This is a genomic window from Myxococcus sp. CA023 (assembly GCF_010998615.1).
In the GTDB taxonomy this organism is placed as follows: Bacteria; Myxococcota; Myxococcia; order Myxococcales; family Myxococcaceae; genus Myxococcus.
This window is the reverse complement of the sequence record NZ_JAAEAH010000035.1, coordinates 1-56,736: the sequence shown is the minus strand read 5'-3', so window position 1 is coordinate 56,736 and position 56,736 is coordinate 1. Positions and strand designations below refer to the sequence as shown.

The 56,736-nt window shown below is 68.6% G+C and carries 49 protein-coding genes and 1 pseudogene (1 of these 50 only partly in view); 18 read left to right on the top strand and 32 right to left on the bottom strand.

All coding sequences use genetic code 11. The annotated features are described in order from the left end of the window. The 5 genes from pdhA to F8M74_RS17020 all read right to left on the bottom strand — a co-directional run. Positions 1-504, bottom strand: the 5' end (the start) of a protein-coding gene (pdhA, locus tag F8M74_RS17040) for a pyruvate dehydrogenase (acetyl-transferring) E1 component subunit alpha (protein WP_171410247.1). The gene continues 618 nt to the left of window position 1, outside the view; the window shows 504 of its 1,122 coding nt (coding positions 1-504); it begins with the start codon at positions 502-504; its stop codon lies off the left edge, out of view. Between the two features lie 136 nt (positions 505-640). Further along, entirely contained in the window at positions 641-1,387 is a 747-nt protein-coding gene (locus tag F8M74_RS17035) for a hypothetical protein (RefSeq protein WP_141253873.1), read from the bottom strand. 99 nt (positions 1,388-1,486) lie between these two features. Then, positions 1,487-3,052 carry a hypothetical protein gene (locus F8M74_RS17030; RefSeq protein ID WP_141253872.1) on the bottom strand — a complete coding sequence of 522 codons (1,566 nt, stop codon included), beginning with the start codon at positions 3,050-3,052 and terminating at the stop codon, positions 1,487-1,489. A gap of 74 nt (positions 3,053-3,126) precedes the next feature. Then, the gene (locus F8M74_RS17025; RefSeq protein WP_141253871.1) at positions 3,127-4,590 is read right to left on the bottom strand and encodes an MFS transporter; all 1,464 of its coding nucleotides are present in this window, start codon (positions 4,588-4,590) and stop codon (positions 3,127-3,129) included. A 79-nt stretch (positions 4,591-4,669) separates the two neighbouring features. After that, positions 4,670-5,350: an NUDIX hydrolase gene (locus F8M74_RS17020; protein ID WP_141253870.1), complete on the bottom strand. Its 681-nt coding sequence runs from the start codon at positions 5,348-5,350 to the stop codon at positions 4,670-4,672. 143 nt (positions 5,351-5,493) lie between these two features. Here F8M74_RS17020 and F8M74_RS17015 point away from each other — a divergent pair, with 143 nt between their 5' ends. From F8M74_RS17015 to F8M74_RS17005, 3 genes are all read left to right on the top strand, one after another. After that, positions 5,494-7,878 (top strand): bifunctional UDP-sugar hydrolase/5'-nucleotidase, encoded by a 2,385-nt coding sequence (locus tag F8M74_RS17015; protein ID WP_141253869.1) that lies wholly within the window; start codon positions 5,494-5,496, stop codon positions 7,876-7,878. Further along, positions 7,879-9,849, top strand: coding sequence for a hypothetical protein (locus F8M74_RS17010; RefSeq protein ID WP_141253868.1), 1,971 nt, complete (start codon positions 7,879-7,881; stop codon positions 9,847-9,849). It begins immediately after the preceding gene. 77 nt (positions 9,850-9,926) lie between these two features. After that, positions 9,927-11,462: a hypothetical protein gene (locus F8M74_RS17005; protein ID WP_141253867.1), complete on the top strand. Its 1,536-nt coding sequence runs from the start codon at positions 9,927-9,929 to the stop codon at positions 11,460-11,462. 80 nt (positions 11,463-11,542) lie between these two features. On the opposite strand, the gene F8M74_RS17000 is transcribed toward F8M74_RS17005, so the two are convergent. From F8M74_RS17000 to F8M74_RS16975, 6 genes are all read right to left on the bottom strand, one after another. Continuing rightward, complete coding sequence (locus F8M74_RS17000; protein WP_141253866.1) at positions 11,543-13,390, bottom strand: GspE/PulE family protein; 1,848 nt, start codon at positions 13,388-13,390, stop codon at positions 11,543-11,545. Positions 13,391-13,571: 181 nt separating this feature from the next. Further along, positions 13,572-14,342 (bottom strand): uroporphyrinogen-III synthase, encoded by a 771-nt coding sequence (locus F8M74_RS16995; RefSeq protein ID WP_140798025.1) that lies wholly within the window; start codon positions 14,340-14,342, stop codon positions 13,572-13,574. Between the two features lie 12 nt (positions 14,343-14,354). Then, the gene (hemC, locus tag F8M74_RS16990; protein ID WP_171410246.1) at positions 14,355-15,299 is read right to left on the bottom strand and encodes a hydroxymethylbilane synthase; all 945 of its coding nucleotides are present in this window, start codon (positions 15,297-15,299) and stop codon (positions 14,355-14,357) included. Further along, positions 15,296-16,621, bottom strand: coding sequence for a glutamyl-tRNA reductase (gene hemA, locus F8M74_RS16985; RefSeq protein WP_141253864.1), 1,326 nt, complete (start codon positions 16,619-16,621; stop codon positions 15,296-15,298). The genes hemC and hemA overlap by 4 nt, the downstream gene beginning before the upstream one ends. 2 nt (positions 16,622-16,623) lie before the next feature. Next, positions 16,624-17,442: an inner membrane protein YpjD gene (locus F8M74_RS16980; RefSeq protein ID WP_141253863.1), complete on the bottom strand. Its 819-nt coding sequence runs from the start codon at positions 17,440-17,442 to the stop codon at positions 16,624-16,626. Positions 17,443-17,476: 34 nt separating this feature from the next. Then, positions 17,477-17,938, bottom strand: a complete 462-nt coding sequence (locus tag F8M74_RS16975; protein ID WP_141253862.1) for a hypothetical protein — start codon at positions 17,936-17,938, stop codon at positions 17,477-17,479. Positions 17,939-18,038: 100 nt separating this feature from the next. Here F8M74_RS16975 and trxA point away from each other — a divergent pair, with 100 nt between their 5' ends. Next, positions 18,039-18,371, top strand: coding sequence for a thioredoxin (gene trxA / locus F8M74_RS16970; protein ID WP_011552722.1), 333 nt, complete (start codon positions 18,039-18,041; stop codon positions 18,369-18,371). 74 nt (positions 18,372-18,445) lie between these two features. Here the strand turns inward: trxA and F8M74_RS16965 are convergent, their stop codons facing one another. Further along, positions 18,446-19,147 carry a polyphosphate kinase 2 family protein gene (locus F8M74_RS16965; RefSeq protein ID WP_228559810.1) on the bottom strand — a complete coding sequence of 234 codons (702 nt, stop codon included), beginning with the start codon at positions 19,145-19,147 and terminating at the stop codon, positions 18,446-18,448. 177 nt (positions 19,148-19,324) lie between these two features. Between F8M74_RS16965 and F8M74_RS16960 the strand changes: the two genes are divergently transcribed. Next, positions 19,325-19,660, top strand: a complete 336-nt coding sequence (locus F8M74_RS16960) for a hypothetical protein (RefSeq protein ID WP_090489138.1) — start codon at positions 19,325-19,327, stop codon at positions 19,658-19,660. 55 nt (positions 19,661-19,715) lie between these two features. Here F8M74_RS16960 and F8M74_RS16955 read toward each other — a convergent pair whose 3' ends face one another. The 5 genes from F8M74_RS16955 to mreC all read right to left on the bottom strand — a co-directional run bounded on the left by F8M74_RS16955 (position 19,716) and on the right by mreC (position 25,063). After that, positions 19,716-20,408: a PilZ domain-containing protein gene (locus F8M74_RS16955; RefSeq protein ID WP_141253860.1), complete on the bottom strand. Its 693-nt coding sequence runs from the start codon at positions 20,406-20,408 to the stop codon at positions 19,716-19,718. 126 nt (positions 20,409-20,534) lie between these two features. Next, entirely contained in the window at positions 20,535-21,662 is a 1,128-nt protein-coding gene (rodA, locus tag F8M74_RS16950) for a rod shape-determining protein RodA (protein WP_141253892.1), read from the bottom strand. Between the two features lie 7 nt (positions 21,663-21,669). After that, positions 21,670-23,709, bottom strand: coding sequence for a penicillin-binding protein 2 (gene mrdA, locus F8M74_RS16945; RefSeq protein WP_141253859.1), 2,040 nt, complete (start codon positions 23,707-23,709; stop codon positions 21,670-21,672). Then, entirely contained in the window at positions 23,706-24,206 is a 501-nt protein-coding gene (locus F8M74_RS16940; protein ID WP_140861980.1) for a hypothetical protein, read from the bottom strand. The genes mrdA and F8M74_RS16940 overlap by 4 nt, the downstream gene beginning before the upstream one ends. Next, complete coding sequence (mreC, locus tag F8M74_RS16935; RefSeq protein ID WP_141253858.1) at positions 24,203-25,063, bottom strand: rod shape-determining protein MreC; 861 nt, start codon at positions 25,061-25,063, stop codon at positions 24,203-24,205. Before mreC ends, F8M74_RS16940 begins: the two co-directional genes overlap by 4 nt. Before the next feature lie 211 nt (positions 25,064-25,274). Between mreC and F8M74_RS16930 the strand changes: the two genes are divergently transcribed. Then, the gene (locus F8M74_RS16930) at positions 25,275-26,840 is read left to right on the top strand and encodes a SurA N-terminal domain-containing protein (RefSeq protein ID WP_171410245.1); all 1,566 of its coding nucleotides are present in this window, start codon (positions 25,275-25,277) and stop codon (positions 26,838-26,840) included. A gap of 105 nt (positions 26,841-26,945) precedes the next feature. On the opposite strand, the gene F8M74_RS16925 is transcribed toward F8M74_RS16930, so the two are convergent. Next, on the bottom strand, positions 26,946-28,040 hold the full coding sequence (locus tag F8M74_RS16925) for a sensor domain-containing diguanylate cyclase (protein ID WP_141253856.1): 1,095 nt from the start codon (positions 28,038-28,040) through the stop codon (positions 26,946-26,948). Between the two features lie 53 nt (positions 28,041-28,093). Here F8M74_RS16925 and F8M74_RS16920 point away from each other — a divergent pair, with 53 nt between their 5' ends. Then, a complete protein-coding gene (locus F8M74_RS16920; protein WP_141253855.1) occupies positions 28,094-28,690 on the top strand; it encodes a nucleoside triphosphate pyrophosphatase in 597 nt (198 codons plus the stop codon). Continuing rightward, entirely contained in the window at positions 28,687-29,370 is a 684-nt protein-coding gene (locus F8M74_RS16915) for a YggS family pyridoxal phosphate-dependent enzyme (protein ID WP_141253854.1), read from the top strand. The genes F8M74_RS16920 and F8M74_RS16915 overlap by 4 nt, the downstream gene beginning before the upstream one ends. Here the strand turns inward: F8M74_RS16915 and F8M74_RS16910 are convergent. Further along, positions 29,357-29,578 (bottom strand): hypothetical protein, encoded by a 222-nt coding sequence (locus F8M74_RS16910; protein WP_140790104.1) that lies wholly within the window; start codon positions 29,576-29,578, stop codon positions 29,357-29,359. The two genes, F8M74_RS16915 and F8M74_RS16910, sit on opposite strands and share 14 nt — an antisense overlap. A gap of 305 nt (positions 29,579-29,883) precedes the next feature. On the opposite strand from F8M74_RS16910, the gene F8M74_RS16905 reads away from it, so the two are divergent. The 4 genes from F8M74_RS16905 to F8M74_RS16890 all read left to right on the top strand — a co-directional run bounded on the left by F8M74_RS16905 (position 29,884) and on the right by F8M74_RS16890 (position 33,855). After that, positions 29,884-30,687 carry a DUF3108 domain-containing protein gene (locus tag F8M74_RS16905; RefSeq protein WP_141253853.1) on the top strand — a complete coding sequence of 268 codons (804 nt, stop codon included), beginning with the start codon at positions 29,884-29,886 and terminating at the stop codon, positions 30,685-30,687. A gap of 26 nt (positions 30,688-30,713) precedes the next feature. Beyond that, positions 30,714-32,402, top strand: a complete 1,689-nt coding sequence (locus tag F8M74_RS16900; RefSeq protein ID WP_141253852.1) for a DUF4091 domain-containing protein — start codon at positions 30,714-30,716, stop codon at positions 32,400-32,402. Between the two features lie 17 nt (positions 32,403-32,419). After that, complete coding sequence (locus F8M74_RS16895; protein ID WP_141253851.1) at positions 32,420-33,316, top strand: DUF3108 domain-containing protein; 897 nt, start codon at positions 32,420-32,422, stop codon at positions 33,314-33,316. Positions 33,317-33,483: 167 nt separating this feature from the next. Beyond that, entirely contained in the window at positions 33,484-33,855 is a 372-nt protein-coding gene (locus F8M74_RS16890) for a hypothetical protein (RefSeq protein ID WP_171410244.1), read from the top strand. 160 nt (positions 33,856-34,015) lie between these two features. On the opposite strand, the gene F8M74_RS16885 is transcribed toward F8M74_RS16890, so the two are convergent. The 6 genes from F8M74_RS16885 to cysS form a co-directional block, all read right to left on the bottom strand. After that, positions 34,016-35,434 carry a hypothetical protein gene (locus F8M74_RS16885; RefSeq protein ID WP_141253850.1) on the bottom strand — a complete coding sequence of 473 codons (1,419 nt, stop codon included), beginning with the start codon at positions 35,432-35,434 and terminating at the stop codon, positions 34,016-34,018. A gap of 67 nt (positions 35,435-35,501) precedes the next feature. After that, positions 35,502-36,020: a DUF507 family protein gene (locus F8M74_RS16880; RefSeq protein WP_013939209.1), complete on the bottom strand. Its 519-nt coding sequence runs from the start codon at positions 36,018-36,020 to the stop codon at positions 35,502-35,504. A 137-nt stretch (positions 36,021-36,157) separates the two neighbouring features. Continuing rightward, positions 36,158-38,098 (bottom strand): excinuclease ABC subunit UvrC, encoded by a 1,941-nt coding sequence (gene uvrC, locus F8M74_RS16875; protein ID WP_141253849.1) that lies wholly within the window; start codon positions 38,096-38,098, stop codon positions 36,158-36,160. A gap of 12 nt (positions 38,099-38,110) precedes the next feature. Next, complete coding sequence (gene uvrB / locus F8M74_RS16870; RefSeq protein ID WP_141253848.1) at positions 38,111-40,225, bottom strand: excinuclease ABC subunit UvrB; 2,115 nt, start codon at positions 40,223-40,225, stop codon at positions 38,111-38,113. A gap of 53 nt (positions 40,226-40,278) precedes the next feature. Further along, positions 40,279-42,006, bottom strand: coding sequence for a M28 family metallopeptidase (locus F8M74_RS16865; protein WP_141253847.1), 1,728 nt, complete (start codon positions 42,004-42,006; stop codon positions 40,279-40,281). Further along, positions 42,006-43,499 (bottom strand): cysteine--tRNA ligase, encoded by a 1,494-nt coding sequence (gene cysS, locus F8M74_RS16860; protein WP_171410243.1) that lies wholly within the window; start codon positions 43,497-43,499, stop codon positions 42,006-42,008. The genes F8M74_RS16865 and cysS overlap by 1 nt, the downstream gene beginning before the upstream one ends. A 173-nt stretch (positions 43,500-43,672) precedes the next feature. On the opposite strand from cysS, the gene F8M74_RS16855 reads away from it, so the two are divergent. Beyond that, positions 43,673-45,067, top strand: a complete 1,395-nt coding sequence (locus tag F8M74_RS16855) for an FHA domain-containing protein (protein WP_141258658.1) — start codon at positions 43,673-43,675, stop codon at positions 45,065-45,067. Here the strand turns inward: F8M74_RS16855 and F8M74_RS16850 are convergent. Both F8M74_RS16850 and F8M74_RS16845 read right to left on the bottom strand, forming a co-directional pair. Next, positions 45,045-45,692, bottom strand: coding sequence for a hypothetical protein (locus F8M74_RS16850; protein WP_141258647.1), 648 nt, complete (start codon positions 45,690-45,692; stop codon positions 45,045-45,047). The two genes, F8M74_RS16855 and F8M74_RS16850, sit on opposite strands and share 23 nt — an antisense overlap. Positions 45,693-45,782: 90 nt before the next feature. After that, positions 45,783-46,277 (bottom strand): CarD family transcriptional regulator, encoded by a 495-nt coding sequence (locus F8M74_RS16845; protein WP_013939202.1) that lies wholly within the window; start codon positions 46,275-46,277, stop codon positions 45,783-45,785. Positions 46,278-46,460: 183 nt separating this feature from the next. Here F8M74_RS16845 and F8M74_RS16840 point away from each other — a divergent pair, with 183 nt between their 5' ends. Then, positions 46,461-48,929, top strand: a complete 2,469-nt coding sequence (locus F8M74_RS16840) for a DNA internalization-related competence protein ComEC/Rec2 (protein ID WP_141258648.1) — start codon at positions 46,461-46,463, stop codon at positions 48,927-48,929. Then, positions 48,926-49,180: a hypothetical protein gene (locus tag F8M74_RS16835; protein WP_171410542.1), complete on the top strand. Its 255-nt coding sequence runs from the start codon at positions 48,926-48,928 to the stop codon at positions 49,178-49,180. Before F8M74_RS16840 ends, F8M74_RS16835 begins: the two co-directional genes overlap by 4 nt. A 12-nt stretch (positions 49,181-49,192) precedes the next feature. On the opposite strand, the gene F8M74_RS16830 is transcribed toward F8M74_RS16835, so the two are convergent. Continuing rightward, complete coding sequence (locus tag F8M74_RS16830) at positions 49,193-50,395, bottom strand: carbohydrate-binding family 9-like protein (protein ID WP_141258650.1); 1,203 nt, start codon at positions 50,393-50,395, stop codon at positions 49,193-49,195. A gap of 167 nt (positions 50,396-50,562) precedes the next feature. Here F8M74_RS16830 and F8M74_RS16825 point away from each other — a divergent pair, with 167 nt between their 5' ends. From F8M74_RS16825 to F8M74_RS16815, 3 genes are all read left to right on the top strand, one after another. Continuing rightward, positions 50,563-51,186: a hypothetical protein gene (locus tag F8M74_RS16825; RefSeq protein WP_228559808.1), complete on the top strand. Its 624-nt coding sequence runs from the start codon at positions 50,563-50,565 to the stop codon at positions 51,184-51,186. Between the two features lie 163 nt (positions 51,187-51,349). Then, complete coding sequence (locus F8M74_RS16820; RefSeq protein WP_141258652.1) at positions 51,350-52,120, top strand: YqjF family protein; 771 nt, start codon at positions 51,350-51,352, stop codon at positions 52,118-52,120. A 131-nt stretch (positions 52,121-52,251) separates the two neighbouring features. Then, positions 52,252-53,112 carry an FHA domain-containing protein gene (locus tag F8M74_RS16815; protein ID WP_141258653.1) on the top strand — a complete coding sequence of 287 codons (861 nt, stop codon included), beginning with the start codon at positions 52,252-52,254 and terminating at the stop codon, positions 53,110-53,112. An 8-nt stretch (positions 53,113-53,120) separates the two neighbouring features. On the opposite strand, the gene F8M74_RS16810 is transcribed toward F8M74_RS16815, so the two are convergent. The 4 genes and pseudogenes from F8M74_RS16810 to F8M74_RS16795 all read right to left on the bottom strand — a co-directional run. After that, entirely contained in the window at positions 53,121-53,555 is a 435-nt protein-coding gene (locus F8M74_RS16810) for a PH domain-containing protein (protein WP_141258654.1), read from the bottom strand. A 62-nt stretch (positions 53,556-53,617) separates the two neighbouring features. Next, a complete protein-coding gene (locus F8M74_RS16805; protein ID WP_171410541.1) occupies positions 53,618-54,934 on the bottom strand; it encodes a tetratricopeptide repeat protein in 1,317 nt (438 codons plus the stop codon). Between the two features lie 92 nt (positions 54,935-55,026). Next, positions 55,027-56,337, bottom strand: a complete 1,311-nt coding sequence (locus F8M74_RS16800; RefSeq protein WP_141258656.1) for an adenylosuccinate synthase — start codon at positions 56,335-56,337, stop codon at positions 55,027-55,029. 12 nt (positions 56,338-56,349) lie between these two features. Beyond that, positions 56,350-56,736: pseudogene (locus tag F8M74_RS16795) on the bottom strand (DNA helicase UvrD); the annotation flags it as partial.

Sequence of the window (56,736 nt, the reverse complement as noted above, 5' to 3'; positions counted from 1 at the left end):
CGGGAGCTTCCACTTGGACGCCATGTTGAACGTCTCGTGGAGGGCGCCCTGGCTGGCCGCCGCGTCGCCGAAGTAGCAGACGGTGACGCGGTCCTCGTTGCGATAACGGCTGGCGAAGGCCATGCCCGCCGCCAGGGGAATCTGGCCGCCGACGATGCCGTAGCCGCCGTAGAAGTGATGCTCGATGTCGAAGATGTGCATCGAGCCGCCCTTGCCCTTGCTGTAGCCGGTGTCCCGGCCCATCAGCTCGGCCATGACCATGCCCGCGTCGCTGCCACGGGCCAGCGGCTGGCCGTGGTCACGATACGCACTGAGCATGTAGTCATCCGGTCGCAGGGCCTCCACCGGTCCCACCGCCACGGCCTCCTGGCCGATGTAGAGGTGGCAGAAACCGGCAATCTTCCCCAGCGTGTACTGCTGACCCGCGCGCTCCTCGAAGCGACGGATGAGGTACATCTTCCGGTACATGTCCAACAGCAGTTCTTTCGAGTACGGGCTGGCCACTGCGGAATGCCTCCATGCTGGCCGCCCACGGGACTCCCGGGGCGGCAAACGCCAAGCGACTCAATAGCCGCGCGGCAGGGGGACTTCAAAGCCTTTCAAACCCCGTCCACGCCAGGTCTGTTTCAGGCGCGGTGCGTCAGGAACCCAGCGCGAAGTGCGGGACGGAAATGACGCCATCCAGCAACTCCACCGGCCGGCCCGAATGGTCGGTGGCCAGATGGATGACGGTGGCCTCTGGAAACTTCCGCCGGTAGTCGTTCGCGTGCGTGGGCTCATTGTCGAAAGCAGCCACCACGCTCCCCAGACGGCCCAGCCGCGCGTGCGCCTCCCGCTTGAAGGCGTCGTCGTCCTCGGCCAGCGTGGGCTTCATCACGAGGAGCACCCGGTCGTCATCCGGCAGCACCAGGCCGTGACGGCGCATGCAGGAGACGGAGCCTTCCCGCATGGCCTCATGGCGGCCCGTGACGTAGACGAGCCTCGCGCCGGTGGCCACCACCTCGTGGGTGAAGCTGGCCGCGCCGTCGATGGCCTCGTCGTCCACGCAGTAGTCGCTGGTGAAGAAGCGCTCGGCCCAGAAGCGGCGGGCTTCTGCGAAGTGGGACTCCACCAGGGCGTCCTCCAGGCCGCAGGCGCGCATGGCCTCCTTCATGTCCCAGCCCGTCACCCAGTGGCGCGGCTCGCAGGCGGCCAGCACGGCCAGCGAGTTAGCGACACCATACTCCCGGAGGATGCGGGCCTGCCGGGGCCGGTTGTCGAACAGGGTGGAGTCCAGGTCGAACGCCAGCACGGCGGAGGAGCCCAGGGAGCGGGCGCGCTCCAGGATGGAACGCAGGGTGTCACGCCAGTCGTCGCGGATACGCTTCTTGAAGTCGTCGTAAGCCATGTGCGCCGGGGAGATTACCCCCGCGAGCGCCAGGGCGCCGCCGAAACAGCCACCAGGGGCGTCATGCGCCCCCTCCCTGCCTGGAGCGTCAGGCCCGCCTCAGGCCGCGGACCTCCACCCCGAACGGCTGGGCGGCATTCCGGGGCCGGGGTCCGTGAAGCGCTGCATGCGCTGGATGCCGTTGCGGTCCAGCACCAGCCGCACGAACTGGACGGAGTCCTGGCTGCGGTCCGTCTCCTCCTCCACCACCGTGAAGCGGAACACCATGTCCACCGGGTAGCGCTTGGTGCCGCGGATGTGGCCCACGGACAGGTCCGCCAGGTCCACGTACTCCAGCGCCAGCTCCGGCTCGTCCATGTCGCGCAGGAAGCGCTCCACGTTGAGGCGGAGGATGTCCGTCACGCCTGTCAGGCCGCGCTGCGTGCGCGGCAGGTGCCGGGCATCCAGGACAATCTGCTTCTGGTAGCGGATGACCGTCTCCGACAGCTCGCCCTGCGTCGCGGTGAGGAAGTCATCCCGCTGGCGCAACGCCGCCACCGTGTCCGGGACCTTCAGCGCGGGCCCGTAGTCCACCCGCTCCTCACACGCGCCTATGACGCGCCCGGTGACGGGGTCCACCAGGTCCGTGGTCCGGTCCGCCAGGTGCATGGCCGCCACCCGACTGAGCATCCGGCGCAGGCCCTCCTTGATGCGGTCCTTCACCATGTACCCCACCACGAGGATGAGGAAGAAGTTGAGGCTGGCCTGCGCGTAGCGCTCCTGCGCCCAGAAGGCCACCGCGGTGGCGACCGTCATCGCGATGCCCGCGGCCAGCGCGAAGAGCATCTCCTCCCAGCCCTGCCGCTTCTGCCGCCGCTTCGACGACAGGAACAGCACGTTCATGCAGAACTTCTTCAGGAAGCCCAGCCGGAGGATGTACTCCTCGTTGTCCCCCGTGGGACTGAGCACGCTGCGCAGCCGGTGCTCCTTGCGGTACGCCTCCTCCCGCAGCACCGCCTCCATCAGCCCTTTGCGCAGCCCATGCCACGGCTCGCCGCGGGGCAGCGACTTCATGTCCGCCACCGAGCGCCGGAAGCCGCCCTCCACCAACAGGCTGACGTACTCGTCCACCAGCCGCAGCGACGCCCGCGAGCGCTCCTGCAGGTGCAGCTCCCCCACCGCGCGCAGCCACACGCGGAAGCGCGCCAGCACCTGCGTCACACCGGCCTGCATCGCCAGGACCTCGGACTCCAGCACCGCGCACGCGTCCGTGGTCAGCGCCGCGGGGCCCTCGCACCGCGACTCCACCCCGGTGGCGAAGCGGCGCAAAGCACCGCGCAGCACGCAGGACAAGAGCTTGGCCTGGTACACGACGTCCTTCTCGGACCCCATCCCCGTGCGCAGCCATGCCTCCAGGCGCACCAGCGGCGAGGTGTCCGAGCTCAGCAGCTCGTTCACCGCCATCACCGGCGTCTTGAAGCGCACGTAGTTGTGGATGTCCGCGTAGAAGTCCGCCCGCGGGTACGTCTCCGCGTCGATGTTCAGGCTCCCCGGCAGGAAGAGATACGCCTCCACGAGGTAGCGCGTCTCATCCGCCCCGGAGGGCTGATACTCGAGCTTGATTTCAAACTGCTTCCGGTCGTGGACCTCGAAGCGGCTCTGCAGTGGTGCGGGTGGCTGGGACACGTCTGGAGTCTACGCTACATCCCTGTCACGCGGGAGTGACCCCAACGTCACACATCGTTGGGGCCACACGGATATTACCCGCCAGTACCGGTCCGATTCGCTGGCACCGCCGGAGGCACCGGCAGGGTGGCCGGCACGGGCGCGGACTTCGGCTGAGGCCGGGCGTTCCACACCTGGGTGGCCAGCAGCAGCCCGAGGAAGGACAGCGGCAGCATGGCGTAGGGCCAGTTGCCCCAGTTGGCGGCGGTCTTCGCCTCGTCACCCATCGGCAGGATGGAACCCAGCAGGATGGACTGCAGCGCGGTGCCCGCGTACACGGCGCCGTCGATGATGCCAACCGCGAGGCCGGCGTTCTTCTTCCCGCCGAAGTCCATGCTGGCCGTGCCGGACAGCATGCCGTGCACGCCGATGACACACAGGGACATGAAGATGACCGTCCAGCCCAGGGCCACGCTCTCCAGGACGAACACGGAGATGACGGCGCCCACCGACATGCCGGCGTAGAGCACGGCGGACACGGGGCCGCGGCGTGAGTCGAAGACGCGGTCGCTGATGACGCCGGCGAACATGCCGCCGGTGATGCCCGCCACGCACAGCAACATGCCCCAGTTGGCCGCGACGAAGGACTCGCCGAGTCCCGTCGCCTTCGCGAACTTGGGGTACCACTGCATGATGGCGTTGCGCATGAAGCCGCTGCAGAACTCGATGCAGAGGATGATGATGATGGCGCGGTTGGTCAGCATGCGCTTCAGCACGCCCGCCACCCCCAACTGAGGCCCGGTCTCTCCGGAGGACGCGTCCGCGGTGTCGAAGTCCGGATGGCCCGCGTGGCTGGGCGTGTCGCGGATGACGAAGTAGTCCACCACCAGGAACACGGCGAGGATGGCCGCGGGCACGAAGAACGCCCAGTAGGTGGGCGCGGCCTTCACGATGAGCCGGCTCCAGTCGTAGGCGAAGTAGATGCCCAGCGAGATGAGGATGCCGAACACGCCGCCCAGCAGGCCGCGCTCGCGCACGTGGAACCAGGCCGCGTTCACCTTGACGATGGAGACCGCGCCGAAGCTCTGGAAGTACATGTTGACGGCGTAGAGGAACGACAGCGTCGCCACCAGGCCGCCCGGCGGCGCCCAGTTGTGCGTCAGCACCGCGTACACCACGCCGCCCATGGCCACGTTCGCCACCGCCGAACCCGCGGCAGCCATCAGGATGGTCTTCCGGCCACCCAACTTGTCCGTCAGCGGGCCGTTGAGGAGGAAGGCCACGCCGTACACGGCGGTGCCCCACGCGAAGATGGTGCCGAAGTCCGCGTTGGAGGTGCGGTCCCCCATGGCGCTGGTGGCCACGTTGAGGTTGTAGCGCCCCATGTAGAGGAACGCGTACGTCATGCCCAACGGGAACCAGTTGAAGAACCGGCGGCGCTTGAATGCCTCCGAGTGTCCCAACTCCACCTTGGGCAGGCGCGCGAGGACGAGGCCGATGGCCCCCAGGAGGATGAGGATGGGCAGGAACTGGGCCAGCCAGGGGGGCAGCGACGACATGCAGCGACCTCTGCGGTGGATTGCGGAACGTCGCGCACCCTACCCCGGCACGCGGCCGTGCGAAAACAATGCACGCCCTTCAGGGCTGCAGGGCGAGCAGCCGCGCCAAGGCGACTTCCGTCTTCGCATCCGGGATGTCACCGCGCCGGCACGCGTCCAACACCTCCTGGATGGGACGCCAGTGCAGCTGCGTGCCCTCCTCTAGAGGCGAACCATCCCCTTCGGGCTCCTCGGGTGACAGCTCGGTGACGTCCACCGCGGCGGGAAACACCTTTTCGGACAGGATGCCCGGCGCCAGGAAGAAGGCGCCGCCCAACAACCGGATGTCCTCCGGATTCACGTTGAACCCGGCCTCCTCACGCACCTCGGCCGCGGCGCGGCGACGCAGGCCTTCCTCGCCCTTGTCCTCCGGTTCCAGCAGTCCCGCGACAATTTCTTCCACGCGCAAGTAGCCAGACGCAGGGTCTGGAACGGTCATCGCGCCCCGGTTGTCCTTCCGGAAATACGCCGCGGGCCGGAGGTTCATCCGCGTCAGCACCTCCAGACCTGACGCGCCGCGTCGATAGACGAGCACCGCCACCGCGTCCAACCGGGGCCGGTCCACCACGTCCACGCGGTATACGGGAGAGGAAGAACCGTCCGCGCGCCGGTTGCGGCAGCGCAGCCGCCGAACCCTGAGAAAGCCCTCGTCGCATCTCGCGGTAGACGAGAAATCCTCGATGATCTCGATGTCAGTCACACTGGAATGACGCTGCCGCATGTCCGCCTGCTCTCCTGTGGAGTAGGAACGCCAATGGCAGGAACCTGGCCCGCCATGGTGGCGTTGCTTGCCCGACAAAGCTTGATCCCGTACCTTGCGCCCGCTTTACCGCTGTCTCCCCCCCGAAACACGGAATTCTCTTGATGCGTCGCCTCCTGCTCGGCCTCTGCTGCGCCCTGGCATCTGCTTCGTGCATGCCGGTGTTGGAAGGCCAGGACTACAACCTCGAGGGGCAGGAGGTGCGTCTGACGCTCCTTCATACCTCGGACATCCATTCGCGCCTCATCCCCTATGACTTCACGCCGTTGAAGACGGACGTGGACCTGGGGACCATCCCGGAAGCGGGCCCCTTCGGCGGCGCCACGCGCATGGGGGCACTGCTCAAGCGCGAGCGCTCCCAGGGCGAGCGTGTGCTGCACGTGGACTCGGGCGACTGCTTCCAGGGCGCGCCCATCTTCAACCTCAACACCGGCGAGGTGGAGTTCAAGTTCCTCTCCGAGGCGCGGCTCGACGCGGCCGTCGTGGGCAACCACGAGTTCGACGCGGGCCTCCTCAACTTCACCCAGATGGCGCAGCAGCACGCGATGTTCCCGCTGCTGGCGGCCAACTACTTCTGGGACGACTGGCGGGCGAACGGCAACCACCAGACGGCCCTGGAAGTGGAGCCGTACACCATCCGCAACGTGAAGGGCCTCCGGGTGGCCATCATCGGCATGGCCAACATCTCCTCGCTCAACTCCATCGTCGAAGGTGGCAACAGCCTCCAGGTGACGCCGCTGGAGCAGAACGAGGTGGCGCGCGCCTACGTGGACCTGCTGCGCCCCGTCACCGACCTCATCGTGCTGGTCAGCCACCTGGGCCTCCATGAGGACCAGGACGTCATCCAGGGCTACGACGCCTATTACGAGTACTCCCGCGCCAAGGCCTACGTGCAGCGCCAGAAGGAGCCCTGGCAGGTGCTGGAGTGGTTCGGCCCCGAAGGGGACGACAAGTCCGTGGTGCGCGTGCGCATCCCCGGCGTGGTGGGCGTGGACGCGGTGATGGGTGGTCACCTGCACGTCGTGCTCAACCCACCGCAGCTGCTCACCGACCCCGCGGGCCGCAAGGTGGTGCTCGCGCACTCTGGCGCGTTCGCCAAGTACGTGGGCCGGCTGGAGCTGGTGGTGAAGATGCCCGAGGTGCTCGGCACCGGTGAGGGCGGCGAAATCATCAGCCAGGACTTCCGCGTGTTCCCCATGGACGCCCTGTGGTGCGACGACGCCATGCGTCGCTTCCGTCACGATGGCAACGTGTTCTGGGCGGAGGGCCAGTTCCTCCGCGACGAGCGCGTCCGTCAGGCCATCCAGGCGTGCACGAACCAGGAGGACCGGATGACCACGCATCTGCTCCAGCCGTACATCCTGGGCATGGACTTCAACTTCCAGCTGACGTCCATCTTCTCCTACGCGCCGCGCGACGTGCAGCGCCGCAACAACTCCACGGGTGGTGACTCGCCGCTGGGCAACATCGCCGCGGACTCCATGCGCAAGCGCCGCCGCGTCGAGGCGGAGATGGCGCTCACCAACTCACTGGGCATCCGCGACAACCTCTACGCGGGCGTGGTGAGCCAGGAGTCGATGTTCAACGTGTTCCCGTTCGAGAACACCATCAACATCATGTACCTCTCCGGCAAGGAGATGCAGGAGATGTTCGACTTCGTCACCGAGCGCTCCGCGGAGCGCGGCTGCGTCAGCCAGGCGCAGATCTCCGGCGCCCGCTTCACCATGGACTGCGCCCAGGTGCAGGTGAACGATCTGCAGATCGCCTGCAACCCGGCGCTCAACGGCACGGACTGCCCCAACCAGGACCGCCAGGGTCATGCGCCGTGGCAGTGCCTGGTGGACCAGAGCAACGACTCCAGCGTGGGCCGCTGCTACGCGCACCCGGGCACCGACATCCAGATCAACGGCAAGCCGCTGGACACCACCGGCACGTACAAGATCGCCGTCAACGACTACATCGCCAAGGGTGGCTCGGGCTTCAACGTCCTCAAGCGCAACACCACCCGCATCGAGACGGGTATCTCGCTGCGCGATTCGCTCATCGGCTACATGCAGGGCTTCTGCACCTGTGAGGACATCCTCGCGGGCCGCGAGACGTCCAAGTCGGGCCACTACTGCGGCAACCTCGTCAACGGCCGCTGGACGGTGAACGAACAGGTGGTGGGCTCCTGCCGCGCTGCCGCCGACTTCAAGGCCGCGCTGGACAAGCAGGTGGGCAGTTGCGCCTGCAAGGAACTGCTGTCGCTCCCCTCGGACGCCGCGGAGCGCTGCGGCGTGCCGGGCCTGACGGCCGAGGACATCCAGAGCCAGTGCGACGTGCCGGAGGGCCCGTACACAGGCCGCTGCAGCTGCCGGGATGTGCTGGCGGGCAACAACCCCATCTGCGGCACGGTGACGAACCAGCTGCGGAACTTCTGTGAGAACCCCACCTCCGTGTCCATCGCGGACGCGGTTGAGGATTCCCGTATCGGCCGGAGGGTGAAGTAAATGAAGCGCCTGCTCTTCCTGTCGGCCCTGGCGGCGGCCGGCTGTTACACCCAGGAAACGCCTCAGCCTGATGGCGTCGCCTCGTTCCGGGTCAACCTCACGGGCATCTACACCGGCGGCACGCGTACCCCGCTGCCGGTGGTGAATGAGTGCGCCACCGCGCACGGCGGCCAGAACCAGGTGCCGCTGGAGGTTCGCGGCACGGCGGACTGCCGGCTGGCCCTGCCCCGAACGCCGGTGGACTTCGACGTGGAGATCCTCGCCCTGGACGCGAAGGGCCAGCCCATGGAGTCGTTCAACGGGCCGGTGTCCTTCCGCACGGTGCCGGGCAACCTGATGGGCGAGTACCGCTACCGCTGGACCCAGCTCACCAACGGCCGGGGCACCGGCACGGTGCGCTCCGGCCAGCTCTACGGCGACGCCCACGTCTGGGTGCAGGACGAGCCGCCCCAGGTGGATTACGCCGACGGGCAGGTCATCCCCGGCGAGCTGCCCCAGGAGCCGGCGACCCGCACCAACGCCACCGGCCTGTCGCGGATGATGAAGTTCGAGGAGCCGACCATCTCCACGGTCCAGGTTCCGCAGAACAGCGATCAGCTCACCGCGTACGCCGGGACGTACATGCGCATCGGGCGCAACCCGGAGGCCGGACCACCGCTGCTGCAGAACTGCTCCGAGGGCGACCCGAACGACAAGCAGCCGGTGACGCTGCTGGTGACGGGCACGGACCCGGGCGGCTTCTTCGTCACGGACATGACAGCCTGCCGCGTGGGCGAGAACAGCGTCCCGGGCGCCAACATCCAAACGGGTGAGCCGGACGGCAACTATCCCGGCCGCTTCAACTCGCTCTACGTCTACAACTACTCCTTCCCCGAAGGGCTCGACCCGGGCGATCTGCTGTGGTCGGTGTCCGGCTCCGTGCAGGAGTTCACCGCCACCACGCAGCTCACCTTCCCCGCCTGGACGGTGCGCGAGCGCGTCCGGCTGCTGCCCCAGTCGGAGTGGGACAAGTATCTGAAGTTGTCGCCGCCGGTGGAGATCAACGGCCGACTGTGCGGCTACAGCGGCTCGCTCTACATGACGGACCCGCTGTGTGGTTACAGCTACGGCAACTACAAGATGGAGAGCCTGGAGTCGTCACTGGTGAAGCTCAGCCGGGTGAAGTTCCCGCGCGTCTTCCACAACTGTGACGCCAACGGCAACGGCAGCGTCCCCTTCTTCTGTCCCAATACCCGAGCGGGGACGTGGGGAAGCTGCGGCACGGACAACCCGAACGATCCGGACATCGCCGAGCGGCAGTGCAACATCGACTGCACCATGGGCATTGGCCAGTTCGCGGGTGTCCACTGCGCCGAGCGCAACACGTACAACGGCTTCGGCCAGTTCGTCGTGGAGATGAACCCCACCGGCGCCGCCGCGGCGGGCCTGGACGAGTCCGTCCCCGGGCGCATCCAGACCTTCACCGCCACCGTCAACGCGGACCCCACCATCGTCAACTGGGCCCAGTCGGACACGTTCAGCAGGGATCAGCGCGTCAACGTGTCGTGCGACAAGCCGGCCAACGTGCGCTTCGGCGCCAACGGCACGCCGGTGGCGCTGGCGGCCCAGACTCCGCTGCAGCACACCATGGCCGCGGGTGAGGGCATCGTGTACGCCTCCGTCCAGAACCACGAGGACGGCACCCTCACCTGCAAGGTGGCGGCGGACGCGCGCACGCGCATCAACCTGGTCACGAAGGACGCGGTGCCGGACCTGGCGCCCGACTGCCGCGAGGATGACCCGAACGCCGAGGCGGCTCAGCAGTGCCGCAATCTGCATGCGGCCACCTTTGACGTCGTGGGCCACCTGCGGCAGGTGAGCGCCGCCCGCCCCCGGTGGAACGTGCTGCCTCGCGACGTGGACGACATCTGCTGCTACCCCGGCCCGGGCATGGAGTGCCCGCAGCCGATCCGGCCTTGCGTCAATCCGTAGTCTTCTGATGATTCTCGCGACCCGGTGACGGGAAGCAGGGAGGAGCGGTCCACTGGACCGCTCCGTGGAGAGGGACATTGAAAACGCTGCAGAAGCTGGCCCTGACCGGCCTGATTTCCCTGAGTGCGCCCGCTTGGGCCAGTGACTTCGTGGACACCCGTCTGTCGTTCGTCTTCGCGGACGACAACGTGCTCGCGGGCTCTGGTGAAACGACGCCGAACAGCCCCAATGCACGGTTCGGCGCCGGCAACCAGAACACGCAGTTCTACGACAACTTCAACACCCGGTTCTCCGGCTTCGAGTCCCTGTCGAACGTGGTGCTCTACAAGCGAGCACCGGCCTTCTTCGAGGGTTTGACGACCGAAGCGGCGCTGACGCTGCTGGTGCTCGAGCGGCCGTCGGGTGGCGTCGACATCCGCGACAACTCCAGCTACATCCGCCTCAACTACCAGCCGCCGGGCTGGAGCGAGAAGGAAGGCATCTCGCTCGTCGGCTTCCCGGTGTCCGCGGACCGTTTCCGTCTGGGCTATGCGTACCGCATCTCCTGGGGTGGCAGCGGCGTGTTCACCACCCGCGCCGCCACCAACGGCGTGCCCGGCGGCAAGCTGCAGATCACCCGCGACAATTGGTACGCGTACGTCGGCGGCAAGACGGCGCTCATGCAGAACGAGCTCATCCGCGAGGAAGAGACCAAGTACGGCCTCATGGCCGGCGCGGGTTGGGACATCCTGGAGACGCTGCGCGTCGAGGCGGGCGGCGGCTACTTCCAGAAGGGCCTGGTGCCCGGCCTGGCGACGCTTGGCGTGGAAGCGCCGGTGAACGCCGCGGGCGTGTCCGGACAGGTCGTCTACCACGTGGGTGTGCCCGTCGGCACCAGCGTGGACTTCCGGCTCTACAAGAACGACCCGGACATCTATCAGCGCTTCTTCGCGCCGGAGCAGTACCCGGGCGGCCTGTCGTACACCGTGTCGCTGGAAGGCAGCTACCTGTCGCAGACGCTGGAGAAGCCCAACGACTTCGGCGCCACCAAGCCGCAGGGCGCCACCGCCGTGGCCCTCCAAGCGCGCGCGAAGTACGACCTGCTCCGCGTCAGCCTCCTCGGCCTGTACCGCAGCCTGTCCTTCATCCAGTTCGAGGTGCCGGGCTTCCCGCCGTTCCAGGACTTCCCGGAGGGCACGGAGCTGAAGCCGGAGATGTTCATCGCGGTGGGCGCGGACTACCACCTGCCGAAGCTGCACTTCACGCCGGGTTTCATCCTCGGTGTGCAGCAGCCGGCCTCGTTCCGCAGCCCCACGCCGGTGCTGGGCGGCAACAACCCACCGCCGAACCTCATCGGCACGCGCACCGTCGTGGTGCGTGACGTGAATCAGCTCAGCATCCTTCCGGAGACGTGCGGCCGCGGCAGCGCGGCGTGCAAGGCGGAGCCCATCTACTCCGCGAAGGCCACGTTCCGCTGGGACCTGTCCGACTCCGTCGCCGCCGTCGGCGAGGTCTACTACACGTACGACACCAACCGGACCACGTTCCGGGACGACGTGACGGGTGTGGCGCAGCCGAGCTTCGAGCGCCCGCACGCGCTGGGCTTCAACACGCTGCTCCAGGCGCGCTTCTAGTCCACCGCCCTGCCCCACCGGGGCAGCCGGAAGGACTCCGCGGCCCGGTCTCTCCTCGTGGGAGGCCGGGCCGTCGCGCGTCAGACGGTCGTCATCCGCACCACCTCGTCGAAGGCGGTGAAGCCCTGGGCCAGCTTGCGCACGGCGGCCTCGCGCAGCGTGCGCATGCCGGAGCGCCGGGCCGCATCCACCATCTGCGAATAGGGGGCCTCGCGGGCGATGAGGTCTCTCAGTTCGCCCGCGCTGGTGACGATTTCGAAGACGCCCGTGCGCCCCACGAAGCCGGTGCCACGGCAACGCACGCACCCTGCCCCCTTGAGCAGGCGCACGCCACCGGGCAGCAGCGGCAGGGGCGCCTGGAGCGCGAGCAGTTCGTCCGGCGTCAGCGTCGTCTCCTGCGCGCAATGACTGCACACCCGGCGCAGCAGGCGCTGCGCCATGACGCCCAGAAGGCTCTGCGCCAGGAGGAAGGACGGCACGCCCAAATCCCGCATGCGCGCCACCGCGCCCAGCGCGTCGTTGGTATGCAGCGTGGACAGCACCAGATGGCCGGTGAGCGCGGATTGAATCGCGTTCTCCGCTGTCTCCGGGTCGCGAATCTCGCCCACCATGATGACGTCCGGGTCCTGGCGGAGGATGTGGCGCAGCGCTCCGGCGAAGTCGAGCCCCACCTTGGGCTGCACCTGCACCTGGTTGAAGGCGTCCCACACCATTTCGATGGGGTCTTCGATGGTGGTGACGTTGACGTCCGGACCCGCCAGCGCCTTGAGCGCGGAGTAGAGCGTCGTCGTCTTGCCACTACCGGTGGGGCCGGTGACGAGGATGAGCCCGTGTGGCTGGTCAATCCAGGACTCGAAGGCGATCTTCTCGTCGGGCTCGAAGCCAAGCTGGGCGATGTCCTGCACCAACGTCTCCGGGTCGAAGATACGGATGACCACCTTCTCGCCGAACGCGGTGGGCAGCGTGGACACGCGGAGTTCGACCTCGCGGCCGTCGCGCTCCGTCTTGATGCGGCCGTCCTGCGGCTTGCGGCGCTCTGAGATGTCGATGCGCGCCAGCATCTTCACGCGCGAGACGATGGGCGGATGCACCGGCGCCGGCAGCGTGTGCACCGGGTGCAGCACGCCGTCGATGCGCAGACGCACCACGCTGGTGGTGCGCTTGGGTTCGATGTGGATGTCCGAGGCGCGGTTGTCGAACGCGTAGCGCAGCAGGTAGTCCACCGCCTGCACCACGGGCCGGTCCGACGCCTCCAGCTCCTGGGTGCCACTGAGCGAGACGAGCTGCTCGAAGTTGGCGACCTGGGCTCCGGCGGCAGCGCTGAAGTCGTCGGCGGCGCGCGCCAGCGTCTTCTTGAAGCCGTAGATGTCGCTGATGGACTTGAGGATGTCCGCCTTCGCGCTGAGGACGGGCTCCACGGGCAGCCCCGTCAGGCGGTGGAAGCTCTCGAAGAGTTCCCGGTCGAAAGGGTTGGCCACCGCCACCAGCAGCCGGCCCTGCGGGGTGCGCTCCAGGGGAAGCAGCACGTGCTTCTGCGCGTAGGGCCTGGACACCGTGCGCGTGGCCAGCGCCATGTCGAGCTTGAGCGGGTCAATCTTCCGGTAGGTCATGCCGGCGGCGCGCGCGGCAGCCTCCGTGACGCGGTCCTCGTCCAGCACGCCTCGGCCGTTGGACAGCGGCACCTGGAACGCCGCCACGATTTCCACCGGAGATACGTCGTACCGCGCGGCCTCCTTGCTGCCGCCCGTGGCCCCCTGGTGGGCCTTGAGCACCCGGGCGCGCGCGGCGCCCTCGCGGGCCAGCACCTCCTGCGCCTGCTGGGGTTGCAGCAGCCCCTGGGCAACGAGCGCCTCCAGCACGAACGGCGTGGTGAAGTCATCCCGGCTCTTCGGAGCAGTGCCACCCACGCCGCTCACTGGCTGTACCAAGCGCGTCTCCTTTCACCCCAGCCGCCCGCCGGAGTGCGACCCCGAAGCGTACCAGACGGATTCCGGCACACGGCGAAGCGCCGAGCGGAAAACACCCCTGGCGCCCTCCGCTCCACCAACCAGGCATGGGGCCGCTGTCAGGCACGTCGTGCGGCCGTGCGGGCACGGCGCCGCGCCACCGTCAGTGCACGGTGCTCGTCACCGCGAGCACGGCGGCGTCCACCAGGGACTCTGGCGTCGGCCGCTCCGCGACGGCCGCCGCGGGCACGCCCAGCCGCTCCAGGGCGGACGCCGTCGTCGGACCGATCGCCACCACCCGCGCGGTGGCCAGGCGCTCGCGTCCGGCCTCTTCCACGAAGGCCTCGGCCGTACGCGGCGAAGCGAAGAGCACGACGTCCGGCGGTGAGGCATCCAGCAAGGCCAACGACTCCGGTGGCAGGGGCGCGGGCGTGGCGCGATACGCCGTCACCCGCGTCACCAGGAGGCCGTGCTCTCGCAGCCCGTCTTCCAGCTCACGCCGGCCTTCCTCGGCGGCGGGAAGCAGGACTTCGTCACCCGGTTGCAGCGCATCCTTGATGAGGTTGAGCAGGGCCGCGCCCGTGCCCTCGGAAGGTTCGGCCACCACGTCCAGGCCGTAGCCCTCCGCGGCGCGCGTCGTGCGCGGCCCCACGGTGGCCACCTTCACCCGCTGTATCCGGTCCTGGGTGCCCGCCTCGCGCAGGGCCTCCATCAGCGCATCCACGCCGGTCGGGCTCGCGAACACCACCCAGGTGTAGCGCTGGATGTGCTCGGCCGCTGACGCCAGCGGCCGTGGGTCCTCCGGAGGATGCAGTTCCAGAAGGGGCACGCTCAGCACTTCGGCGCCCTCATCCTCCAGGAGGAAGCACAACTCCTCGGCCCGCTCACGCGGGCGCGTCACCAAGACTCTCTTGCCTTCAAGTCGCCGTTCCACGCGAGCGCCAGTCTAGGACTCTCGCGCCTCGAAGCGGCGCGCGAAATCACGCAAGATGTCCGCCGCCCCACGCGACAGCAGGTCATCCGCCAGGGCTTCACCCAGTGCATGGGCCTGCGACACGGGGCCGCGCACCTCGCCCCGCACCACGTGTGTGCCATCCGGACGGCCCACGAGTCCGCGCAGGAAGACGGTGTCGCCCGACACGGTGGCATGCCCGGCCAGCGGCACGGTGCAGCCCCCCTCCAGCTTCGCCAGCAGCGCGCGCTCGGCCGTGACGGCGATGCGCGTGGTGGCGTGCTCCAGCGGCGCCAGCAGCGCGCGCACGCGCGCATCGTCCGTGCGGCACTGGATGGCCAGCACGCCCTGCCCCACCGCGGGCAGGCTCACCTCGGGCGGCAGCACCTGGGTGATGACGTCCTCCAGGCCCAGGCGCTTGAGTCCGGCGTAGGCCAGCAGCGCCCCCGCGAGCCCCTGCTCCCGCGTCCTCGCCAGGCGCGTCTGCACGTTGCCGCGCACGCTGACGATGTCCACGTCCGGCCGGCGCGAGCGCAGGATGCAGCTCCGGCGCAGCGACGACGTGCCCACGCGCGCGCCCTGCGGAAGCGTGTCCAACGTCAGCCCGCCCAGGCCACAGAAGACGTCGCGCGGATCCTCCCGCTCCGGCACCGCCGCGAGCATCAGCCCTTCCGGGAACACGGACGTCATGTCCTTGAGGCTATGCACGGCGATGTCCGCGCGGCCGTCGAGCAGCGCCTGTTCGATTTCCTTCACGAACAAGCCCTTGCCGCCCACCGCGGACAACGGCGCGGACAGGAAGCGGTCTCCCTCGGTGGTCATCTCCACCAGGGTCACTTCCAAACCGGGATGCCGCGAGGTCAGCAGCGCGCCCACGTGACGCGCCTGCCAGAGCGCCAGGGGACTCTGCCGGGTGGCGATGCGCACGTGCGACATCACTTGCCCCCCGTGGCGACCTGGACTGGCGCGGCCATGACGGAGGGCGCGGCGGCGGCGGTGCCGACCTCCTCCTCCAACAGACCGAACAGCTCGGCGGCGGCACCCGCCAGGCGGTTGCCCTCCCCTTCCGGCCCCACGGCGCGCAGCCGCGCGGTGGGCTCATGCAGCAGCTTGTTGACGATGGCTCGGCCCATGGCCTCGATGCTCTTCCGTTGCTTGTCGTTGAGTCCGTCGCCCAGGGCGCCCAGCGTGCGCTCCACCTCGGAGCGGGCAATGGCTTCCGCGCGCTGACGCAGTCGCGCCAGCACCGGCGTGCCCTCACGCAGCGCACGCTCCTTGACGAAACGCGCTACTTCCTGCGCGACGAGCACGCCCGCCTTCTGCGCCTCTTCCGCGCGCGCCGCGGCGTTGTCCGCGACGAACTTCTGGATGTCGTCCACGTCGTATGCGTGTACCCAGTCCAGCGTGCCCACGGCCGGGTCGATGTCTCGAGGCACCGCCAGGTCCACCATGAACAGCGGCCGACCCCGGCGTCCGCGCCCCAGGGCGCCCACGTTGTCCCGCGTGAAGAGCGGCACCTGCGACGCCGTGCTGCACACCACCACGTCCGCCGCGGCCACCAGGCCGAGCAGCTCCTCGAAGGGCCGCGCCTGTCCGCCCACCTCCGCCGCCAGCGCCTCCGCGCGCGACAGGGTGCGGTTGGTGACGTAGAGCTTCGATGCACCGGCCTGCTTCAGGTGGCGCGCCGCCAGCTCGCCCATCTCCCCCGCGCCCACCACCAGCACCGTCTTGCCCGCGAGCCCGTCGAACACCTTGCTGGCCAGCTGCACCGCCGCCGCCGCCATGGACGTGGCCGCGCGACCAATGGCCGTCTCCGTGCGCACGCGCTTGGCGCAGCTGAAGGCGGCCGCGCACGCGCGCATCAACTCACCGCGCACTGCGCCCGCGCCCTGGCCCCGCTCGAAGGCTTCCTTCACCTGGCCCAGAATCTGAGCCTCGCCCAGCACCATGGAGTCCAGGCTGCATGCCACACGGAACAGGTGCACCAGCGCCGCCTCGCCCTGGTGCTCGTAGAGGTGCTCCAGGGCTTCCACGCCGCCCAGCCCCTGCAGCTCCGTCAACGCGCGCTGCCGCGCCATCGCCGCGTTCGGCGCGAACAGGTACACCTCCACGCGGTTGCAGGTGGACACCCAGAGGGCCTCCACGGGCGCCTGGGCCAGCCGCTGGAGCACGTCCGCCTGACGCGACTCCGGCAAGGCCAGTCGCTCGCGGACGGTGAGGGGCGCCGTCCGGTGGGACAGGCCAATGCAAATGAGCTCCATACTCAGGGCATCCTCAAGGCCGCCTCCGAGGGCGACGACACGTCATACGAGGCCAGGAAGGACACCATGACCAGACAGAACCCCGCCATGGTGAGGAAGGCCACCCGCCGCCCCCGCCAGCCCGCGACGGAACGTGCCACCAGCAGCGCGGCGAAGACAGCCCACGCAACGAGGGTGGCCAGTGTCTTCCCATCCACGGTCCAGGGGCCCGGCGCGGTGCCCACGAAGAAGGCCCCCGTGGCGAGCGTGACGGACAGCGCCAGGAAGCCCCACACCACCAGGCGCCGGTTCAGCGTGTCCAGGAACTCCAGGGAGGGCAGGCGGGAGAACAGCAACCCGAAGCGCTTCGCCTTCACCTGCCGCTCCATGAGCACGTACATGACGCCCACGCCCGCGGCGACCGCGAACGCGGCCAGCCCCATCAGTGCCAGGGTGATATGCAGCGGCAATAGCGGCTGACGCACCCCGGGAGGCAGCGGCGCCTGCCCGCCCTCCATCAGCAGACCGGGCAGCAACGCGGCCAGCGCCAGCGGCGTGAGAAAGGCGCCGATGACGGGCCGGCGGTAGCGCACGTCCAGGAACAGGAAGATGGCCAGCAGCAGGAAGGCCAGCGCGGAGAAGCCTTGCGCCAGGCCCACCGGCCGCCCGCTCTGCACCCCGAGCAACTCGAAGAGCGCCACGCCATGCAGCGCCAATCCACCGCCCACCAGCACGCGCCCGGCCGTGGCCAGGGCCTCGGACTGGCGGACCAGGTAGGCCAGGTAGACGACAGCGGCGATGCCATACGCGTGGCAGGCGAGCGAGACGAGCGTGTGGCTCATAGGGGCAGGCTCATAACCACGGAAGACGGGCGAATCAGCCCATCTTGTTGAGGATGAAGGCAGCCAGAAGGTCTGCTTCAGAGTCCGGCTTCTTGTCCGCGCCCTCTGGCCTGGGCGCGCCGGCGGCGACCTCCGCTACATACCCTGGAACGACCTCATAGGCGTTGTCCCCCACCAGCACCGAGTCAGCCATCTGCTCGGCACCCAGTCGGGCAAGTTGCTCCTCGGTCTTCACCCGGGCCACCAACCCCTGGGTGTCTTCGCCCGACACGAGCTGGACGAAGTGGACCGCGGGCGTGAGGGGGAAGGCCACGCCGCCTTCCGCCATCACCACCAGTTGGCCTTCGCGCAGGTCTGCTTTGTCCGCCAGCGCCCACTCCTCGAGCTGGGCCTGGGGCAGGAAGAGCTTCGTCACGCCTTCCAGCTTACACCAGCCACCCCTCCCCCGGGGGAACGCTTGGGGGAAATGGTTGAAACAGGCGCCATCCATCCGCATCTGAGCCGCCAGATTGGCTGATGGCCGGCCGATCCTTGCAGGCCCACCGGACGCGTACTACACGCGGCGGAGGTGCCCGGACAGGGCACGAGGAGACACCATGGCAGGCGCGGACGTGACGAACATCGGGGATGGCGACTTCAAGCAGCAGGTCCTGGACTCCCAGGAGCCCGTGCTGGTGGATTTCTGGGCGACGTGGTGCGCGCCGTGCCGCGCCATCGCGCCCTCCATCGAAGCGCTGGCCTCGCAGTACAAGGGGCAGGTGAAGTTCGCCAAGCTCAACATCGATGAGAACCAGGACACGCCGCAGGAGTACGGCATCCGTTCCATCCCCACCCTGCTCCTGTTCAAGGGCGGCCGCGTGGTGGAGCAGATTGTCGGCGCGGTGCCCAAGGCCCGCATCGAAGAGGCCGTGAAGAAGGCCCTGACGTAGACGCGCCGCTGCGGGGTCGGACGCGCGCGAGAGCCCCTGCGGCTCTTCCGCGCCCACCGCGGCCTCCTCCTGTCTCAGCCCAGCAACTCCACGCAGCGGCGGAGCACCTCCAACCGCGAGTAGCGCTTGTCGTTTCCTGGCACCACGTGCCACGGCGCGTCGGGGCGGTGCGTGCGGTCCAGCATCTCCTGGATGGCCGCTTCGTACTTCTTCCACTTCGCCCGGTTCCGCCAGTCCTCGGGCCCCAGCTTGTAGCGCTTGGCCGGGTCCGCCTCGCGCTCGCGAAACCGCTGCAGCTGCGTCTTCTTGTCGATGTGGATGAAGAACTTCACCATCCGCACACCGTCCGCGGTGAGCATGTGTTCAAAAGCATTGATTTCATCGTAGGCGCGCCGCCATTCCGCCGGCTTCGCGAAGCCCTCTACCCGCTCCACCAGCACCCGGCCGTACCAGCTCCGGTCGAACATGCAGACCTCGCCCGCGCCCGGCGTCTTGCGCCAGAAGCGCCACAGGTAATGGTGTCTGCGCTCGTCCTCCGACGGCGAGGTGATGGGCCAGACCTTGTAACCACGCGGGTCCATCAGCGTGGTGAGCCTGCGAATGGCGCCGCCCTTACCGGAGGCGTCCCAGCCCTCGAAGACGATGACGGCCTTCCGCCCCGCCAGGTAGTTCTGGATCTGCAGCTCGAAGACGCGCTCCTGGAGCGTTTTGAGCGTCTTCTCATATTTCGCGTGCTCACCCGCCGAGACAGACGGGTCGACCGCTGCGAGTGTCACAGTGCCGTGAGGACATACGGGAAACACGTATCCATTTGCAGTCTTGTCATCAATTTTCTGAGATCGTTTACGAGTCAAGACAGACCCTCCAAGGTTGTATTGACAGCGATGACTTCAACCGCCAAATAGGCACATAGCAGTGTCTGTGTTGGCTGACTGTTTTCACTTGGAGTATTCATGGCACGTCCACGCAAAGAATTGTCCACGGTCCCGCTGACGCCGGCCATGGTGAACTGGGCCGAAGCCTTGGGAGACGCCATTGGACGCGGCATGCTGCGCGCGCTCAACGACGGGATGCCCAGGCTGGGCAGCACCTCGCCCAGCTCTACCGCGCTCACCGCGGGCCGGCGCCGCGGCCGTCCGCCGAAGGTGATGGCGGGCGCCAGCCTGGTTTCACTGGATCGCCGTTGCACCATGGAGGGCTGCACTCGCGAGCAGCGCTCGAAGGGTCTGTGCTCCGCGCACTACCAGGCCGAACGCCGCCGCCAGATTTCGGGCAGCAAGTCGGCCTGAGTGCCTGCACACCGGACACCCGCCCACGGCCCTGGGCGATGACCGGTCCAACGCATCAGCCCTGCCAAGGGTCGGAAACGGACGACGTCGCCTTGAGCAGCTCCCAGGCCGCCAGCACGTCCACCACACGCTCCACCTCGTTGGGCAGGGAGCGAGCCCGCTGGGACTTGAGATAGTCCTCCGCGAAGGCCCTCAGCCGCATCCCCACGAAGAGCCGCGCCAGTGCCACCTCCGTCTGACCGCTGAAGTCGAGGAAGCGCACGCCAAAGCCGCTGCGGCCCTCCGGCCCGTTCCCCCGCTCCTCCCGCACGATTTCCGCGCGCGCCTGCACGGGCGCGGCGCCCGGCTCCAGCGCGAAGCGCACGCCCAGCACGGTGCCCAGCTGCAAGTAGAAGGTGCTCTCCAGGAACGCCCCGCTGACGCTGACGTTGACGGACACGAGGCTCGCCTCGAAGCGACGCTCGCCCGCCTCGTCATCCACCCACACCTCGAAGCGCGTGGCGAGCTGGGCGCGGGGAAAGTGACGGTGCTCCGCCTCGCCCTGATTCATCTCAATCAACGGCGAGAAGGCCGGCCTCGGCTCGGGGGGGCTCACCGCCGCCACGTTGCCACTAGGACGCGCCGGAACCACCGCGGGGCGGACCTCCTTCGCCAGCGCCGCGGCCTGCACTGGCGCTCGCGCGGGCGCGCGCACCGGCGCCTCCACCCGCGTGCTCCCGACTGCCTTCTGGCCACCCTTCCTCTGCATGACGCGTCCTCATCTGCCCGGGAGGACTCGCCCTCCACGTGCGTTGGTGGGGTGATTCATACACCACCCCATGCCGCGCGCCGAGAAACGCTTGCGCCCGTCTCGCGAGGATAAATCCGGAAATTCTCAGAACATGTGACGGCGCATGCTGATGTTCACCAGCAAGCCGATGCTGAGCATCACGGAAAGCAGGGATGAGCCGCCATAACTCATCAACGGCAGGGTGATTCCCGTCACCGGCAGCAGGCCAATCACCATGCCGATGTTCTCGAACACCTGCCAGAAGAGCATCGCCACGACGCCCACCGCGACGAAGGCGCCGAACCTGTCACGCGCGTTGAACCCCACGCCCAGGCCGAAGATGAAGATGGCGCCGTAGAGCACCAGCAGGACGATGCACATGACGAAGCCATGCTCCTCCGCCCACACGGAGAAGATGAAGTCGGTGTGCTGCTCGGGCAGGAAGCGCAGGCCCGTCTGGGTGCCCTCGCGCCAGCCCTTGCCGGACACGCCGCCGCTGCCCACCGCGATTTTCGACTGCGCCGCGTGATAGCCGCTGCCGCGCAGGTCCGCCTCGGGGTCCAGCCAGCCGGAGATGCGCTGGCTCTGGTGCTTCTTCAGGTGGTGCCGGACGATGGTGGGCCGAGGCTCCGGCACGTCGCGGATGTAGTCGTTCCAGATGACGATGCCCGCGGCGAACACGCCCGCCACCAACGTGGCCACCAGATACCAGCGCACCTTCCCGAAGAGGATGATGGTGAGCGACGACAGGCCAATCATCAGCGCGGTGCCCAGGTCGGGCTGCACCAGCACCAGCGCGAAGGGCACGAAGACGACGAGCACCGGCTTCCACAGCCGCGTCAGGCTGTAGGAGGGCGCATTGGGCTGGAAGTCGTCGTGGTAGACCTTGGCCAGCATCAGCACGACGCCAATCTTCATGAACTCCGCGGGCTGCATGCGGAACGGGCCGATGACGAACCAGCTCTCCGCGCCCTTGGCCGTGTGGCCGAAGAAGCGCAGCGCGATGAGCAGCAGGATGTTGCCCACGTAGATGGGCAGCGCCATGCGCTGAATCCACCGGTAGTCCACCAGGCACACCACCAGCACGGCGACCATGCTGATGCCCAGGTAGCCCATCTGCGAGCCCCAGACGGGCGAGTGCGGCGGCCGTGACGCCGAGGCGAGGTTCCAGATGCCCAGCCCGCACACCGCCAGCACGGAGAAGATGAGGCCCCAGGGGATGTGGGGCACCATCCGGCGCTCAATCCGCAGTTGCACGCGTGCGGTCCTCTTCATCGCCCGGAAGCCGGGCCGGCGGCCGTACCCTTCGCGTCAGCGCCGCCTCGTCGGGCGAGGGCGCGCGCGTCACGGAGGACGGCGTGTAGGGCTGGTTGGGACGCGGCGGCGGCGCCGTGGCGTCCAGCTTCTTCAAATCGAAGTACTTCTGGAACACCGCCATCGCGGTGGGCGCAGCATCCGAACCGCCGTGGCCGCCGTGCTCGTTGAGCACGACGATAGCCAGCTCCGGTTTGTCCGCCGGCGCGAAGCCCGCGTACCAGGCGTGGTCGCGCTCGAAGTAGCTCATCTGGTGCGTCTTCAAGCGAATCGCGCCCAGACGCGTCACCTGCGCGGTGCCCGTCTTGGACGCCACCAGGATGTCCTTGTCCCGCATGTGATTCATACGCGCGCGGTAGGCGGTGCCACCCGGCTCGTGCGCCACCACCACCAGGCTGTCCACCACCGCCTTGAGGTGCGCGGGCGACAGGTCCACCTTGCGCACCACCTCCGGCTGGAACGACTCGATGGTCTGCCCGTCCAGGTCCTCCAGACGGTTCACCATCTGCGGCTTGTAGAGCGTGCCGCCGTTGGCGATGGCCGCGTACAGCAGCGCGAGTTGGAGCGGCGTGACGTTGTTGTCGCCCTGGCCAATGGAGCTGTTGAGCGCCATGCCCTTGGTGTAGCCGCCTGGCGACGCCTTGTCGTGGTAGGCGCTGGTCGGCATGATGCCTGGCACCTCCGCCACCACGTTGACGCCCGTGGGGCTGCCCAGGCCCAGGGCCTTGCCCATCTCTCCGATGGGGTCCAGGCCGATGGTGTCCGCCACCTTGTAGTACCAGGTGTCGCACGACGACTTCATGGCGGTGAACCCATCCATGAGCCCGTGCCCGGCATCCTTGTGGCAACGCCAGGTGCGCGCGCCCAGACGGTAGCCACCGGGGCAGTTCACCACCGTCTCCGGACGGAAGGCGCCGGACTTGAACGCGGCCAGGGCGGTGACGACCTTGAAGGTGGATCCCGGGCTGTAGTGCTCGGCGGCCACGCGGTTGATCATCGGGTCCAGCGGATCTCTCGACAGGAGCGCCATCTGCGCGGGCGTCACGCGGCCGGTGAGCAGGTTGGGGTCGAAGCCCGGGCGCGACACCAACGCGCGGATGAAGCCCGTGTTGACGTCGATGGCGACCACCGCGCCCGTCACGCCGGGGAAGGCCCGCTCCGCCTCCTCCTGCAGCCGCATGTCGATGGACAACACCAGGTTGCTGCCCGGACGCGGCGACACCACGGCGTTGTCGCCCAGCTTGTCGTTCAGCTCTTCAATTGTCTGCCCGCGCGCGTTCACCACTTCCTTGCGCACGCCGTCGGTGCCGCGCAGCCGCTGCTCGAAGTAGCGCTCCAGCCCGCGCCGGCCAATGTAGTCCCCCAGGGCGTAGCGGGCGCCGTCGCCATTGAGGCGCTCCAACTCCTCCTGGGTGATTTCATTCATGTAGCCCAGCACGTGCGACAGCACGGAGTTGGTGCGGTAGTGCCGGTGCGGCACGGGCGCCACCTCCACGCCGTCCAGGATGTCGCGGCGCGCGGCCAGCCGGTCGTACTCGTCGCGCGACAGGTCCACGCGCACCGGCACCGGCTGGAAGGGGGCGTTGCGCCGCCCCATGCGCACCATGTCCTCCACCTTCTTGCGCTGGTCCGGGTCCCACTGGAGCAGCTCCGCCAGGCGGGGGATGACCTGCTCGTAGCAGTCGGTGCAGAAGGCCGGGGTGATGAAGGCGTCGAAGGACGGACGGCTGTCCACCAGGATGGTGCCTCGCGCATCCTTGATGACGCCGCGGTCGGCGCGCAGCCGCACCTCCTTGACGAAGTTGGCCACGCTCTTGGCGGCGTACTCCTCGCCCCGGGTGATTTGCAGCCGGTAGAGCTGGATTGAAATCAGCCCCAGGCCCGCCACCATGGCCAGGCCCAGCCACAGGAAGCGCCGCTTGAGCTCGCGCCCCGGCGTCGTGTTGCCCAAGGTGGGTGGCGTCACCGCAGCAACCCCGCGGGCCGCTCCTGAGACGCCTCGAAGCGCCGCAGCAACGGGTAGAGCGCCAGCGCCGCGATGCCCGTGAGCGCCACCTGCAGCGGCATCTCCGCCAGCTGCGAGCCCGGACCGTCCTCCTTCACCGTCAGCCAGGTGAAGAAGGTGGCCAGCAGCGAATGGCCCACGTCCGCGCCCATGGCGAACAAGGCGAAGGCCAACGGCCCCCGGACCTCCACGAAGGTCGGCACCAGCCGGCCCACCAGGAAGATGAACACGGCCAGGAAGGTGTAGAGCCAGGTGGGCTGCCCGCTCATCAGGTCGAGCAGATACCCCACGGAGAAGGCGGAGAAGGTCCCTTCGAGCAGCGAGGCCCGCAGGGCCAGGAACGCCACCAGCACCACGGTGACGTCAATCCGGCCGAGCTCCAGGCCCGCCTGCTTCACCAGGACCGACTCCAGCGTGAGCAACGCCAGCGCCAGTGCGACAGACACCAGGAACTTCATTTCGACGCGCCCTCCGCGGTGCCGCCTGGCGCCATGGCGCTGTAGGGGCTGCCCACCACCAACACCTCTTCCAGCTTGCTCGTATCCACCGCCGGAACGATGTCCGCGCCCTGGAACATGCCGTGCTCCTTCTTCTCCAGGTTCGTCACGCGTCCCACTACCACGCCGGGCGGATAGATGCCGTCCGTGCCCGCGGTGATGATGAGGTCACCGTCCTCGACATCCTCGGTGCGCAGCATGTTCTCCAACTTCAGGGGCCCGACTCCCGTTCCCGCCGCCGTACCCCGGGCCCGCGAGCGCTGCACACGCACCGCCACCCGGCTCTGCGGGTCCGTCACCAGCGCCACATCCGCATACCCGCCCGTCGCCCGGATGACCTGTCCCACGATTCCGTCGGGCGTCACCACGGACATGCCGCGGAATACACCCTGCTGCTCACCACTGCTGATGCGGACCGACAACAGCTTCGCCACCGGATTGACGCCCACCACCCGCGCGGGGATTTCAGGCCCGGGCTCGGCCTCCGCGTATTTGAGCAGCTTGCGCAGCCGCTCGTTCTCCATCCGCGACTCCCCCAGGGACTGCACCGCCGCGCGCAGTTGGAGGTTCTCCAACCGCAGTGCGTCATTCTCCTGCCGCACGCCCCGGAGGTCCAGGTAGTTCTGGACCCCGGCGACCCCGCCCTCGATGACGGACGTCAGCCCCTGCTGCACGGGGGACGCCACGGCGATGATCGCCCGGTCGATGAAGTTGGGTTCCCTGCCCTTCCGGCCACCGAGCAGGAAGGCCACCAGCGGAGAAAGGAGCAGGAAGCCCACGATGAGGGGGCGGTAGTACCGCTTCAGGAGCGACCACACAGGCAGGAGTTTCCGGGGGTGTAATGGGGGAGCAGGGGCTGGCTAAGGGCTCTAAATCGCTTGCATTTTCCGGTGCGTTATCCTAGGCAGTCAAGGCCTGCAAGGGGGGCGGTTCCTGGTCCACCACCCACCGGCCGGGCTACCAACAACACCGCGTCGCGAGTCCTTCCGCACGGCTTTTCTCGGCGCGTTTGCCCCAGAAGTGACGACAATGGACGGTCTGAATCCCCGGAAGGTTGCCTCGCTCCTGTTCATCATCGGCATCGCGGTGGTGTTCACGCTCCAGTTCGGCCCGGGCAGTAGTGGCTTCGGCGCCACGGGTGGGGCGACGGCGCCCGGTTCGGTGGCCTCGGTGAACGGCAAGGAAATCCCGCTGCGTGACTTCGCGGCGGCCTGGGCCCAGCAGATGAGCTTCCTGCGCTCGCAGGGCAGCCCGGTGCCCGAGTCGCTCGCCCGCCAGTTCGGCATGCACAACCAGGTGCTCGACCGCCTGGTGAACACGGAGCTGCTGGCCCAGGCAGCCGAGCGCCACGGCATCACCCCGTCCGACGAAGAGCTTCGCAAGCTCATCCACGAGAACACGGACTTCCAGAAGGATGGCCAGTTCGACTTCGAGCGCTACCAGCAGGTGCTGCGCGACTTCTACCGGAAGTCCCCCCAGGACTTCGAGACGGAGCTGCGCCGGCAGCTGGCGGCCCAGAAGATGATGGGCGTGGTGCGCGCCAACGCGGTGGTGTCGGACGACGAGGTCCGCGCCCGCTTCGAGAAGGAAGGCAACCAGGCGAAGGTCGTCTTCGCGCGCTTCCTGCCGGCCATGTACGCCGACAAGGTCCCCAACCCCACGGCGGCGCAGCTGGCCGAGTGGAAGAAGGCGCACGAGAAGGAGATCAAGGAGTACTTCGAGGCCAACCGCTTCGTGTACCAGCAGCCGGAGCGCATCCGCGCGCGGCAGGTGCTGGTGAAGCTGTCCCCGGAGGCCACCGCCGACCAGAAGAAGGCGGCCCTGGAGAAGGCGCAGGCGCTGCGCAAGGAAATCGAGGGCGGCAAGGACTTCGCCCAGGTGGCGCGTGACAGCAGCGAGGACCCGGGCAGCAAGGCGCGCGGTGGCGACCTGGGCTGGGTGGAGCGCGGCAGCTGGGAGCCGGCGCTGGCGGACGCGGCCTTCGCGCTGAAGCAGGGCGAGGTGACGCAGCCGGTGGAGACGAAGTTCGGCGTGCACCTGGTGAAGGTGGATGAGAAGCAGGCCGCCCAGGACAAGAAGCTCGAGGACGTCCAGGACGAGATTGCCACCACGCTCTACAAGCAGGACCGTGCCAAGCAGCAGGCCCGCGCCGAGGCGGAGAAGGCGCTGGCCTCCGTCAAGGCGGGCCAGGGCCTGAAGACGCTCTTCCCGCCGGAGAAGGAGCAGCCCGCGCTGCTGCGCTTCGAGACGGAGACGCGCCCGGAGGCCGTGGAGACGGACAGCTTCACCGCCGAGGGTGAGGCAGTGCCGCACCTGGGCCCCGCGCCCGAACTGGTGAAGGCGGCCTTCGCCGTCAGCGCCCCGCAGCCGCTCGACAGCGTGTTCCCCATGGGTGAGGGCTTCGTGGTGGCGCAGGTGGTGGAGCGCCAGAAGCCGGACGCCGAGGGCTTCGAGAAGAGCAAGGAGGAGCTGCGCACCCAGGCCCGTCAGGCCAAGCAGATTGAACTGACGGAGTCCTTCCTCAAGGCGCTGCGTGAGCAGGGCTCGGTGGTGACGAACACCGCCGCCATCGACTCCGTGGTGGGCACCGGGTGAGTCCCGGCATCCAACCGTGACGCCCCCGAGGGCCGGGCCGAGGGTACTCCCCTCCCCGGCCCTCTCTCATTGCGGGCTTCGCGGCCAACAGGGCCAAAGCGCCAGCTACCGCTCCGGGAACTCGTGGGAGCCTGTGCCGCCGTTGGGAGCAATGGGCTCGGCGATGCAGAGCGCGTCCCGGCCCCGGGCCTTGGCCGCGTACATGGCGAAGTCCGCCGCGCGGATGAGGTCCAGCGCGGACGAGGCATGGTCCGGGTAGGTGGCCACGCCCACGCTGGCGGTGAGGCGCACGTCCAGGCCCTGCTCCAGGAGGAAGCCCCGCCCTCGAAAGGCCTCGCAGACGCGCTGGCCGATGACGGCCGCGCCCTCCTGGTCCGTCTCCACCAGCAACATGGCGAACTCGTCGCCGCCGTAGCGGAAGACGGCGTCCAGGTTCTGCCGGCCCAGGGTAATCAGCAGGTCCCCCACTTCCTTCAAGGTGGCGCTGCCCACCAGGTGCCCGTGGGTGTCGTTGATGCTCTTGAAGTGGTCCAGGTCCAGGAAGACGAGCGACAGCGGGTGGCAGAAGCGCTCCGAGCGCTTCACCTCCTGGTCCAGCAAGGCGCGCAGGTGCCGGGCGTTGTAGCAGCCGGTGTGCTCGTCCGTAATCGTCAACTCCTGCACCCGCCGGAAGTTGCGCGCGTTCTCAATCGCGATGGCCGCGTAGTCCGCGATGGCGGTGAGGATGGTGAGGTCCTCGTTGGTGAAGGGTGGGTCCATGGGCCCGTTCACCAGTTCGATGATGCCCAGTACCCGGCCCCGGGCCAGCAGCGGCACCGCGAGGATGGAGCGGGTGTGGAAGGCGGAGGCTTCATCGAAGCGTGGCGAGAAGCTGGGGTCCCCGCCCACGTCATGGACGAGCCGCGCCGCGCCGGACGTGAAGACGGCGCCGGCAATGCCCTCGCCCGGGTTGAGCTGGAGGCCCTTGAGCACGTCCGCGCCGTCACCCACCGCGATTTCGAAGTAGAGCTTTCCGGTGCGCTCGTCCTGGAGGATGAGCGACCAGTTGCGAGGCAGCAGCAGGCTGCTGACCTTCTGCATCACCAGCGCCAGCACCTCGCGGAGCTCGAGCGTGGACGTCAGGGCCTTCGCCATCTCATTGAAGGCGGCCAACTGCTCCACTGTCCGCTTCATGGCCGACAGGAGGTCCGCGGGATTCATCCGTAGAGTCCACTCCGGGGCACAAGTCTGGTAAGGCCGGACCGAGCCGTAACATGCACATGAACGCAGATCAAACGTTGCTCGTCCTGGCCTCGGCGTCGCCGCGACGCAGGGAACTTCTGGCACAGCTGGACATCCGTTTCACCGTTTCCGCGGCGGACATCGACGAAACGCCCCACGCCGGAGAGACGGCGGAGGCCTATGTCGGGCGGCTCGCCCGGGAGAAGGCCCGCGTGGTGGCATCCCGCCACCCGGGCGCCTGGGTGCTGGCCGCCGACACCACCGTCGCCCTGGGCACCGAGTTGCTGGGCAAGCCCCGGGACGCCGAGGAAGCCCAGGCCATGCTCACGCGCCTGTCCGGGCGGCCGCATGACGTCTACACGGGCGTGGCCCTGGCCGGCCGGCATGAGGAGACGCTGGTGGTCCGCACCCGCGTCACCTTCCGGTCACTGAGCCCCGGGGAGATGTCCTGGTACGCGAACAGCGGCGAGCCCCTGGACAAGGCGGGGGCCTACGCCATCCAGGGCAAGGGCGGTTTCCTGGTGGCGGGCGTGGAAGGCAGCACGTCCAACGTCGTGGGTCTGCCGCTGGGCGAGACAGTGGCCCTGCTGGAGCGGGCCGGCGTCCCCCTGCCCTGGAGGGCCTCATGAGCGAGAGCGTGGCGGAGAGGCTGGCGTCGGTGCGGGAGCGGGTGGCGGCGGCCTGTGCCCGAGCGGGGCGCCCCGTGGAGTCTGTGACGCTGGTGGCGGTGTCCAAACTGAAGCCCGCGGACCTCATCCGCGAGGCCTACGCCGCCGGTCAGCGCGATTTCGGGGAGAACTACGCGCAGGAGCTGCGGGACAAGGCCGCGGAGCTGGCGAACCTGGACGGCCTGCGCTGGCATGCCATTGGCGCGCTCCAGACGAACAAGGTGAAGTACGTGGCGCGGGCGGCCGGGGCCTTCCACGCCCTGGACCGGCTGGAGGTCGCCCGCGAGCTGTCGAAGCGCCGCGAGGGCACCCCGCCCCTGCCCGTCTACGTCGAGGTCAACGTGGGCGGCGAGGCCACCAAGAGCGGCCTGGCGCCCGACGCGCTCGGGGCCTTCCTGGACGCGGTCCGCGCCCTGCCTGGCCTCCAGGCGGTGGGGCTGATGGCGCTGCCGCCCCCCACGGAGGACGAGGCCCGGGCCCGCGCGGACTTCCGTTCCCTGCGGGAGCTGGCCCGCGTGCACAGGCTGCCGGGCCTGTCCATGGGCACCACCCATGACTTCGAGTGGGCCATTGAAGAAGGGGCCACCGTCGTCCGCGTGGGCACCGCCATCTTCGGCGAGCGCGAGCTCAAATCTCCTTGAACTTCACCCGCCCCTCCGAGTTCACGCTGACCCTGAACTCGGAGCCGCAGTAGTTGCAGCGCACCTCGTCCCCGTGGGCGAGCGCTTCATCCACGGGGTTGTTGGCGTTGCACGAAGGACAGTCGAAGTCCTTGTGCGCCTTGCCACCTCCGCGCGCGGATTCCTTCTCGTCGTCGTCGAAGTCGAACGAACCGCCACCACCAGACATGTGCCCCTCCTGCGGGATGGCGCCCGACACCGCGGGCTGCCCCGCGCGGAGGCTACCAGCGGTGTCGTCGAGTGGACACGCCGCTGCGCGGCACTCCCGCCTGCTGGGCGAACAGGCCCGGCCGGGAAGAGGCGTGCGGGAGCGTGACGTGGGAAAGTGTGCCTCCCCGTGAAGTGGGCGGCCATCGTTTGAATGGCTGGTCAACAACCGCGTCAGTGGAAATGGGCGGTGGCGGGAATGGTTCCAAGCCGGGTCTGGCGCGGCGCGGCCAGGCTACCTAATTTCCAAGCGAGGGAGCTCACCCGATGCAAACGCAGTCCAAGTGGGGGGTCGCGGCGGCGCTCGCGGGTCTGGTCTGGTCGGCGACGGCCATGGCCCAGGAGTCCGCGAACCCGGCGTTCGGCCCTGGGGAGCAGAGCTCTTACCGCGTCAGGTACCTGGGCATCACCGCGGGCACCGCGCAGGTGACGGTGGGTGCCCACATGAAGCAGTGGGGCCAGGACGTGTGGCCCATCGTCGCGGTGGCACGCTCCAACGACATGCTGGGCGTGTGGCCCATCAAGGACAAGTTCGTGTCCTACTGGCAGCCGGAGAGCCAGCGCGTGGTGGGCAGTGACTTGCACGCGGATGAGAACGGCTCACGCCGCCGGCAGCGCATCAAGATGGAGCCGGACGGCAAGACGGCCTTCGTTGTGAAGCAGAAGGAAGGCGAGTCCCCGCGCGAGTCCACCCGCGAGGTGACGGAGGGCACGCTGGATGTAACCGGTGCGACGTTCGCGTTGCGCAACCGGGAGCTGGTCGTGGGGCAGGAGTATGCCTATCCCGTCTTCACCGGAAGCAAGCAGTTCACCCTCCGCGCGAAGGTGGAAGGGCGTGAAGTCCTGGGCACGGCGCTGGGCGACAAGGAGGTCTTCAAGCTCAGCGTGAAGACGGAGTTCGGCGGCAACCTCGCCTCGAAGCGGGACATGTTCGTCTACTTCACCACGGACCCCAGCCACGTGCCGGTGCGGGTGGAGGCGGAGTTCGCGCTGGGCACCATCGTCGCGGAGATAACCGACTACAAGCCGGGCCGGAGCATGACGGTGGCCCGCGTCGAGAATGGCGGGTAGCACCCGCCGGAGAGTGAAGGGGGCGGATGGGTGCAGGATGGGCGTGGGCGGTGGTGGCGGCGGCGATGTCCGCCACGCAGGAGCCTCAGGTGGTGTCGCCCCTGGTCAAGGTCCGGCCGGGCGAAGCAGTGAAGGGACGCAAGGAGGCGCGCCTCAGCCTCGCGCGCGGTGAGTGTGAGGCCGTGCAGGTGGCGCTTCCCGGCCGGGTGGAGCGCCCCGCCGTGGAATCGCTGACGTTGAAGGGCCCGGGCGCGGCGCTGAAGGCCAGCGTCTGGCGAGAAGCCTTCATCGACGTGAAGACGCCGTCCAACGGTCAGGGCCGCACGGGCCCGTGGCCGGACGCGCTGGTTCCGTTGGATGCGCCGGGACATGACTCGAAGCTGCCCACCGTCTTCTACGTGGAGGTGTGCGCCCCGGAGAAGCAGGAGCCGGGGACGTACCGGGGACGGCTGCTGGTGAAGGCAGGTGACGCGAAGATCCGGCCGGTGCCGTTCGCCGCCGAGGTGCAGCCCTTCGCCCTGCCCGCCACGTCCTCGCTGCCCAACAGCTTCGGGGTGTCGATGTACAGCATCGCCCGGGGCCACGGCGTGGCGCCCGAGTCGGCGGAGGCGCGCAAGCTGTTGCGAGACTACGGACGCGCGCTCCTGGAACACCGGGTGAGTGCCCACGGCATGAGCATGACGCCGCCTCCCGTGCGCTTCGAGAAGGGCCGCGCGGTGCTGGACTGGCGCGAGTACGACGCGGAGATGGCGCCCTTCCTGGACGGCAGCCTGCTGCCCTCCGGCGCCCGCTTCACCAGCACCAACGTGCGTGACAGCAAGCAGGCGAAGACGGACGCGGAGAAGACGGCATACTACCGCGCCTTCGCCGAGCACTTCCGCGAGAAGGGCTGGCCCGCGCAGCTCTTCTTCTACGCCAAGGACGAACCCAAGCCCGAGGACGTGCCGCTGGTGAAGGCCCAGTCCACGCGGGTGCGCGCGGCGGGCGCGATTCCCGTGCTCGTCACCAGCCCGCTGGATGACGCGCTGAATGGCTCGGCAGACATCCTCACACCCACGCTCAACTGCTTCTACCCACGCCCCGGGCCGCAGACGTGCCGCAGCGTGGTGGAGACGCGCGCGCTGCGCAAACGGCTGGCAGGTGACACCCGGGTGTGGTGGTACCAGAGCTGCAATTCGCACGGCTGCAACGGCGGCCCCCCGGCGGACAAGGCGGTGGACGCGGCCTACAGCGGCTGGGCTTCGTACATGGTGGACCACCCCGCCCCGCTCAACCGGGCCATGGGCGTGCTCGCCTTCTCCTCCGGCGTGGACGGCGAGCTCTATTTCGACACCGTCTTCGCCTACAACACGAAGAAGGACCCCTGGAAGGATGTCTTCGAGTTCGGCGGCAACGGCGACGGCACCCTCTTCTACCCGGGGACACCCGCCAGGGTGGGTCCTTCCGGCCACCAGCCCATCCTCACGCTGCGGCTGAAGCACATTCGGGACGGACTGGAGGACTACGAGTACCTCCGGTTGCTCGCCGAGCTGGGTGACGCCACCTTCGCCCGGACGGCCGCGCGCAAGTTGGCGCGCACCGGTTGGGACATCAACGCGGATGCGGGAGAATGGGAGGCGGTCCGCGAGGAAGTCACCACCCGGCTCCGGAAGCGCTGGGCGGAGTCCGAATATGCGAAGCGCCCGGACCGTCAGACGCCGCAGAGCCCCCCGTAGTCTCTGGAAGGAAAAGGATGAGCCCCTTGCGCACCCTCTTCGCGGCCCTGTTGTCACTGTCCAGCATCAGCGCCTGGGCCCAGTTGCCGGACGCGGAGGCGGACGCGCCGGAGGCCGAAAGCGCCAAGGCCGAGGAACCCGAGGGGCCCCTCACCGTGGCGCCGTGCACCTCCGCGCTTCCGGCACTGCGCACGCCCATGGCGTTCATGCCGGGTGAGGTGCTCGAGTTCGACCTCGACGCCATGGGCGCGCAGGCGGGCACCATGACGATGCGCGTCCACAAGCAGAAGGATGGGCATCTCCCCATCCAGGTGGAGGCGCAGACCAACACCTTCTTCTCCAAGGTGCGGCGCGTGCGCGGCAGCGCCACCGCGTATCTCCACCCTCGCACGCTGCGCCCCAAGCGCTACGTCGAGGACACCATGGAGAACGAACAGCGCCGCAAGGTGGACGTCGCGTTCGGCCAGAAGGAGCGCACCGTCAAGGTCGACTACCAGTTCGGCCAGCGCCCCAAGGGGCAGTTCAACTACACCTTCGACAAGGACGGCCTGGATGTGGCCGGGGCCATCTACCTGCTGCGCCAGTTGCCACTCAAGGATGACCTCCAGGTGTGCTTCGACGTCTACGGCGTGCGTCGCATGTGGCGCATGCAGGGCGCGGTGGTGAAGCGCGAACAGGTGACGACGCCGCTGGGCCAATTCAATGCCTGGCACGTGACGGGCACCGCCGTGCGACTGGACCGGCCCAAGCAGAAGCGTGAAGTCCACGTCTGGATTTCGGACGACGCGCGCCGCCTGCCGCTGGCCGCCGTGGGCACCATCGACCTGGGCGCCGTGCGCGCCACCCTCACCTCCGTGTCGCGTCCGGGTGAGAAACCACAAAAGAGCGAAGGTCAGGAAACGATGAAGTGGTGAGCGGCTGACGCACCACTTCGTTGCCGCACCGAAGGCCCGTGGCCTCGGACCGCGCCGCACTGGTGAAGTTCCTGGGTTCGCTCCGAGGGCCGGGGCGCGTCGGTGCGCCGGGCTTCGGCCCTGACTGGAAAATTGACGGAGTGCTACCTGCCTGTAGCGTCGAGGCCATGCCCCCTCCGGCCCTGACCCTCGTCGCCCCTACGCCGTCGCGCCGTGCAGACCCGGTCCGGGTGGCGGTGGAACAGCTCGCCCGCTCACTGCCTGCGCGCACTGACGCGGCCGTGCTCGTGGACCTGCTGGAGGATGACCTCCGTGAGGGACTGGACGCGCTTGGTGAGGTGGAGGCCCATTTCACGGACCTGCTCGACACGCTTCGCACGGAAGCGGTGACACCGGCCGCGCTGGTGGACTCGGGTGATGACCTGCGCGTCCTTCAGCAACTGGATTCACTCCATGACGCCGTCGTGCGGCTGCGCAAGCGCCTGTCCCAGGCCGCGAGCATGAGTCGGCTGGCACATGCGCCGGTGCGCAGCCGCTGACGCTCCGCTGTGAAGCCTCGTTGTCACGCCTGCCCCAGCCGCAGGCAGTGCCAACGCACGCCGATGCAGTGCCCGTTGCAGGCCGAGAGCAGGATACGGCCCGCGCCAATGCGCTAGCTCCGCCAATTGTCCAGGCAGCCTTGTCGCTACGAACATCCACTCAAGGACCCGCCGCAGCAGGCGCGGCGGGCGCAGGAGCGGTCGTCGCGGGCCCCAACACGGGAGAAGGCGTCGCGGGCAGCGGGAGCGCTGGCGCGGCGTTGAGCGGCGCGGGCGTCCCCAGCAACGGCGCCGGAGTCCCGGCATTCAGCGGCGCTGGCGTGCTCAGCAACCCCGGCGGCGGCACGGCAGGATTCGAGTTGAGCGGAGGCTCGGTGGCGATGATGCCCGCGCTGGACTGCCCCGTGCCGACAAACGCATCGAACGAGCCCGGCGCCAGCGGCTGCACCGTGAACGAACCGAAGGTGGACGTGGTGGGCGGCGTCGCGAACGCCCCCCTTGTCGTGCCTCTCCCGGGCGTCCCCGCCACCACGGTGGTCCCATCCAACGGCGTCACCGGAAGCTGTCCCGAGTATGTCACGGGCGTGTTCGTCACCATCGGCACGAGCAGGCCCCCACTGATGACCTCAGGCGTCACCGGCGCCCCTGGCACCGTCGTGGTCTGCACGGGCGCAGTCGCCAGGCGCCCTGGAGCCGTCGCCGGCACCGTCACCCGCGTGACGGCCCCCGCACCTTGAAGCGCCCCAGCCGTCCCACTGCCCCCGATGGCCGAAGGCGCGGGCGGGGGCGACGCGGCGACAGGCGCTCCTACCATGGCGGAGGGCGGTACTGGCGTCAGTGAGCGCCAGCTCAGCGGCGGATTGCCCGTGTTCTCCACGAAGGGCCGCGAACTCACCGCCGTGCCGCCCACGTCGATGGCGACGTCCTCGAACACGAACTGGATGAAGCCGCGCGGCTCGAGCTGCGGCGGGAGGTTCCACACCAGCACCACGAGCTCCGTGTCGTCGTAGCGAGCCTGCCGCAGCAACCGGTGGGTGTCGTCATCCGCGTACGCGCCAGCGGCCAGCGCCGCCGCGTGCACGAACGCCGTGTCCGTCAGAAGCTGCCCGTTGCGCCAGACGCTGCCCACACCCCAGACAGCCACCGCGGCGTGGGTACGCGTCATCGCCGCCCAGCCCAGGCCACTGTCCCCATAGAGCGGGACGTCCAGCAACACGCCGCCGCCAATGGCATGTTGAGGCGGGCGAGGAAGCGGGCCCGAGCCCCCCTGCCCCTGCTCAGGCGGGAAACCAGGCCGCATCAACTCTACCCGGTACTCCGTGGCCCCCAGGCGGAAGGACGCTTCCAGCGTCCCTTTATCCCCAAAGGTGGCGCCCGGAAGGGAAACGCGGTCCTCCACCGTCAGCGACGCGCTCCCCGTGCCGCGTTCAGCAAGGTCCGTGAAGGGAAGTGAGCCTTGGATGAAGAAGCCGTCTGGCTGCTCGGTCCTCGCGCTGGCCTCGCGGCCCTCGAACGTGAACCCGCCTGGCGCCGCGGCCAGCAAACCGGACAGAACGAACGTGGTGAAGGGTCCCGCCATCGACGCTGCCTCCTTGGTTTACAAGGTAGGCAGCGGAGCGGGGAACGGCATGCCCCACCCCTGCGAACTAGATGAGGCCGCGCGCCCTGCGGATCTGCTCGACCGTCTTGTTGTACTCGATGTCGAAGGCGCTGGTGCCCTCCTGCAGGTGCTTCAGGCGGGAGCGGGCTTCCTTGTCGATTTCGTCGTCCACGTCGAGGTGACGCTTCATGACGGCGAAGATCTTCTGACGCAGCCCGTTATCCGCCGAGTACACCTCTTCGACGTTCCGGCTGATGAGCAGGAATTCAATCATCTGGTTGATGACGTACTCGATGCCCTCGTCGCCCATCTTGAAGCCGCGAACGTCCGCCATCTCGCGCTTCACCTGGTTGAACTTGGAATAGTCGTAGCCGCGACGCTCCAGCGCTTCACGCGTCGCCTGGTTCACACGCTCCTCGTTCGCAAGGTACTCACGCATGATGGCTGACAGGTCCATCTCGGCGTCGGCCACGCGCATCGGCTCCACCTCGATGTCCCCGTCCTGCATGAGCTGCTGAATGGCCTCGCGCGAGATGATCGGGATCACCTTCGGATACAGCCTCATGTCGGTCCCTCGCCCTCTGTGAAACGTGCTCGGAATCGTCAACCGCTATAGTTCAGCGCCGAGCCCAGTCGCAATGAAAAACCCCAGGAACGTCGCGCTTCCAGCGCACTTCCCATCAGGTCTGCAGCGGAAATTAATCACGCTGCCCCGCGTGGCGACCCTCCCTGCGTTTTTTCGTCAACGGGTTCGTGCGCGTCGTCAAGGGAAGCCTCCCGTACGGGATCTTCCGCATCCTCTTCTGGATGCCCGTGGAGGCCCGCATGGACGCGTTCCGCCATGGCCGGTCCGACGACTTCCGCGAGCTCCTCGATGGAGGCGTCCCCCACCCGCTTGAGCGAACCGAAGTGCCGAAGCAGTTGCTTCCGCCGCGTCTCGCCCACGCCGGGGATGTCCTCCAGCGCCGAACGCACCCGGCTCTTGCGCAGCACCTGCTTCTGGAAGGTGATGGCGAAGCGGTGGGCCTCGTCCCGCATTCGCGTGAGCATGAACATCTCCGCCGAGTTCTGGGACAGGACGATGGGGTCCTTGCGCCCCACCACGAAGACGCGCTCGGGGCTTCGGGCGCTCTCCGCGTCGCGGTCGAACACCTCCAGGTCGCGGCTCTTGGCCAGACCCACCACGTCCACCGAATCCACGCCCACGTCCTTCATCGCCGCGTGCGCGCTGGCCAGTTGTCCCTTGCCACCGTCGATGACGAGCAGGTCCGGCAGGTCATTGTCCTCCAGGCCCTTCTTCAGGCGGCGGGAGATGACCTCGTACATGCTGGCGAAGTCGTCCTGCTTCTCCAGCGTCTTGATTTTGTACTTCCGGTAGCGCGACTTGTCCGCGTCCCCGTCCGTCACCGCCACCTGCGACGCGACGATGGCCGAACCCTGGAAGTGCGAGATGTCGAAGCACTCCATGCGGCGCGGGTAGTTGCGCAGGCCCAGCCGCTGCTGGAGCCGGGACAGCACGGTGTCCGTCTCGTCCTTCGTGCGGCGGCGCTCCACGAAGGCCTGGTCGGCGTTCTTCGCCGCCATCTTCACCAGGTCCAGCTTCTCCCCACGCTTGGGCACCAGGACGCGCACGCGCTCGCCCTTGCGCTCCGTGAGGAGTGCCTCGAGCCCCCCGGTGCCGTCCTCCAGTTCCAGCGGCAGCAGCACCTCCTCCGGCACGAAGCTGCCCTGGTCGTAGTAGAGGTTGACGAACGAGGCGATCAGCTCCTCGTCGGGAAACTCCTGGCTACCGAAGGGGAAGGCCTGCCCGCCGTTGAGCCGGCCCTGCCGCACCCACAGGACGTAGAACAGGATGCGGTCCCCTTCCCGGTGGAAGGCGAAGACATCCTGGTCCTTGAAGTCGGTGGTGGCGACCTTCTGCCGCTCCAGGCTCCGCTCGATGGCGCTGAGCTGGTCTCGTATCCGCGCGGCCTCCTCGAACTTGAGCTCCTGCGCGGCGCGCTTCATGCGCAGGCGCAGGCCCTCCACCAACTCCCCCGCCTTGCCCTCCAGGAACATCACCACCTCGTCCACGCTGCGGTGGTAGTCCTCCTGGGGCACCGGGTACACGCACGGGGCGGGACAACGGCCAATCTGGTGCAACAGGCAGGGCCGCTTGCGGTTGGCCAGCACGTGGTCGGTGCACGTGCGCAGGCGGAAGAAGCGGTTGACCACCCGCAGCGTCTCGCGAATGGCCCCCGCGCTGGAGTACGGCCCGAAGTAGCGCGCGCCGTCGCGCTCGTATTTGCGCACCACTTCCAGGCGCGGATAGGACTGGGTGCGGTCCAGGCGCAGGGAGATGAACTGCTTGTCGTCCTTGAGCAGGACGTTGAAGCGCGGCCGGTGCTTCTTGATGAGCTCGTTTTCGAGCAGCAGCGCTTCCTTCTCGTTGCTGACGAGCACCGTCTCCAGGTCACCCAGCAACTGGTCCAACAAGGACACGAAGACGCGCGTGTCGCCTGTGCGGTTGAAGTACGAGCGCACCCGGCTGCGCAGGTTGATGGCCTTGCCGACGTAGATGACCTGACCCCGGCGGTCCTTCATCAGGTACACGCCGGGCTCGGTGGGCAGTGCGTCCAGCTTCTCCAGGAGCTTCGCGTCCATGCCAGCCCCCGCCTACTTGCGGCTCCGGGCCCGCGCGGAGCGTCCTCCGCCCCCGCGCCCCTTGCCCTTCTTCGGGGCTTCCGCTTCCGCCGCCTTCGCCGGGGCCCGCAGCAGCGAGCGCGACGCCGGCTTGAGCCCCAGGTCCATGTCCTTCAAGAGTTGCACGCGGTCGCGATACTCGGCCGCCTTCTCGAACTGCATCTCGTCCGCGGCGGCGAGCATCTCCTTGGTGAATTCCTCGATGAGCCGCTTGATTTCCTTCGGCTGGAGGACGTCGTCCTCGCCTTCGGCCGCCATCGGCAGGGCGCCCACGTCCCCCGCATCGTAGGCCGCGTGCTCGGACAGGTCGGTGATGTTGCTCTTCACCGAACGCGGGGTGATGCCGTGCTCCTGGTTGTACGCGCGCTGGATGTCGCGGCGGCGCGTCGTCTCCTCCAGGGCCTTCTTCATGGAGTCGGTGACGTTGTCCGCGTACATGATGACGCGGCCGCTCACGTTGCGGGCCGCGCGGCCAATCGTCTGGATGAGGGAGACGTGGCTGCGCAGGAAGCCTTCCTTGTCCGCGTCCAGGATGGCCACCAGGGACACCTCGGGGATGTCCAGGCCCTCGCGCAGCAGGTTGATGCCCACCAGGACGTCGAACTCGCCCTTGCGCAGGTCGCGGATGATGGCCATGCGCTCAATCGCGTCGATGTCCGAGTGCAGGTAGCGCACGCGCACGCCCACGTCGGAGAAGTACTCCGTGAGGTCTTCCGCCATGCGCTTGGTGAGCGTCGTCACCAGGACGCGCTCACTGCGGGACACGCGCTGGCGCACCTCCTCCAGCAGGTCGTCCACCTGATTGCCCACGGGGCGAATCTCCACCTCCGGGTCGGTCAGGCCCGTGGGGCGGATGATCTGCTCCACCACCACGCCCTGTGACTTCTGAAGCTCGTACTCCGCCGGCGTCGCGGAGACGAAGATGGCCTGGGGCACCAGTTCCTCGAACTCACCAAACTTGAGCGGGCGGTTGTCCAGCGCGCTGGGCAGGCGGAAGCCGAAGCCCACCAGCGTCTCCTTGCGCGCGCGGTCACCGCGGTACATGGCGCCAATCTGCGGCACCGTCTGGTGGCTCTCGTCGAGCATCACCAGCAGGTTGCGTGGGAAGTAGTCGATGAGGCACGGCGGCGGCTCTCCCGCCGCGCGGCCGGAGAAGTGCCGGGAGTAGTTCTCGATGCCGCTGCAGTAGCCGACCTGCTCAATCATCTCCAAGTCGAACATGGCGCGCTGCTCCAGCCGCTGCGCCTCCAACAGCTTGCCCTCGCGCTTGAACGTCTGCAGTTGTTCGGACAGCTCGTCGCGGATGGTCTGAATCGCGCGCCGGCGCACGTCCTCCTCCGCCACGTAGTGGCTGGCGGGGAAGATGACGATTTTCTCCAGCGCGCCCAGCGTCACGCCGCGCAGCGGGTCGAACTCGGTGACGCGCTCCACCTCGTCACCGAAGAAGCTGACGCGCACGGCCCGCTCCTCCTCGTACGCGGGGAACACCTCGACGGTGTCTCCGCGCGCGCGGAAGGTGCCGCGGTGGAAGTCCAAGTCGTTGCGCTTGTACTGAGCCTCCACCAGCTTGCGCATGAAGGTGTCGCGGCCCATCTCCTCGCCCACCGCCGCGCGCACCGCCAGGTCCACGTAGCTGCGGGCCGCGCCCAGGCCGTAGATGCAGGACACGCTGGCGACGATGATGACGTCGTCCCGCGTGCGCAGCGAATGGGTGGCCGAGTGGCGCATCCGTTCGATGTTGTCGTTGATGGACGAGTCCTTCTCGATGAAGGTGTCCGTCGACGGAACGTAGGCCTCGGGCTGGTAGTAGTCGTAGTACGAGACGAAGTACTCGACGGCGTTGTGCGGGAAGAGCGCCTTGAATTCGCCGTAGAGCTGCGCGGCCAGCGTCTTGTTATGGGCCATCACCAGCGTGGGCCGCTGCACGTTGGCGATGACGTTCGCCATCGTGAACGTCTTGCCTGACCCGGTGACGCCCAGGAGGGTTTGGTAGCGGTCACCCCGCAGGAGGCCCTGCGTGAGTTCGCCAATGGCCCTCGGCTGGTCGCCTCCGGGACTGTGTTCGCTGACGAGCTGAAAGTCCGACATACCCGCGAGACTTAACACCGCGCGGGTGGGAAGGCCGGATGTTCGTGACCGCGCTACTTCGAAGTGTCCTGCCGCTTCAACGCTTCCAGGGATTGCAGCCGGGCAGCCTCGAACTCATCCCCCTTGTTCCAGCGCGGCAGCTCCGGTTGCCGGGCAACGTGGGCCCCCAGCAGGAAGAACAGGCGGACGTCCTCCACCGCGCCGGAAAAGTCCCAATCCGGACGCAGCTCGTCCGATGGCTGGTGGTAGTGCTTCGACTCCCAGACCTCCCGCTGCTGCTTGCCCCAGCCCTCCGGCTTGCCGATGAAGTCCATCCCACTGCCGAAGTACGCGGCGGGAATGCCCCGCTTGGCGAAGTTGAACTGGTCCGACCGGTAGAAGAAGCCGCGGTCCGACAACTGGTCCGCCTTCACCACCCGGTTCTGCGTCTTCGCCAGGGCGACCAGCGTGGCGTCCAGGTTGGACTTGCCCAGTCCGATGACGGTGAGGTCGCGGGTGCGGCCATGGATGTTGGCGCCGTCGATGTTGATGTTGGCGGCGACCCGGCCGTGGGGCACGGGCGGGTGCTCGGCCAGGTACTGCGAGCCCAGCAGCCCCTGCTCCTCGGCGGCCACGGCGGCGAAGAGGATGGAGCGGCGCGGCGCCTTGGGAAGGGCCTTGAACGCCTTGGCGATGTTGAGCATCGCCGACACACCGGACGCGTTGTCGAGCGCGCCGTTGTAGATGGTGTCCTCGCCCGGCTTGCCGCCTTCCTTGCGGCCCAGGTGGTCATGGTGCGCGGTGTAGAGCACCACCTCCTGGGACAGCTTCGGGTCGCTTCCGGGCAGCAGCGCCAGCACGTTGGCGGTGGGACTGCGGCGCACCGTGTTGGTGAGGCGCGACGACACCGTCACCCCGAGTGGCACGGGCTGGAAGTCGCGCGTCTGCGCGGCGGCCCACAGCGCGCCCAGGTCCTTGCCCGCCAGTTGCAACACCCGGCGCGTGGCCTGCTCGGTCGTCCAGGCCTTCACCTGGAGGCGGGGTCCCTCCGCCGAGGGCAGCTCGAACTGCTCGCCCGTCCACGACGTCTGCACCACCTGCCACGGGTAGCCCGCGCTCGGCGTGGTGTGGATGATGATGGCGCCCGCCGCGCCCATCTTCGCGGCCTGCTCGTACTTGTAATCCCAGCGGCCGTACCAGAGCCGCGTCTTCCCCGCGAAGAGCTGCGGGTCATCCTCCGGGTCGCTATTGAGGATGAGCAGCGTCTTGCCGCGCAGGTCCATCCCCTTGAAATCGTCCCACTGGTACTCGGGGGCCTGGATGCCGTAGCCCACGAAGACGAGCTCGGACGCCGCCAGCTTCGACTCGGGGGCCTGCACGCCGGACACGGCGATGAAGTCGTGGTGGAACTTCAGGTGCACCGCGCCCTGGGGCGTCTGGAACGACAAATCCTTGGGGCTGCTGGTGACGCCCACCAGGTCAAAAGGCTGCAGGTACGAGCCGTCCGTGCCCGACGGCTGCAACCCGAGCGCCTCGAACTGCGAAGCGATGTACGCCTGCGCGAGCGCGTCCCCCCGTGTGCCGGGACCACGGCCCTCCAGCAGGTCATTCGCGAGGAAGCGCACGTGCGCGCGCAGCACCTCCGGAGCGATGACACCGGACGCGGACTGCTCCGCGGGCGTCGTCAACTGCACGCGCTGCGCGAGCGCCGGAGCGGAGCAGAGGGCGAGAAGCAGGGACAGCGAGCGCATCATGGTGTCCCGAGCCCTAACACGAAGCCCGGGACACCCGAAGCACTGCATCAGCCCTGGAGCGGCGCCACCTTCCACGTCGTGCCAGCGGGCGTGTCCATGATTTCCACGCCCTTCTGCTTCAGCTCGCTTCGCACCCGGTCCGCGGCGGCGAAGTCCTTCGCCGCGCGAGCAGCGGTGCGCTCGCCCAGCAGGCGCTCCACCTCCGCCACGTCGATGCCCCGCTCGCGCACGGCGCGCTCGCGGCGGCGCAGCAGCCACGCATCGGCCGCGTCTTCGAAGAGGCCCAGGACGCCAGACACCCTGCGCACGTCCTCACGCAGCGCCTGCAGTGTGCGGCCCACCAGGGCCTTGTCCTTCACGGGCGGCTTGTCGGTCAGCTCGTTCATCAACCCGAAGAGCCCCGACAGCGCGCCCAGGCCGCCCGCGGTATTGAAGTCGTCGTCCATGGCGGACTCGAACTCGGTGAAGAAGCGCTGCGGGTCGCCATGCAGGGGCCCCTTGCCGAAGTCCTTCCCCGAGATTCGCTCGTCCACCTTGCGGAGCGTCTCGTAGAAGTACTCCATGCGCGTCTCAGCATCCGCCAGCGCCTTGTCGGAGAACGACAGCGGGTGGCGGTAGTGCGTGGCGAGGAAGAAGAAGCGCAGCGCTTCCGGGTCCACCTTGGTCAGCGCGTCGCGCAGGCGCACCACGTTGCCCAGCGACTTGGACATCTTCGCGCCTTCCAGGTCCAGGAAGCCGCAGTGCATCCAATACCGGGCGAAGGTCACGCCGTTGGCGGACTCGCTCTGGGCGATTTCGTTCTCGTGGTGGGGGAAGATGAGGTCCAGCGCGCCGCCGTGGATGTCGAACGTCTCACCCAGGTACTTCGCGCTCATGGCGGAGCACTCGATGTGCCAGCCCGGACGGCCGGGGCCCCAGGGGCTCTCCCACGCGGGCTCTCCCGGCTTGGCCGCCTTCCACAGGGCGAAGTCGAGCGGCTCGCGCTTCTGCTCACCCGGCTGCACGCGCTCGCCTACGCACAGCTCGTCCAGGTTGCGCTTGGACAGCTTCGCGTAGTCCGCGTCGCTGCTCACGGAGAAGTACACGTCGCCCTGGGAGGCGTACGCGTGGCCCTTGTCCACGAGCTTCTGGATGATGGCGATGATTTCGGGGAGGTGGTCGCTCACCCGCGGCGAGAAGTCCGGCTCCTGCAGGTGGAGCGCCCGGGTGTCCTCCCGGAAGATCTCCACGTAGCGTGCCGCCAGCTCCACGGGGGCCTCCCCAGTCTCCGCGGCCGCCTTGATGATCTTGTCGTCCACGTCCGTGAAGTTGCGGACGTACCGGACCTTCAGGCCCCGGTGACGGAGGTAGCGGACCACCACGTCGAAGGAGGTGAAGGTGCGGGCATTCCCGATATGGATGTAGCTGTAGACGGTAGGACCACAGACGTAGACCCCCACCTCGCCAGGAATGGCGGGCTGCAGCAGCTCCTTCTGCATGGTCATCGTGTTGAAGAGCCGGATGGCGGGCGGGGTCACGTGCGGCAATCCTCTCGGGTCCATAGGCGTGGGTGCGTCCCGCACTCTAGAGTCTCGGGTCGCGGACAGGCCAGTATTCGCAAGGGGTTCGTCGCCGCCCCCAATCTGGGAGAATGGGCATCATGGCTCCACCGAACCCAAAGCGGCCCCCTCGGCCGCCCCGCCCGCCCGGTACGCAGGCGCCCCAGGATTCAGACGTGGAGCTGCCCTTCGATGACGACGAGGTGGATCCGCTCCAGGCTGACGACCCGCGTCCCCAGCGGGTGCCCCAGTTTCCCGCCGGCTCCCGCCGCAGCCGGCGCCAGGGCCCGGGAGGGCGCGCCAACAGCGACCGCGAGCTCGCCTCCCGCTTCGACACCTCGAATGAGTACTCGGACCCCGGGTACGCGCCTGCCTTCCTGTACGTCGAGCGAGGCCCCGGCGCCGGGCAGTTGGTGCCCGTCAAACAGGGGGCGCTGGTCATCGGGCGGTCCTCCTCGTCCGACCTCCGCCTGCAACACCCGTCCATCAGCCGTCGGCATGCGCACCTGACCCGCCGCGGCGAGCGCTTCTACCTGAAGGACCTCAGCAGCCAGAACGGCACCTTCCTCAACCGCCATCGCATCACCTCGGAGGTCGAACTGATGCCGGGGGACGAGGTGTCCCTCGGCAATGCCCTGCTGCGCCTGCGCGGTCCCGGTGGAACCCCTGCCCTGGGTGTGCCCGCGGTCTCCCACGACGACGCGCCGCCTTCGCGCAGGGCCTTGAGCACGGTGGGCGTGGCCCTGGGCGCCGCGGCGCTCGGTTCGGGTGTGGCCGCGCTCATCGCTCTGCTTTCCATGCAGATGGCCGGCGGCACGGAGCACACCGCTCCCGCCCCGCCACCGGCGGCCCCTCGGAATGCGGCCGCCGCTTCGCCGACCGTGGTCGTGTCGGGTGCGCCCACGCGGCTCGACATGGAAGTGCCCGCAGCCAGCAGCGCCGAGAAAACAGGCGACACGGCGGTTGGAGCCGCGACGACCACCACGGAGAATCCGCCCCCCAAAGAGGAGAACGCGCCCCTGACGCCCAAGGCCACGGGCATCAGCGCCCTGAACGTGGCGCGGGGCACCACGAAGCAGGTGCGTCCCATGGCCGTTGCCCCCTCGAACAAGCGGACGGCTGGGGCGCTCGATTCGGCGGCGGCGCCATCCGACGCCACCTCCGCGAAGGAGGCCGAGGTCCTGCGCCGCTACGAAGCGGGAGATTTGGCGGCGGCCCGGGACCTGGCCCAGGCGGAGAAGCTCACCGCGCTGCACGGGCAGCTCATCCGTTTCGAGACCGCCGAGGCGCAGGCGAAGAAGGCCCTGGCGCAGCGGGACTTCCCGGAGGCCATTGCCCAGCTGACGCTCGCCATTTCCGTGGACGATGCCCTGGCACATGGCTGGAGCAAACACGGACCGCCCCTGCGCAAGCAGTTGTCGCGACTCCACGTCCAGGTCGGCACGGAGCATGCCGCCGCGGGCCGGGTGAACGAGGCGCGCGCCGCCTTCGAGCAGGCCCTGAAGCACGACACTGGCAACCGCGAGGCCCGCGAGCAACTCGGCCGGCTCACCGGCGCTTCAGCCCCCTGACCAGCAGCATCGCGTTGAGCACCACGAAGGTGACCAGCGCCAGGCACACGAGCAGCAACCCCCTGTCCGCGCCGGGCCGCTCGCCTTCGATGAGCAGCCACAACCGGCCGTCCCGCGGTTGGAGCTCGCCCATGCGCTCCATCAGGGCCAGGGCGTCGCGGTAGCGAGGGGCATCCTCTTGCGCCAGCAGCCGTCCTCGCACGGCGAAGGGACGCTGGTCGGGCTGCGGCGGCGGACGGCCATCCATCCACTGCTCCCCCGGGAGCGCTGGCCGGCGCACCACGAAGGGCGAGTCCCGCAGCCCCACGAGGACATACAGCGCACCGTCCGCGCGCTCATAGGCGCCCCGGACCGTGGGCACACCATGCGCCTGGGCGTATCGGTTGGAAGTGAGCGCCTCGAAGCGGTACGCCCCTTCCGCCCCCAGCGTCAGCGGCACGATTGGAGACAGGAAATACGACAAGTCCTTCCACTGCATGCCGAGCAGCACCAGTCCCACGGCGATGGCCATGACCGCGGCCATGGGACGTACGCCCACGCGGCGGCGTGACAACCGGAACTCGAGCTCCGCGATGCGGCGCGCTCGCGCCTCTTCCGAGGGGGACTGCGGAAGCTGCTCACTCATGGGCGGGCATGATGTGGCGTGGAAAGACGAAACCCCGAGCCCCCTGACTGGGAACCCGGGGCGACGAGTCTTGGACGGCAGCTGGACGGCTCAGGCCAGGTTGAAGATCTTCTTCAGGTCCGACTCGATTTCTTCCTCGGAGCAGTCCTTGGCCAGCGACAGCTCCTTGATGAGCAGCGAGCGCGCGGTATCCAGCATCTTCCGCTCGCCAAAGGAGAGGTCCTTGTCGCCCTTCAGGAGGTAGAGGTCGCGGAGCACTTCGGCGATTTCGAACACCGAGCCCGTCTTGATCTTCTCCATGTACTCCCGGTAACGACGGTTCCACGTCGTGGAGTCAACGGAGATGTCCTTCTCCTTGAGGATGGAGTAGACCTGCTTGACGTCCTCCTCGCTGATGATCTCCCGGAGACCGACCGACCCGACCTTGTTGATCGGGATCATGATCCGCATTCCGTTCTCCAGGATGCGCAGCACGTAGAAGGACTGGCGCTGCCCGGCCACCTCGGTGTGTTCGATACCCATCACTTCACCGACGCCCTGGCCCGGGTAGACCGCCTTGTCACCAGTCTTGAAGCTGGTCTGCACTCACTGCCTCCTTGAAAGACTCGTTCCCGGCCTTTCAGCCGGGCACTACTACCACAAACCACATCCACGGGCAACGATAACGCCTTGACCACCCAGGACGCTCCCGACTACGTTGTCGGTTTCTACACGCGGTGTCGGCAGATGTGTGCACCAGTGTGACGGGCGGCGGGTGGGGGTCGGAAGGTGGAACGTCATGCTTGGCGCGACCTGGGCGCGCGTCCTCTCTTCTTTCCCGCCCTGAGCCTGTCACTCGGAGCCCTCTGCGCCCCGGTAACAAGCGCGTACGCTGAACCATTTCTCGTTTGTGGGCTTCTTCTGGGAGCGCTCGGGCTGACGCTTGCCCGGCTGCCTGGTGCACATCTCGCCGTGCTGGCGTCACTCTGGGCGGCGGGCGCGGGGCTGGCGCGCTGGGAATCCCAGGTGGATGTGCCGGCGGAGCTGACCCAAGGCAACACCATCGTCATCGAGGGAGAAACGGAGCGGGTGGACCGCTTCGACGGGACGACACGTGTCCGATTGGCTGTCGCGCGGGCGGGCGTCTCTCCCGGGCCGCTCGCGCCTGTACGGTTTCGGATGAACCTGTCGCTGCGCGGCGAGCCACCGCCGCTCCTGCCCGGGCAACGTGTCCGGGCAGAGACGAAGCTGCAGCCAGACGCACCCCCATCGAACCCGGGCGAGAAGGATTTCGGAGCAGCGCGACGGCGACAGGGCGTGGCCTTCACCGGTGGCATGGACGCGCGGCGCCTGGTGGTGCTCTCCCCTGCCCCGGCGTGGCGGGTGTCATTGGAGGACACGCGCACGCGGCTGGCGGCGGCGGTCCATGCCGTGTCGCCATCGACGGATGCGGCGGCGCTCTTCCTCACCCTGGCGGCGGGGCAACGCGCCGCGCTGGATGACTCGTGGGAAGAGGCCTTCTCTCGCGCAGGACTGGCCCACGTGTTGAGTGTCAGCGGGCTGCACGTGGCGGCGTTGGCGCTGATGACGCTCGCGGTGCTGCGGAGGCTGGTGGTGCGCACCGGCGAGCGGTGGCGGATGCTGGATGCTCGGCAGGTGGCGGCCCCCGCGGCGGTGCCCTTCGTCTGGGCCTATGTCGTGTTCACCGACAACCAGCCGCCCGCGGTGCGCTCCGCGGTGATGGCCACGGTGGTGCTGCTGGGGCTGGCGCTGTGGCGGCGCGCGGACGGGCTCAACGGACTGGCCGCCGCGGCCGTGGTGCTGGTGGCCTGGGCGCCCTCCAGCGTGGCCGACCTGTCGCTGAGACTGTCGTTCCTCGCCGTACTGGGACTGGTGCTGCTATCACCGCCGCTGCGGCAGGCGCTGCCCCTGGCCGAGCTCGACCCGTCCGAGCCCCACCGCGTCCGGCGCTGGTGGGGACAGGCCCGGGAGACGGTGGCGCAGACGCTGTGCGCGAGCGCGGCCGCGACGCTGTCGGGACTCCCCATCGTCGCGGCGACCTTCGGACGGGTGAGTATCGCGGGGCTCATCTCGAACGTGGTCGCCCTGCCCTTGTGCGGGCTGCTCACGGGTCTGGCCGCGGGTGGCGCCGCGCTCTTCGTCGTCGCCCCCGTGCTGGCGACGCCGGTGCTGTGGGCCGGCGCGTGGGCGTCCGAGCTGCTGCTGGTCATCACCCGGCTCTTCGCGGCGGCGCCGCTGGCCTCGGTCGAGGTGCCGTCACTGGGCTTCCTGTCGGCGCTCTACGCGGCGGGGCTGCTGACGTGGGCGCTCGGCACGGGGCGCTGGCGGCTGGGCGGTTTGTTGGCTCCCGCGGCCGTCGTCGCCGCCATCCTGGCACCTGTGCTCACGCCGCAGCCCGGGCTGCGCGTCACCTTTCTCTACGTGGGTCAGGGCGACGGCGTGGTCGTCAGCTCCGGTGGTGAGCACATGCTCGTGGATGGCGGCGGCGTTCCAGGCGGCATGGACACCGCGGAACGCTTCATCCTCCCGTACCTGAAGCACGCGGGCATCTCCCGGCTGGACCTCGCCGTGCTGTCACATCCGCACCCGGACCATGCGCTCGGGCTGGCATCCGCGTTGAAACAGATTCCCACCCAGCGACTGTGGATGCCCGCGGGCGACGGAGACGGTCCGCTCTCGCGGCAGGTGGTGGCCGCGGCGGGGACGGCGCTCGTGGAGGAAGTCGAGGTGGGCCATCCACCCCTGCGCCTGGGCGAGGCGACCATCGAAGTGCTCGGGCCACCAGCGTTGGAGGCACGCGACCTGCTGGAAGGCGCGAACGACCGAAGCGTGGTGCTCCTGGTGCGCCACGGCGACGTCACCGTGCTGCTCACGGGCGACGTGGAGGCGGATGGCGAGGAGGCCCTGGCGGAACAGCTGGGCCCGGTGACGGTGATGAAGGCCCCTCACCACGGTTCACGGACATCCTCCACGGAAGCCCTGCTGGCACGCACACGCCCACGGCACGTCGTCTTCTGCGTGGGCCGGCGCAACCGGTACGGCTTCCCCCACGACGACGTGGAGGCGCGATACCGGGCGCTGGGAAGCGAGTGCTGGAGAACGGACCAGCATGGCGCCATCACCGTGGAAAGCGACGGCCAGGACGTCCGCCTGCTCACCTTCCTGCCCAACGAGCCCTCTCCCCGAGTCACACCGGTTGCGCGGGCTGGGGACCCATCACCAGATTGGGGCCGATGATTTCAGAGGATATCGACCTCCAGCAGCTCACCGCCGACCTGAAGAACGCGCTCGGCCCCGGAGAACCCATCGGGTACCTCCGTGGCAAGTCCGTGATGCGCAACCTGCTCGTGGACATGCGCGGCTTCTCGCAGTTAGAGGCGGAGGAGCTCATCGACACGATGGAGACTCGCGGCTTCCTCCGCTTCCTGGGGGACCCCACCGAGCGGTCCGTCGCGGACGCGCACTGGGACATCAGCCCCCACGCGTGAGCGCGGGCGCCCCTATTCGAACACGAGCCAACCGAAGCGCGGCAGCGCATGGAAGTCGCCGACGAAGAGGGGCGAGAAGGACTGCCCCTCCACCGTGCGGCGGTCATGGTGCTCCAGCCGGTAGAGATTGAAGCGCCAGCGATCACCCGGCTGGGGCGGGATGTGCGGGACTTCGGCCAGCCGGTCGAAGGGAATCTGCATCTCCACCGACCAGCCCTCGTCACGGTCCGAGGCATCATCCAACGTGCCCCGCACCTTCACGGCGGACGTCATCCCTGAATCCCAGGAGCGGTCCATGCCCTGCCGACGGGCGGGGAAGTACGCGTCGAAGATGACGTTGTGCGGTGACACCTGGAGTTCGTTGTAGGTGCGGCCATCCGCGTTCGCGTCGAGGAAGATTTCCACCACCTCCTCCTCGTAGATGGGGTCATCGCGCTTGCGCAGTGTGCCCCACACGTCCGGGTCATCCAGGTCGAAGGCCACGTAGAGGAACTTGCCGTCATGGACGAGCCGCGCCTCGGTGCGCTGGCGCGCGGCGCTCCCGTCGAAGCTCCGGCGCAGCACCACCGGTTTGGACTGCTTCCACGCCGCGTCGTCGAGCACGCCGTCGATGGTGGGCGGCTGGCTCACGCGCGGGACGGAGTACTCGGGCAGCTCCTGCGCGGCCCCGCCCAGCTGGGGCCCCAGCATCCGCTGCGAGCCGTCATGCGCATTGGCGTCGTCCACGGGCAGCCGGGAGTCTCCCCGCCAGAAGCCGAGCATCACGCGCGCGGGCGTGCCCGGCATGGGCACCGAGTGGACGTCCTCGATGACCTTGCCCACCGGCCATGACGCCAGCGGCGCGGCGCCCCCCTGTACCTCATGGTCCGCGTTCGTGAGCATGCCGCCACTGGCCGGGTCCACGACGTGGACGAAGAAGGCGAAGCCCTGCGGCGGCGGACGAACCGCTTGGAAGTAATGGGCCAACCGCACCTGCGTGCCGGGCGAGGCCTTTTCCGGTGACACCTTGGAGCCCAGGTACACCACCGCGCCACCGGCGAACGTCGCGCCGCTGCGGAACGTGAGGTCCGCGGGCGCCGCGTCCAGGGTGCGAAGCTGCGTGGGCGCGGGAATGCGGGGCGTCTGCTGACGCGGCCCGGCCTGCTCATCACGACAGGCGGTGGCAAGACAGGTGACGGCCAGCAGCGGAGCGAGGACGGAGGACGGGAGACGCATCGGGGCCGCGCATCCTAGCGGGCTTCGCGTCCAATGGGTTCACCACGAGGTGAGCGAGCAGGCAACCATCGAGCTCCTCTCGCCTTGAAGTCCCGGCAATTGTCATGCCGAGCGGTGGCTCCCATCTTCTCGCCTCAACCGGCGGTTCAGGCCCAAGGGAGGCGCGAATGAAAACTCTACTCAAGGCGGGTGCGGTGGTGGGTGTGCTGGGAGCAGGGAGCGCCATGGCACAGGAGCGGCTGGAGTCCTCCGCGGACATGCGCGGACTGACGTTCCTGGTGGGCGGCGGTGTCGAGGGCTACACGAGCGCACTGGGCTCCGACATCAACCCGGGCCTTGGCTACGGCGTGACGGTGGCCATCAAGCCCACGAAGGTGCTGGGCCTCGAGCTGGGCTACTCGGGCGCCATCAACGAGTTCGACCAGCGCGTGGTGACGGGCGCCCGGAGCGGCCCGGACCTGGTACGAAACGGCGCGCACGTGGTGGCCACGCTGGGCCTGGGTGCCGCGCCCGTGCAGCCCTACGTCCTGGGCGGCGTGGGAATCAGCCGGTACAACGTGCGGGCACCCACGGTCGCCTTCGCGGATGACACGGCGGGCAACATCCCGTTGGGCGGCGGCCTGCGCGTCCACATGGGCAACTTCACCGCCGATGCCCGGCTCCAGTACAGCTTCCTCTTGGACCAGCAGTTCGCGGCGAACGCCCCGCCCGGCGACGTCACGATTGGCGACCGGAACTTCAGCAGCGGCGGCAGCTACGCGGGCACCGTCAACATCGGCGCGACCTGGTAGCGACGCGGCCACCTGTGCCTGGGCATGGAGCGAGCCCGGACACCTGGCCTCCGCCGAGCGCTCCCCCGTCGCAGAATGCCGGCTTCTGCGAGGGGTGAGCGCGACGCACGCCCGCCGTCAGACTGAGTGGCGTCGGGAGACGACCCCGCATTAGGACGGAGGCATGCGCCCTTTCCTCACGGCGGAGTGGCGGTATCTCGTCATGCTCAACTACGAGGTGGACCCGGAGGTCCTGCGCCCCCTCGTCCCCCGAGACACGGAGCTGGACACCTGGCAGGGCCGGACCTTCGCCAGCATGGTGGGCTTCCGGTTCCTCGACACGCGCGTGCGGGGACTTCCCGTGCCGTTCCACCGGAACTTCGACGAGGTGAACCTGCGCTTCTACGTGCGCCACCTTGGCCCTGAAGGCTGGCGACGAGGCGTGGTGTTCGTGAAGGAAATCGTCCCGCGACAGGCCATCGCCACCGTGGCGCGCGTGCTCTACAACGAGCCGTATGTCGCGCTGCCCATGCGACACGTCGTGGAGATGGAAGGCGCGCACACCGGCGCCCCCGGCCGTGTTGAGTATGCGTGGAAGGCAGGGGGACGGTGGCAGCACCTGGCGGCGACGACGCTCGGGCCGCCGCAGGCCAGCGAGCCCGGCTCGGAGGCGGAGTTCATTACCGAGCACTACTGGGGCTACACCGCGCAACGGGACGGCGGCTGCGCGGAGTACCGCGTGGAGCATCCCCGCTGGTCCGTGTGGCAGGTGGACAACACCGAGCTCGATATCGACGTGGAAGGCATGTACGGCGCGAGGTTCGTCCCCTTCCTGCGCGGCAAGCCCAGCTCCGCCTTCGTCGCGGACGGCTCGGCCGTGGCCGTGTATCCCGGCACGCGAACGGGCTCCGGTGCCGGCCAGTCGCCAGCCTCCGAGACGCCGCGCGCCGCCTGAGCAGGTCCGCGTTGCCTCCGCGGGCGTCTCGCGCTTCGGACGACCCCATCGCCACCGGGACGCACATGGACGGCAAGTCCGCGGAACCCTGGCCTCCTGGGACGGCCGGCCCGTTGCTTCCGGGTTGTCTCATGCGCTTCGAATTCGAACACCTGGGCTCCACCACCCCCTTCGAGCTCTCCGATGGCATCCACCTCCTGGGAGGCGGCCCGGATGACCACATCCGACTGGAGGGATTGCCCCCGAGCCTTCTCAGTCTTCGCATCGAGGCACAGCGGCTCATGGTCGAGGCCGCGCGCACCTTCTCCGTCAATGGCGTGCTGGTCCCCCCGGGTGTCCCGAGGCTGGTGATTCCCGGAGAGGCGCTCGGCCTGCCCGACGACATGGGACTGCGCGTGCTTCAAGAGGCCGTCAGTGAGCGCGGGCTGGGCACCGTGGCACTCCTCAAGGGACTGCTGACGGGAACGGATGAACCGGCCCCATCGCGCGCGGCCACCCTCACCTGCCTCACGGGACTGGATGTCGGGCGCGTCCATGCGCTCGCCGAGGCGCAGACGGACATCGGCCGGGGCAGCGACGTGGCGATGCGGCTGAGAGACCGGGCCGTGTCCAGGACGCATGCGCGCGTCCTCCACGGCGAGAGTGGATTCTCCCTGGAGGACCTGGGCAGCCCCAACGGCGTCTTCCTCAACGGCCAGCGCGTCGAATCCCGGGTTCCGCTCGCGGATGGCGACGTCATTGAAATGGGCCGTTCACTGCTCCGCTTCCAGGCCGCCGTGGAAGAGCCCCCGCCCCCCGCCTCGCCTGCTGGCGAGCAGGAACCGCCCTCTGGCGCGGTCGGCCCTGCTTCCACCGAAGTCACGGTGGAGCCCACGCCCGAGGCACCTCCCAGCGTGCCCAAGCCTCGCGGCGAATGGTGGCTGATTGGCTTGGGCGCGGTGGCGGCCTCCGTGGGCGTGGCCGTCACGTGGCTGCTCGCGACGGGAAGCTGACGCGAGGCTCAGCCTGGAATGGGCCCCAGCCCCGCGCGCTCCACGAGGAGCCGCGCGAGCTGCTGATGGTGCATGAAGAAGCTGGTGAAGTGGACGAGGCCCGCTTTGCCTCGGATGGCGTAGACCGTCACGGGCCCGGGCAGGACATCGAGCTTGCGGATGTCCGCGAAGGTGAAGCGCCGCGTCCGCACCATGCCTCGGTAGGTCAAGCCCCGGGCATCCACGACGATGTGCGTGCGCCCGTAGTACATGAGCGACACGGCGAAGAAGAGGACGAAAAAGCCCGCCGAGAGGAAGGTCTTGAGCGGGACCTCATCGAAGAATCGGAGGAGGTACACCAGCACGGCAATCCAGAGGAGACCCGCGGCGGCCATGACCGCTGCGAGGACCCGTCGGGGTCTGAAGACCTGCCGTCCGTTCGGTTCCGCGTCGCGCCCAGTCATTCATGGAAGCTAATGCTTGGGGCTGGCACGGTCCACCGACCCTCAGGCTTCCTGCCTGCCGGTCAACGCAGGCGCGCCGCCTTCTGTCGGGATTCCTCCTGGAGCTGGGGGCGGACGTCCACGGAGGAGGAGGCGGCATAGCGCTCGTAGAGGTCGCGTGCCTCCAGCGTGCGGCCCATGGCGCGGAAAGATTCGGCCAGTCCGTAAAGCGGTGACGCCGAGCCGGGCTCCAGCTCCAAGGCGTACTGATAGTCCGCCGCGGCTTCCGCGTAGCGACGCAGGCCGATGTTGGCGCTGCCTCGCGCGACGAAGGCCACGGCCAGCATAGGCTCGAGTTGGATGGCCTGGGTGAGGCTGGTCAGCGCGCCACTGAAGTCCTTGCTGGCGATGCGCTGTACGCCCTGCTCATACGCCCGGCGCGCCAGCGCGCGCGTCGTGTCGGCCACGGGGCCAGAGCCCGGTGCCTGTCCCGCGGCCAGGGGAGAAGCGCCCGCCTGCGCAATCTTCGCCCGCGCGCGGTCGATGTTCTCCTTCGCGCTCTGTTGGATGGCCGCGTCCTTCGTGAGCGCGGTGGCCCGCTCCCACTGCGCCACCGCCTGTCCGTAGTAGCCCAGCACCGCCAAGGCGTTGCCCAGCTTGAACAAGGCCTCCACATGGCCCGCATCCGCGTGGGACGCATCCAGGAAGGCGAAGGCCGCCTCGCGGTAGCGGCGCTCCTTCATCAAGGCATCGCCGTCACGGATGCGCGACGCCGCCAGCGCCGGATTGGACGTCACGGATTCCGCGGCGGGCGCCGCCGAGGGCGTCGCAGCGGCAGGCGCGGTGGCAACCACGAGCGGCTCGGCGCCCATGGCCTTCAGGTGCTCGGTCGCCTTGCGGACCCAGACCTGCTCTCCCTTGCGCTGCTCACGGGCGATGTACGCCTGGTACGCGGGAATCGCCTTGTCCTTCTGGCCGAGCTGCCGGTAACTCTCCCCCAGCCCGTAGAAGCCGTCCGCGTCGCCAGGCTCGAGCTCGGTGTAGCGCTCGTAGGCCTGTGCCGCGGTGGCCGCGTCCCCCGTCTTCCGCGCGGCATAGCCCAGGTTGAACCAGGCCATCTTGAAGCCGGGGTCGGCCTTCGCGGCGTCACGAAAGAGCGTGAGCGCCTCCTGCACCTGCCCCTTGCGGAAGAGCACGCTGCCCAGGCCATTGAGGGCGGAGGGATAGCCGGGCGTGTCGGCCAGGGCCTCGCGGTAGGCGGTGGCCGCGTCATCCCAGCGGCCACGCGCCAGCGCCGACTCCCCGCGCAGGAAGGCGGCCCGGGCCGCGGCGGATGGCTCCGCGGCCCCCAGCAGCATTGCCGCGGACAGCGCGATGACGAACCTGCGCAAGACGACCATGACGGCTCCCGGGGTATCGATCCGGAAGCCGTAGCAGAAAAACCAGGGCCGCGTCAGCACGCCCGCGAGCGACGCCAGCCCTTCGCCTCCGCTCAGCTCCGGAACGGGTTCTGGAGCAGCACCGTCTCACCGCGGTCGGCGCCCACGGAGACGCACACCACGGGGACGCCGCTGACCTCCTCCACCCGGCGCACGTAGCGCTTGGCGTTCTCCGGCAGCTCGTCGAAGGTCCGCACGCCGGCGATCTGCTCGTCCCAGCCCTGGAGCGTCTCGTAGATGGGCTTGACGCGCGCCAGGTCCTCGTAGTCGCCGGGCAGCTCCGTCACCTTCTGGCCGTCCAGCTCGTACGCGGTGCAGATCTGCAGCGTCTTGAGGCCGCTGAGCACGTCCAGCTTGGTGAGGGCCATGCCCCACAGGCCATTGACGCGCGAGGCGTAGCGCAGCACCACGCCGTCCAGCCACCCGCAGCGACGGGGCCGGCCGGTGGTGGTGCCGAACTCGTCGCCCATCTTGCGCAGCTGGTCGCCGATGGCGTCGTTCAGCTCCGTGGGGAACGGACCGCCGCCCACGCGCGTGGTGTAGGCCTTGCTGATGCCCATCACCTTGTCGATGGCCGTGGGGCCCAGGCCCGAGCCCACCGCCGCGTTGCCCGCCACGCAGTTGGAGGACGTCACGAAGGGATAGGTGCCGTGGTCCACGTCCAGCAGCGTGCCCTGCGCGCCCTCGAAGAGGATGCGGGCGCCGCGGCGCACATGACCGGACAGATAGAGTGAGGCGTCGTGGACGAAGGGCTTGAGCCGCTCGCCCAGGGCGGTGAACTCCGCCAGCACCTGCGGCACCTCGAGCTGCGGCACCGGGTCGCCCGCCTGCGCGCACAGGTCCTTCAGTTCGTCCAGCGCCGCCGGCAGCCGGGCCTCGATGCGCGTGCGCAGCCGGTCCGCGTTGAGCAGGTCCCGCATGCGGATGCCGCGACGGGCCACCTTGTCCTCGTACGCGGGGCCAATGCCCCGGCCCGTGGTGCCAATGGCGCTGCCGCCGCGCGCCTTCTCGCGGAAGCTGTCCAGCAGCTTGTGCCACGGGAAGATGACGTGGGCATTGTCGGAGATGAGGAGCTGCGCGTCGTCCTTGAGGAAGCCGCGCACCTTCAGCGCGTCAATCTCCCCGACGAGGACGGCAGGATCCACCACCACTCCGTTGCCAATCACACACGTCTTCCCAGGGTGGAGGATACCCGAGGGAATCAGGTGGAGAACGGTCTTCTGCCCGCCCACCACCAGCGTGTGGCCCGCGTTGTTGCCGCCCTGGAAGCGGACGACGACCTGGGCATGCTCGGTGAGCAGGTCAACGACCTTGCCCTTCCCCTCATCTCCCCACTGCGCTCCGATGACGACGACGTTCGGCATGGTGCTCGCCGCTTAGCACGCGCGGGGGGCCAGGTGACAGTGTTCCGCGAAGCCACAATGCAGGGCCTGGCAGGCTGCCTTCTCCCTCCCATCCCATTCACCGCTCGCTTCACCGCGTGCCACTGCCCGTGCTGCCCCAGCGAGCCGCCCGGCGGCCTCCTCCAGGCCCCTCGTCCCGGACAGCCACTCGGGCTCCGGCTGGGGCTCTCGCAGGAAGACGACTCCCACCCGCACCGGCACCCCTTCTCGCACCATCCGCCGGGCCACCAGTCCCAGTGCCGCCAGCTCGTAGGTGTACGCGGCCGCGCCCAGTGGATGACGCCCGCCGTGTTTGAAGGCCACCACCACGGCCTCCCCGTGGGGTGATTCCCACAGCAGGTCCACCGCCCCCTCGACCCC

Excerpts from the sequence above, each read along its gene's own strand:
- F8M74_RS16810 (WP_141258654.1), bottom strand. The coding sequence starts at position 53,555 with ATGACTGGGCGCGACGCGGAACCGAACGGACGGCAGGTCTTCAGACCC.
- F8M74_RS16830 (WP_141258650.1), bottom strand. The coding sequence starts at position 50,395 with ATGCGTCTCCCGTCCTCCGTCCTCGCTCCGCTGCTGGCCGTCACCTGT.
- F8M74_RS16885 (WP_141253850.1), bottom strand. The coding sequence starts at position 35,434 with ATGGCGGGACCCTTCACCACGTTCGTTCTGTCCGGTTTGCTGGCCGCG.
- F8M74_RS16865 (WP_141253847.1), bottom strand. The coding sequence starts at position 42,006 with ATGCAGTGCTTCGGGTGTCCCGGGCTTCGTGTTAGGGCTCGGGACACC.
- F8M74_RS17035 (WP_141253873.1), bottom strand. The coding sequence starts at position 1,387 with ATGGCTTACGACGACTTCAAGAAGCGTATCCGCGACGACTGGCGTGAC.
- F8M74_RS16820 (WP_141258652.1), top strand. The coding sequence starts at position 51,350 with ATGCGCCCTTTCCTCACGGCGGAGTGGCGGTATCTCGTCATGCTCAAC.
- F8M74_RS16955 (WP_141253860.1), bottom strand. The coding sequence starts at position 20,408 with ATGCAGAGGAAGGGTGGCCAGAAGGCAGTCGGGAGCACGCGGGTGGAG.
- F8M74_RS16880 (WP_013939209.1), bottom strand. The coding sequence starts at position 36,020 with ATGAGGCTGTATCCGAAGGTGATCCCGATCATCTCGCGCGAGGCCATT.
- F8M74_RS16980 (WP_141253863.1), bottom strand. The coding sequence starts at position 17,442 with ATGAGCCACACGCTCGTCTCGCTCGCCTGCCACGCGTATGGCATCGCC.
- F8M74_RS16930 (WP_171410245.1), top strand. The coding sequence starts at position 25,275 with ATGGACGGTCTGAATCCCCGGAAGGTTGCCTCGCTCCTGTTCATCATC.
- F8M74_RS16815 (WP_141258653.1), top strand. The coding sequence starts at position 52,252 with ATGCGCTTCGAATTCGAACACCTGGGCTCCACCACCCCCTTCGAGCTC.
- rodA (WP_141253892.1), bottom strand. The coding sequence starts at position 21,662 with ATGGTGCCCCACATCCCCTGGGGCCTCATCTTCTCCGTGCTGGCGGTG.
- F8M74_RS16925 (WP_141253856.1), bottom strand. The coding sequence starts at position 28,040 with ATGAATCCCGCGGACCTCCTGTCGGCCATGAAGCGGACAGTGGAGCAG.
- F8M74_RS16805 (WP_171410541.1), bottom strand. The coding sequence starts at position 54,934 with ATGGTCGTCTTGCGCAGGTTCGTCATCGCGCTGTCCGCGGCAATGCTG.
- F8M74_RS17020 (WP_141253870.1), bottom strand. The coding sequence starts at position 5,350 with ATGCGGCAGCGTCATTCCAGTGTGACTGACATCGAGATCATCGAGGAT.
- F8M74_RS16835 (WP_171410542.1), top strand. The coding sequence starts at position 48,926 with ATGATTTCAGAGGATATCGACCTCCAGCAGCTCACCGCCGACCTGAAG.
- F8M74_RS16890 (WP_171410244.1), top strand. The coding sequence starts at position 33,484 with ATGCCCCCTCCGGCCCTGACCCTCGTCGCCCCTACGCCGTCGCGCCGT.
- F8M74_RS16825 (WP_228559808.1), top strand. The coding sequence starts at position 50,563 with ATGAAAACTCTACTCAAGGCGGGTGCGGTGGTGGGTGTGCTGGGAGCA.
- F8M74_RS16915 (WP_141253854.1), top strand. The coding sequence starts at position 28,687 with ATGAGCGAGAGCGTGGCGGAGAGGCTGGCGTCGGTGCGGGAGCGGGTG.
- uvrC (WP_141253849.1), bottom strand. The coding sequence starts at position 38,098 with ATGGACGCGAAGCTCCTGGAGAAGCTGGACGCACTGCCCACCGAGCCC.
- F8M74_RS16940 (WP_140861980.1), bottom strand. The coding sequence starts at position 24,206 with ATGAAGTTCCTGGTGTCTGTCGCACTGGCGCTGGCGTTGCTCACGCTG.
- F8M74_RS16800 (WP_141258656.1), bottom strand. The coding sequence starts at position 56,337 with ATGCCGAACGTCGTCGTCATCGGAGCGCAGTGGGGAGATGAGGGGAAG.
- F8M74_RS16960 (WP_090489138.1), top strand. The coding sequence starts at position 19,325 with ATGGCACGTCCACGCAAAGAATTGTCCACGGTCCCGCTGACGCCGGCC.
- F8M74_RS16975 (WP_141253862.1), bottom strand. The coding sequence starts at position 17,938 with ATGCGGATGGATGGCGCCTGTTTCAACCATTTCCCCCAAGCGTTCCCC.
- uvrB (WP_141253848.1), bottom strand. The coding sequence starts at position 40,225 with ATGTCGGACTTTCAGCTCGTCAGCGAACACAGTCCCGGAGGCGACCAG.
- trxA (WP_011552722.1), top strand. The coding sequence starts at position 18,039 with ATGGCAGGCGCGGACGTGACGAACATCGGGGATGGCGACTTCAAGCAG.
- F8M74_RS16900 (WP_141253852.1), top strand. The coding sequence starts at position 30,714 with ATGGGTGCAGGATGGGCGTGGGCGGTGGTGGCGGCGGCGATGTCCGCC.
- hemA (WP_141253864.1), bottom strand. The coding sequence starts at position 16,621 with ATGGAGCTCATTTGCATTGGCCTGTCCCACCGGACGGCGCCCCTCACC.
- F8M74_RS17015 (WP_141253869.1), top strand. The coding sequence starts at position 5,494 with ATGCGTCGCCTCCTGCTCGGCCTCTGCTGCGCCCTGGCATCTGCTTCG.
- F8M74_RS16895 (WP_141253851.1), top strand. The coding sequence starts at position 32,420 with ATGAGCCCCTTGCGCACCCTCTTCGCGGCCCTGTTGTCACTGTCCAGC.
- F8M74_RS16910 (WP_140790104.1), bottom strand. The coding sequence starts at position 29,578 with ATGTCTGGTGGTGGCGGTTCGTTCGACTTCGACGACGACGAGAAGGAA.
- F8M74_RS16850 (WP_141258647.1), bottom strand. The coding sequence starts at position 45,692 with ATGAGTGAGCAGCTTCCGCAGTCCCCCTCGGAAGAGGCGCGAGCGCGC.
- F8M74_RS16905 (WP_141253853.1), top strand. The coding sequence starts at position 29,884 with ATGCAAACGCAGTCCAAGTGGGGGGTCGCGGCGGCGCTCGCGGGTCTG.
- F8M74_RS17010 (WP_141253868.1), top strand. The coding sequence starts at position 7,879 with ATGAAGCGCCTGCTCTTCCTGTCGGCCCTGGCGGCGGCCGGCTGTTAC.
- F8M74_RS17025 (WP_141253871.1), bottom strand. The coding sequence starts at position 4,590 with ATGTCGTCGCTGCCCCCCTGGCTGGCCCAGTTCCTGCCCATCCTCATC.
- F8M74_RS16920 (WP_141253855.1), top strand. The coding sequence starts at position 28,094 with ATGCACATGAACGCAGATCAAACGTTGCTCGTCCTGGCCTCGGCGTCG.
- cysS (WP_171410243.1), bottom strand. The coding sequence starts at position 43,499 with ATGGACCCGAGAGGATTGCCGCACGTGACCCCGCCCGCCATCCGGCTC.